Consider the following 57,671-nt stretch of genomic DNA (forward strand, 5'->3'; position numbering starts at 1 on the left):
GTTTCGCCTGTGTTTCAAAGCGGGTGCAAAACTAAAACTTCTTTTTGTTTCCTGCAAGAAAAATTTAAAGTTTTTTTTTGAGATATTTTCAATCCCGTTTTCTCTAATTTCCCTTCCAATCTATCAATGAACTTTCCGTGTTTTGCGGGGTGCAAATGTAGAACCTTTATTTAGATTTCCAAGCATTCTGAATGAGTTTTTTTCTAACTTTTTTCTATATTTTTCCTAACTAACTGATAACACAATATTTAAATTTAAAAATTTCTTTACTCGAATAAAGCTTTTTCTTACTTTAAAGCTTTTTAAGCAAATATAGAACCTGATAAAATCCGTTTTTATCAAATATACAGCTTGAACAAAGCTACTTTCTTTGTCTTTTCAGGAAATGACTTTCCTGTAACTACTATAAATTTATTAATAAATCACTCGAATACCCAGCGAAAGCAACACTTAACTAACATAAATAAAACAGCCTGAGAAATTCTCAGGCTGTTTTAAACAATTTATTAAAACAATTATTATTTGCTGAAATCGTAACTAAGCACGGCACCAAGTCCAAATTGAAATGTTGATGCATAATCAGTAACTGCTACTGGCCCCCAATAATAGTCCCAATAATAATCATATCCTACAGCCGCTGACATTGATTGCAGATAAGCATTTAGATTAATTGACAATGGTGAATTCGTTTTTACTTTTACACCAGCCTTAATTTCCCATGCAAAATAAGTTCCGCTACCGCTCTTTGGTGTTTCTAGAATAGCAACTCCTAAACCTGCTCCTAGAAATGGAAGCGCCTTTTGCGAGCTTGATCCAAAATAATACGTATAATCAGCTAATATATAATTGATAGCACCTTTATCATCTCCAGCATTAAGCTGAGTTCCTGCAGGAATAGTGTTAGGCCCATTAATTATAGCAACCTTTGTATACAAAGGCATATTTGTATCAAGTCTGTTATACTTTAATTCTACTGAAGCATTATCCATTATAAAATATTCCAAACCTATACCATATTCAAAACCATCTTCTACTTTTGCGTAAGAGGAATCAAAGTCTACCCTATCAGAAAAGGTATACCCTCCATACAAATTAAGTAAAAATGACTGGGCGCTTTGTGCTGACATTCCCAGCGAAAAGAAAAAAACGACAACTAACAAATGATACTTTTTCATAATTTCAAGATTTAATTTATAATTATTGTTTGCATGGCGGCTACATTCGGGGATTTTTCATGATGTAGCCCTTGTAATCTTCATAATCTATTAACTCGTCTCAAAGTTATCTTACAAAAACATTTTAACATAATAAAACAAGTTTTATCATGTTGCAAATTATAAAATGAAACCATTTTTTTTAAACTCACTTTTCCTAAACTAGGACTCAACCGCTGCCACAAAGCATAAGTATTCTATAATTATATCGAATAATATACTGCTTACCTTACTTTATAAACAAGATATTTATTCATAAAAAAAAGAAACAGATTATAGCACAACTACAATCTGTTTCTTTTTTTTTTAATCTTTCCTCAATTCTATCTATTCATATATAATGGAAAATCTTTTCAGCTGCGATTCCTTATTTTACTGCTTAGCTATTCAATTAAATCTCTTTCAAATTCACCTCTTTTTTATCGCCATCCTTATCTATAGTCACCCTTTTCTCAATATTGGCTTTATCAGAATAAGATTGTTTTGCTGTACCATAATTTGTTGAAGAACCTTGGTATCCATAATAATTATAGTAATTTGTATATCCAGATACGTATGAATAATTGTAAGAGTTGGTAAAATCAAAACTAACCATAACAATATAAGTCCCTGGCATTAAATCCATAAACTCGAAATGTCCTTGATCGTCATAAACTTTAGTTTTTTTGATAGAATAGCCAAAATCACTATTCAAAGGCACTTCTGGCATCTTATTTTGCTTGCGAATTTTCTTGTTGACCTCTACCCATTCCTCATAATAAGCCGAACTTGGAAAAAGTGTAATTTCCGTACCCCTTGGCGCATATTGTTTTTTAGCAGTATTCACCAACCCGCCCAACCTTTTACCTGAGTCAGATCTTGCATACGCTGTTCCAATTATAACACTATTACCATTGGAGATTTGCTTTGCAACTTCTTCCTTGTTAAACTTGTTTTTAATAGGCTGATAATCTAATTCTTCGTTAACTGTAATTTCCCACATTCCATTAGCCATAGACATTTCACGTTGCCATAGGCGATGATCTTTTTTGTCTATAGCATAATTATAAGTAGCGTTGGTGCTCTCTTCCAAAACTGAAACAAGCCATGTCTCGTGCTTACCTGTTCTCGGAGAATTGTAGACAAAACTTTTTACTTCTTTAATAGTATAATATTCAACAAGCACATCTGACCCATCATTATAATAAAACTGCGGAAAACGTGCTTTATACCCTACATCTAATGGTAAAGTCGTAATTAAATGATCGGACCAATTGAAGTCAAAATATTCTTCTTTAGGCTGAAGCTTTAATTTTTTGTCTTTTTTAGTTTTCTTAGAATAGTAATTACCCGTAATGATTTCAGCAAAGTTCAGATTTAATTTTGCGTTCTTAGTCTCATCAGCATAACTTATAGCTCTAAGCGTTTGCGCATCTCCTGTACTAATACGCGTTGTAGGAGCTCCGTTGTCTTTTGGGGTAAAAGTATTATTCAACGTCAGTTGGTTATTAGTCAAAGTAATATCATAAGTCAATGCCCCCATATTCTTCCACTCTGTACCTTTAACATAATAAACAGTGTAGAGTGATTTTTCTGGCTTAATATACTTTGTATTGATGTCTTTACCGCCAGGAACAAGTGCTTTTTGTCCCACTGTCATAAATGGAAGCAGAAACAGTACATAAAAAAGCTGTTTTAACAAACTGGATTTCTCATTTTTAAAAAAAACATCTCTTTTTGATGTAATACTATTTGGAATATTGGCTTTCATTGTGATTATTTTGATTGGGAACAAATTTACAGACATCATATACAAAATAAAATACCTGATTTCATGGTAATTTCCCATTGGAATAACCTTTAGTTCCGTTCCAAAATCTAAATATCTATTTCTTATAACATTTTCAGATCAAAACAAAACAATAATTTAACGCAACATTATTGCGTTAAATTTTAAAATGTCTTTATTTTACCTTTCACTAAATTTATCTTAATGAACAGACGCAGATTTTTAAAAGGCTCTTCAGTACTAGCAGGGCTATTCACCCTTGGCCCTTCAATTATCCTAGCAAACGATGTGGAGGCCATAAGTAAGAAAGCAAAAAAAGCAAAGAACATCATTTTCCTGATCAGCGACGGAATGAGCTGTGGAACACTTCAGATGGCGGATCTCTACTCTCAACATGTTTTAGGCAAAAATACAGAGTGGATTAATCTTTATAAAGAGAATAAAGTCTCAAGAGCCTTAATGGACACAGCCTCTGCCAGTTCTCCAGTTACAGATTCTGCGGCGGCGAGCTCTTCATTTGGAGGCGGGCATCGCGTTAGAAATGGCGTGTTGAATATTGGTTCAAATGGCGAAAAATATCTTCCGATCTGGCAAAAGTTTAAAAATGCAGGAAAAAAAGCGGGTTGCGTCACTACGGTTACCATTACTCACGCCACTCCGGCAGGGTTTTGTGTGAACTCGGACAGCAGAAATGCCGAAAATGAAATTGCCGAAATGTATGCTGAACTTGGATTTGATGTTATGATGGGCGGAGGCGACGAATTCTTCAATCCATCAAAAAGAAAAGACAAAAAAGATATCTATAAGATCTATGAAGAAAAAGGCTATCAAGTACTAAAAGAAAAATCGGATCTAGAAAACATTAAAAAAGGAGGAAAAACTTTAGGTGTTTTCGCTACTGGAGCTCTTCCCTACACGATCGATCAAAACAATATACCAGAATTGCAAAAAACACCTACACTTGCTCAAATGAGTGCTACAGCAATCGACCAGATGAAAGACCATAAAAATGGTTTTGTATTACTCATTGAAGGAGGAAAAGTAGATTGGGCTGCGCACGCCAATGATATCTCTGCGCTGATTCATGACCAGCTCGCTTTTGACGAGGCGGTTAAAACAGCTATAGATTTTGCCGAAAAAGACAAAGAAACCCTTGTAATCATTACAACCGATCACGGAAATGCAAATCCGGGACTTATCTATGGCGCTAATGCAAAAGAAAACTTTAACAACATTGCAGACTATAAATACACCAACGAGTACATTTTAAATTCTATTCATGCCGATTTCAATCTGCAGCAGATTAAGGATTGGATTAAAGAAACCAATAAAATTAGCTTGACAGATGATGAAGCAAAGCATTTAAAGAATTTCTATTCTGGCCTCGAAAAGCAGGAAGATGGTCTGTATAATTATAAAAAGTTACCTTTTAAAGCCTATTCAGAAATTCAGAAAAAGCATAATAATGTAGGATGGATCAGTATGGATCATTCTGGAGATTATGTTGAATTGGCTATGTATGGCCCTGGAAGCGAACTATTGAAGCCTTTTGTACAGAATAAAGATCTTCATTATCTAATGCTTCAAGCTTCTATTGAAAAGGAATCTTAAATAGAAAATTCAAAGTATTATTGGGCACAAACTTTATTAACGAAATAATATTAAAAACAAAAAGCTTCTTAGACATTTGAAGCTTTTTGTCACTTTCGTAATAATCAATTTTATTCTTCTTCCATAAAAGGATTTGCTAATGCCTGTTAGCGAGAAACATTAATTCTAAATTTACAACTCCCATTTAATTTTGTTTAACGTTACAATCTTATACAAATGCAAGTAAAGATTAATTTTCAGCATTATCACCAAATGTTTTATAGTTTTAAAACATCACCGATTACTTTTACAAACCCATGTTCTTCAAAACTATTCCAGAGAATCGGTACTGTCAGATTGTATTCTTTCCCCTTTGCCCATATAAGTCTGTATCCACTGTCTTCCATATAAATACAACCATAATCTGCTTCTGTAGCTCTGCAAAACTCTTTAAAGTATTTGTCAATTGATTTTGATTTAGCAAAAAGTCGACTCATGCTACTAGTAACAGCCCAAAATTGAAGCTCGATACAATCCTCTATTTTTGAAGAATAGTCATTAATGTAAATTTCAACATTACCTATCCACCATTTACCCTCTACGCCTTTGTAAAAATCAATAAAGTCAGACTCATCAGCAGAATCGGGTGTATAATTTTGAGTCAAATCATACAGATAATACTCTATTATCGTCTGATCCTCTTCTACTAAAATACAAGTATCTACCCGTTGGTTTATTCCTAAGTTTTCAAGTAAGGTTTTGGATATTTCTCCATTAGCATAGCGGTCAATTTTGTACAGCTGATTGTTGCTTATTTCAAATGATGCTCTCTCTTTTTCTGAATGCTCATAAATGAATTGTAAAGCTCTATTAAGCCTTTCTCTCTTAATATATATTCTATAATCGTAATCTAGTCCCATTTTTATAATTCGAATAAAATCAAATGTATTGCTTTTAACTTAAAAAAATCAAACTTTAATTAATATTGAAGGATGAAAGACCTTACGTACATTAAGCTTAGCTTCAACAAATGTTAAATATTAGTAAAGCCCTGCAAAGTCTGATCTTTTTGCTTATTTTTGTTAGAAGCTCTTCAGAAAAAAGATTTAAAATCTCCTTTTAGTCGCTGATCAGATATTTATCTCCAGCTATTACAAAGCAAAAAGACTTTATAATCAGTTTTAAAAGAGCCAAAAAAAATACCATTACAAATAGCCCCAAAGACTATGAAAAAAATTACTCTAATGATCTGTCTGCTACTTGCCGCAGGCGTGAACGCACAGCAGGAAAAGGGAATTATCGGATATGCGAACTGGCTGGACAACTGGACAGAATTCAAACCGCAGAAAACGGAGTCTAAAGATGCCAACCAAATACTGGCTGGAAATATCACACAGAACACCAAACTGATGAAGAAAAACGTGTACATCCTTCAAGGAAATGTATATGTAACAAATAACGCCGTTCTGACTATTGATCCAGGTACGGTAATTATTGGCGATGCTGCAAGCAAAGGAACTCTTATTATAACAAAAGGAGCCAAAATTATTGCAGAGGGACAGGAAACTGATCCTATCATCTTCACTTCAAACGCTAGCATGAAAAAAGCGGGCGACTGGGGTGGTGTTGTAGTCTTAGGAGATGCACCTATCAATAAATTTGGTGGAGCTGGATCTTATACCATGGATCTTGACCCTTCTCTTACTGCATATGGAGGAGACAATGCAGCTAGCAGCTCTGGAGTATTAAAATTTATTCGTATTGAATTTGCAGGCCGAAAAGTAAAAGGAGCAGATAGTTTTAATGGACTAACTGTTGCAGGAGCTGGAAACAAAACGGTATTGGAAAACATTATGGTGAGCTTCTCAGGAGGTGATTCATTTGCTTTTTATGGAGGAGATCTTAATGCTTCTCAATTGGTTTCGTACAAATCTATAAACGATGATTTCAAAATGACGCAAGGAACGCAATGCCGTCTATATAATTCATTGGCAGTTAGATCTTCTTATTTGTCAAGTAACAGAGATGGTTCTAGATGTTTAGAAGTGAAAGCCTATGAAAAGAAAAGTGAAACAGACTTTACAAGAAAATCTACTTTCGTTTCTGCATCAAACCTTACTCTTATAAATGATAGTGAAAATATCAAAGCTGACGTTCAGGCTGGTCTTATAAAAGAAGCTGTTTACGTAGCTGACAACGCTGCTCTAGAGCTTAAAAGAAGCGTGGTTTCTGGATTCAATCCAGCGGTTTTACTAGATAGCCAGACAGTAGTAAATGGTGAGAACTTAAAGAAAATCAAAATTGAAGAAATGTTTTTCAACCAGTGTACAGGTAATATCTTTACAGAAAATAAAGCCGACAACTCTGATTTAGAAAACTGGTATGGCAATACTATATTTTCAAATGTGTATTCACAAACCGACAACAAAGAAACTTTTGTTGACATTTATAATGCAAAAAGACCTGACTTTAGACTTCAGCTAGGAAAAATTACTGCATCAAGTGGCAAATAATTTTTTTAAATATTAGAAATTTAAAAGGAAACATCTACTAAGCTGTTTCCTTTTTTTTTGCAGCTAAAACTTCCATTGCTTACAAAAATTTTAAAAACAGGTAGAAATACTGTACTGTAAATCAAATTCTTGTAATAACTTTAGTATATATTCTCGATAGAAGCAATACTAAAAAGATAAAAGTATGAATATAGGAATTATTGGCATTGGAAGCCTTACACTAGAACTGGCACAGAGAGCCTCATTTGCAGGTTATGAAATTCTTATTCATCATCCTCGCGGTAACTCCTTCATACAGCAAACGACCGAAAGCATAAGAAATGCTAAGCTGGTTTCACTTCAGGAAGCTGCTATGGGAGATGTGATCATACTTTTTGTTCCGAGAGAAGATCTCGAGAAAACTATTGGAATGTTGCCGGACATGACGGGCAAGATCATTGTTCATACCAGCGGACTGATTTTTAATCCAAAACTTCTCGTATCAAGCATTACTAGCGCCCTTACTTTTCAGATTACAGCTTCACTCCTACCTAAGGCTTATGTGGTAAAACTTTTCAGTCCAGTAATGCTACAGCCTCAAAAAACGTCGCTCGTAACCAAAAGCAAAGATGAAATCTATTTTGCAGGCGACCATACACCTTCAAAAAATACTGTCAAGACTTTTTTAAAAGACCTCGGGTTCGATCCTTTTGACCTTTCTTCAAGATTAAAATCTCAAAAAACTGTCCTCCTTCATAAGAAAAACAGTTTATTGAATGTCTGGTATCAGCATCATTACAAATCAAATTGATTTTTGCCTTGAAGATTTATAAGACGAAATGAATACTGATTGTCTTAAGGATTTTCAGCATTTGAATGTGATGTGTTCAAAGAATCTTTTTCTCTAGGCCTGCGGCGTTCTGGACGCAAATTTTTCAGTTCACTCTCTTCTGCAAAAGTTGCATCTTCTTTAAACTTACCGGTCGAAATTTCGAAATCATCTGCCGTTCCGGTAATTTTCATCGGAATATTTATAAGTCCCATTGGTGGCAACCCTACGCGAAACCCAACATTTATTTTGCCATCCATAGTAACTTGCCCTTCTAGCTTCGCCCTAAAGCCAGCCATTTTCATGGTTGTCGGCGTTATGGTCATTACATTATTCTTTATGGCCGAATGAATGGCAATTTTATTAAAAGTTGCTTTCTCCAAGTCGGCAGCATCTGCTTTTTTGGCTACGTGGTTTAAAATCTTGAAATTTTTAAATTTAATATCCTCTAAGGTCAATGTTCCTTCGCCTTCAATAGATTTAAAGTCGATATCCATATTCTGATCGATACTTCCTCCTAGCTGGTAATCAACCGATACCAATCCATAGGCATCTTTAGCCATACTTACCAATTCGGCAAAAATCGGAATCTCAGCATAAGCGCGTTGGATATCAAAATTGCTAGCTTTAAAATTTGCATTGTACTTCGCTAAACGACGATGCTGGGCTTTATAATCACCGGTCATGGCTATTTTAGTTCCTGCCATATTAAAAGCGGCTTCTGTTACCTGAACTTTACGATCATTAACCACTAGAGTTCCAACAAAATCTTTAATCTTATAAGTATCAAATTGAAGATTATTGACTTTTGCTGCGATTTTTAGATCGGCGCTACTAGGAATTCTAATTACGTAGTTTTTATTCTTTGCATTGCTGTTTTTTGCAACTGCATTTACAGGTATAGAATCTGTTTTTTGAGCTACTTCTTCTTCGGCTTTCTGGTCTGTATACTTTGCAATCATATCAAAAAACTCGTTTGCATCAATCTGATTGCTCGATAGATTAATATCTGCTTTGAGCTTTTCGTTAGACTCGCGTAGATATTTTCTATTAAAAACATACCTTAAAATATTATGGATATACCCATTTAATACAATATCAGATTTACCATAAGTGACATTAAATTCTTCAAAGCGCATTTTATCTTTAAAAAACTTAAATGTCCCTTTAGAAATCTCAAAAGGCTCAGGAAACATGGCACTCTTAATCACTAAATTGCGCGCTTCTAGCTTACCTCCGTTTTTAATATTCTCATAATTTTTCGCATCTATATCTTTTTTGGATCCTTTAGCAATAAGATTCGTCTGGATAACTCCTGAAATGCTCAAATCTTTAATGGGGAATATCTGAGTTAATTTACCAACATCCAATGTTCCCTGAGTTTTTATGTTGTAAACCAAATCGTAAAGATTACTAACCTCTCCCTGCACTTTAAAAGGAGATCCTGCCAGAACAAATTCCGCTTGCTGTAGTTTTACATCTAAATCTTCTCCGGTACCTCTATCACTTGAGACCGTAGCATTTAGATTTATATTTTCAACTGGCATATTAGGGAATTTAAGTGATTTCAAATATCCATTCTTAATGCTTGCTACTGCTTTTGAGGATGGATATTTTTTCTGTTTGCGGTTTAAAATTCCATGCATGCTTACTTTTAAATTTAAATCTCCTTTAACTTCTAAACTGTCTAGAGGATAAAATTTGTGCACTTCTGCCAGATTAATTTTAGATTCCAATTCGGTATCTACAGTAAAAGGATATAACTTATGAAGTTCGAATCGTCCTCGGATATAATTGCCAAGAGCTTCAGCATTCAAATTCTCTATTTTAGCCGAAACGTTTCTTAAAATACTGTCTTTAGCTGTTACCGCTAGATTTAGGTTGATATTTTTAATTGCATCTTTTTTCTTTATGTTTTGAAGATATCCATTTTTTAGGCTAAGATTCAGCTGAAATTTAGGAATGCTTTTAATGATCGTATCTACTTTATTTAAACGCGGACTAAAACCTAAATCTCTTAAAAAAATACCGTCGGCTTTTAAATCCAAAGCAATATCTCCACGAATATCATTCTGGTTAAGATTTAAGGCTTCTTTTAATTTTGCCAAATCTAAATCGGCTTTTACAGCCGTTTTAATTTTTAGCTTTTTAAAACCTTCGGAATGAAAATTAACTGTCGTTTTCTTGTTATCCAGATTAAATGACAGATTATCTAAATCAAACTTTAATTTATTAATATCTAACTCTTTAACCTCTGCTTTGGCTGATATATTGATATCTTTTACTGGATCTTTTATTCTTTTATAAGCAATTCTACCGTTTTTAATTTGTAAATCAGCAGAAACAATTGGCTTTTCTGAAAGGTCTTGCATATACCTTCCGCGCGCAAAAATCCTAAAATCAATATTACCGCTTATGGTCATCTCTTCACGCCACTTATCGTAAGCTGGAGGCACAAGGGAGAGCATTTCTTCTAAAGTAGAGTTTTTCGATTGCATACGCAGATCAAAATCATATCCTCCTTTAATAAACGCAAAATGTCCATTAAAGGAGAACGGAAAATTTTTAATACGGATAACATTACGCTCAAATTTAAACTTAAGTGCCTTAGCATCTATGTAAGTGATTATTTCAGCATTGACGGGTTTCTTTCGCACATAATCAACACCGTTTAAGCTAAAATCGAATGATTTTATTTTTACATTAGAATCAAGATCAAATAAATCGGCACTTAAATCACCTTTGCCTTTATAGTTCAAATCCTGAACCTTAAATTTTAAAAGTGCGCTTCTGTCATTGTATGATATGTTCGTTTGCTTAATAACAACCTTCTTAATATTAAATTCTGTCTTTGTTGTATCTGCAGATTTAGAAGGTTTGACAATATTAAAATTGGCGTTTCCTTTAGAATCTATTTCAAGATTTAAATCTGCTTCATCAAGATATACGGCATCTAAAACAATCTTTCCCTTCAATAAACTGTAAAAATTCAGACCTGCAGATACTCTTCCTGCCTTTACAATGCTTACAGCTTCAAACTGTTTCTTTTTGCTCATTACACTAACATTTTTAGCATAAATGGTCAATGCCGGAAAATGTTTAAAAACGGAAAGTCCTATCTGATCAAAACGTACTTCGGCATCTAGTTTCTCATTGGCTATACTTTCTAATTTCGCCGTTATTTCGTCTTTAAAAACATACGGAACAATTGTAAGCACAAGTATTAAAAGTAGAAATAATGTCGCAATACTTATTGCCGTTTTCTTTAAGAACTTCTTAGTCATTTTTTTTGGGGTATCGTTTTAAGATTTTAAAAATATAGATTTAGCTGTCAAGAAAAAACCTTGATGGAGATATTAACTCAAAAATAACAATTAAAAATTTTATTGAGACTTCTTAGTCCTATTTGCTCGAATAATCAATATGAATTAAAAAGATAAATGTGCGAAAGTAGATTTTGTTAAATTAATTAGGCTCACAGAGCAAGTTCTAGATTTCAACGACTCATTTTGCCTGTTTACCTAAAATCATATGCTCCACAGGCAATTTCTAATGACCTTTACATCAGAAAACAAAGCTGCAGAGCTTATAACTTAAAAACTTACGATTATGAAAGCAACCATTGGTATTACAGAAAAAAACACAAACGCTGTTTCTAACGAATTAGCAAAACTGTTAGCAGATGAATTTGTACTTTACACCAAAACCAGAAACGCACACTGGAATGTTACAGGCGATAATTTTCATGCGAATCACATCTTCTTTGAAAATCAGTACAAACAACTAGATGAAATCATTGACAGCGTTGCTGAACGTATGCGCAAAATTGGTCACTACGCACCAGCAACCTTAAAGTCCTATCTTGAATTGACGCATCTTACAGAATACAGTGAAAGAACAAACGATGGTTTAGGATTTATGAAAGATCTATTGCAAGACCATGAAAGCATCATTGAATTTATTCGTGGCAACATTACTCCTTTTGCTGATGACTACAAAGATTATGGTTCAAGCGATTTTATTACTGGTTTAATAGAAACTCATGAAGAAATGGCATGGATGATACGCTCTTACTTTAGATAAAATAACAAGGAATAAGTATATTTGTCTAAACCAAAAACCAAATACCATGAAAGCGTTAATTGTTGATGACAATGATATTGCAAGAACTACTTTATCTCATTTGGCAAAACAAATTCCGAATCTTACTGTTGTAAATGAATATTCTAACGCCATTGAAGCGTATCATCATTTACAGGAAAATCAGGTAGATTTAATTTTTTTGGATATTGAAATGCCCGAGATGACAGGAATTGAGCTGACAAAAAATCTCTCAGGTAAAGATATCATCATCATTTTTACATCTTCTAAAAAGGAATACGCGCTGGAGGCATTTGAATTGAATATTGCAGATTATATTCTAAAACCAGTTACTCCTGCCCGATTTTTACAGGCAGTAAGTAAAGCACAGTCTATCATTGAGAGCAGAAAAGAGAATATACAATTTGGTAAGGAAGAATTTTTATTCGTTAGAGATTCTAATATTACCAGACGACTAAAACTAGATGATATTTTTTATGCTGAAGCAATGGGAGATTATGTAAAGTTTTACACCAAAGAAAAAATGTTTGCCATTCACGGCAAAATGAAAACTGCCGAAGAACGTCTGCCAAAAGATGATTTCATTAGGGTACATCGTTCTTATATTGTTTCTATTGGTAAAATTGACACTTTACAAGACGGAGGCATTATGATTAACAAAAAATTTATTCCTGTTGCAGATGCTTACAGAAAAGCGCTTAACACTAGGATGAATGTTTTCTAAATGTCTTTTTTCTGCTGCGTAAACTAGAATGCTATCTTATTGAATTAAGATCATACAATTTCATTTACACTTATTTATATGATAAATACGTCTACCGTAATGGGTAACAAACGCTTTAGTTATTTTATAATCAGCAGTTTTATTTTATGCAGTATATTATTGATTGCTGTACAAATTAATTCGGCTCAAAATACTAAAGAACTCATACGAAATAATAATACCCTTTTAAACGAATTGCGTTCCAGCAATCATTTAAGAGAAATTGACCGCGATATTTTGGGTGTCGAAAGCAGAATTCGAGCTTCGATCGCTACTAATGACACCACACATTTAGAAGGAATTGATCAAAAAATTAGGCAAATTAGAAATTTTCTCGATTCGCTTTCTGTAGATAATGCCGATCCCGAAGAGGAAAGATTAATACAAAGACTCGGAGTTTTGGCTCAGGATAAAATGGTCACAAAAGGAAAACTCCTGCATCGTTTTGATTCTTTAGGAAATATGGATGATGATAGCTCTATTGCCAATCCTAGAGCCAGAATAATTTCCAATGAGATTACCGATATTACAGCAAAGATTTACCGTAAGCGCCAATTGCGCATGGTTGAGTTGCGAAATCTAAGTCTGGAAATGGGCCAAAGAGCAAAACTTTATGACATTTCACTATTAGTTTTACTAGTTTTGAGTGGTGCTGTTATAGGGTATCATATTATGCGCCAATTTAGAAGACAACATTTTCTGATTAAAGAATTGGATATTGCAGAAAAAAAAGCATCGATCGCTGCTCAGACTAAAGAAAATTTTCTGGCTAATATGAGTCATGAAATCAGAACGCCGCTTAGTGGTATTTTAGGATTTACCAATTTATTACAGAAAAGACCTTTGGATGAAACTTCCGCAGAATTTGTGAGTTCTATTCAGCGTTCGGGCGAAAATTTAATGACCATTATTAATGACATACTCGATTTATCTAAAATTGAGGCTGGAATGATGCGCATTACGCCTGGAATATTCAGCATCAACGGATTATTGGATTCGGTTGAAACGCTTTTTTCAGAACGTGTAAAAGAAAAAAAACTAACGATTTCCAGTAAAGTCGATAATTCGATTCCTGATACTTTAATTGGTGATGCCACCAGATTAACTCAAATATTGGTCAACCTCATTGGAAATGCCATAAAATTTACCCATCAGGGATCTGTAAACATTGAGGTCTGTAACAAACTCCAACATGAAGATAAGGTTATTGTGGGCTTTAAAATTACGGACACGGGAATTGGAATTGATAAAGAAAAGCTAAATGAAGTCTTTGAAAGATTTAATCAAGGTGAAGATTCTACCACTCGAAATTATGGTGGGACTGGCCTCGGATTATCAATAGTAAAAAAACTGATTTTATTGCAAAACGGTGATATTGAAGTAAAAAGTGAACAAGGAAAAGGAACAACCTTTAGCTTTTATATTCCGTATGATATTGCTAAAGAACAGCTCAATTCTAAACCTATTGCCAATATTAACCACTTTAAAGATATCTCAAATACCGCTTTGAGAGTTTTAGTTGTAGATGACAACGCGATCAATCAAAGTTTAATGAAACATTTGCTTTCTCAATGGAATGTTGATTTTGAAATAGCTTCTAACGGTTTGGAAGCAGTAGAATATTTAAGCAAAAAAGATTGTGATCTGGTATTAATGGATTTACAAATGCCACAAATGGATGGATATACGGCTGTTCAGCAAATTAGAGAAATCTTAAAACTAGATATTCCCATAATTGCCATGACAGCACATGCCCTGCCTGGCGAAAGAGAAAGATGTTTGAGCCGAGGAATGAACGAATACATTTCAAAACCTATAAAAGAGGAAGAACTTTTTAAACTGATTGCTGCTTTTGGACTGAAAGAATCAAATTCTGAAGAAACAAACATTATACAATCTGATCCTGTTTTTCAACATATTGATCTTTCGTATATGCAATCGGTAAGCGCTGGCAGTAAAGCGTTTGAACAAACTGTGACCAAACAGTTTATTGACAATGTCCCGCTACATTTGGAACAGCTTATCGTGGCTTATCAAAATCAAGATTTTAAAATGGTGAAACTTAGAGCACATGACTTGCAATCAAGTGCTGCTATAATGGGACTATTGCCTCTTTTAGAAGAAAAACTTGATATTCTTGAATTGGCTACAGAACAAAATGCAACTTTACAGCAGATTTTAAATGATGTCGAAAAGATTTTGAATTCGTCTCTCTTAGAAGCTAAAGTTTTTTTAGAATCACTGTGAAATAAATAAGACAAGAGCTCGTTTTACATTCAAGAAAAACCATCTTACTATATATTATTCAATTGAAAGACTGTCTGTAAAAGACGGTCTTTTTTGTTTTTTTTCATTTTAAAATATAGCTGTATAAAATGCCCATTTAAATAATCATACATTAATGATTGTAGGCGTAATTATCGTTGTGTCCCAGTGGTTGAAACCACTGGCTATTGTTTACCCATATTGAGATGATTTTTCGTTCCAATTTTAAAACATAGCCCGAGGTTTCAACCTCGGGAAACGTATTAAATACAGATCTATGATAACAACAAACGATTGATTTCGCTATTTAAACGAGTGTTTTTGCCCATTCGATGAATAGTGGAATGCTACACAAATGTAAGGCAGTAAATTTACTTCAGTTAAACATTTAAAACCAAGAAATCATGGAAATCATCCAAACCAAAGAAAACGCATTATCACATTCAGCAGTAACTGCAGTTATTAATGCTCCTATTGAAAAAGTAAATATTGCAGACTGGCTTTTAAACCTTCCTGATGCAGAATACCAACGTTGTTCCACTCAGCATATTGGTGCGGGAATTACCAGCACGTATGAAGGCGAACCTATGTCTATTAATGTAGAAACAATTGGCGATGCTTTAATGGTGCAGCATTATGTGGCGACAGTTCATCGTCCAGATTATTGCCGTATGTTGTCTATCTCAGATTCTATTACTAAAAACGGACGTACTAAAGTTCAGGTTTTATGGGAACTTAAAGTAACCAAAATTGATGAAAATACTTGCCTTTACACCAATGAGATTCATGCAACTGCAACACCAGAAATGTTTGAATACTTGAAAGAACATGGAGTAGATCTAGCTGGCGCTGCTGCTTCAAGACAAGCTGCTTCTGATGCACACAATCATGAAGAAACTCCTAACTTTGCTAAAAGCATAGAAAACAAAGCATTAACTGGCAAATACAATCAGCCTTTTTAATAGTATAGAAATCGAGCGCACCAATGTGCGCTCTTATTATTTTGAGTATTATGAAAAATAATTTATTTGAAATACTAATCGGCTCTTGGACATTAGTTGAATTGATTGAAGTACCTTTAGGGGAAGGAAAAATTACAAATCCGATGGGAACCAAACCAAAAGGCATTATTATTTACAACAGTGACGGCTATATGTCAGCACAAATAATGAATACTGATTTTGAACATTCTGATACAAAAGACAGTCCTCCTTATCTCGCCTATTCTGGTCCCTTCAAAACTGATGATGAAAAACAAATAGTCAGCCATACTATGTCTGTTTCACTTTTTGAAAATTGGAGAAATGAGACACAAAGCAGAAAAGTTCTTTTTAAAGATGGATTGCTTCATTTAGAAACAGAGAAACCATTTATAAACAATTCACGTTGGGTTATTCATAAACTTACTTGGAAAAGAATGGAACAATCCAATAAAAACCACTAATCACAAACTACATGAAAGCAATAGTTATAACTCAATTTGGAGCTCCAGATGTACTGAAACTGCAGGAATATCCAACTCCAGAAGTAAGCGGAGACAAAGTGTTAATAGAAGTTAAAGCAGCAGGTTTAAACCGCTCTGATATCTTCCAGCGTGAAGGGAATTATCCTGCACCAGCTGGAGTTTCGTCTGAAATTCCTGGTTTGGAAGTTTCTGGAATTGTAGTCGAATGCGGACCAGATGTTACCGATTTAAAAATTGGTGATCAAGTCTGTGCTATTCTCGCTGGCAGTGGTTATGCAGAATATGTTAGCGTTCGGGAAGGTCAATGCCTGCCAATTCCAGCTGGACTGACTTTTGCCGAAGCAGCAAGTTTGCCTGAAACAGTTTTTACAGTGTGGTCAAATGTTTTTCAGAGAGGAAACCTAAAATCTGGAGAAACTCTTTTGATTCACGGCGGTAATAGTGGCATTGGCATTACAGGAATCCAAATTGCCCATTCTCTTGGCATTCGTGTAATTGTAACAGTAGGATCTGATGAAAAAGGCCAAAAATGTCTCGATCTTGGCGCTGCATCTTATATCAATTACAAAACCCAAGATTTCGAAACCGTTTTGCAGGAAGAAGGAGTCGATGTCATCTTAGATATGATTGGCGGTAATTACCTGAGTAAAAATGTAAACATCCTAAAACCCGAAGGCAGATTAGTTCATATTAATGCGGTAAGCGGCAGCCATGTAGATCTTGATATTTGGAAAGTAATGATTAAACGTTTAACAATTACCGGAAGCACCTTAAGAAGCCGAGACTATGATTTTAAAAAACAGCTAGCCAAAGAAGTGCAGAAAAACGTTTGGCCATTAATCGACTCAAAAAAATTCAAACCGATTATTTTTAAAATCTTTCCTTTCACCGAAGCTCCTGATGCACATCGATTATTAGAAGATGGCAGTCATACGGGTAAAATTATTTTAGTTCGATAATTAGTCCGAATAAAACTTAAACCTCAACCAAAAATAAATAGTAATATGGAAAATCAAGGCGCATCTGTTGTTATTACGCATCATATTTTGGATGGAAAAGAACAGGAATATGAAAAATGGCTGGATGAAATTGTTCCCATTACCAAACACTCCAATGGTTTTATCGATTTGCAGATCGTACGGCCAATTCCGCATTTAACGTTTGTTTACACGGTTATTATCCGATTTGACACTATTGAAAACCTTAAATACTGGATTGAATCGGAAGACCGCAAAATGCTCATTAAAAAAGCAAATCCACTATTCAGAAAAAATGACAACTACCAGATAAAATCAGGTTTGGATTTTCTTTTTAATGCAGAAAACGAAGGAAATAAAGTTCCTGTTCGCTGGAAACAATTTCTTGTAACATGGTCTGCTATTTATCCATTGTCCCTTTTAATTCCTTTATTGGCACTCCCCTTTTTGAGATTTTTGAAAGTACCGTCAAATCATTATTTTGATGGATTAATAATTTCGGGTATCATAGTCTTTTTAATGGTATTTGTTGTAATGCCCAATTATACCAAACTGATCAAAAAATGGCTTTATAAATAATTAAAACTTCCCTCATTATAAAATCAAAAATCACTGTAGTTTGCAGTGATTTTTTTTGGTTTAAACTCTAAAAAAACAAATCCTCTACAATCAGAAAGCTTCAAATTATTCCTAAAGTTTCTCTTACTAAATTCAACGACTCATTTTGCCCATCTAACGAATTCAAACTATACTCAGCATATATCTTCAATAGCTTTACAATAGAATTAAAAACCAATACAATTAATCATCAAAAAGCTATTATTATGACTACCGAATTATTAAGTTTCAAATACGAACTAGAAAAAAAAGAACCACGCACCAATGACGGCGGAACAACAAGAGGAGCTTCTGTTAAAGATTTTCCAGCTTCTATTGGCATCGCAGGAGTTTCCATGAGATTACAGCCAGGAAGTATGCGCGAATTACACTGGCACGCAAATGCAGCAGAATGGGCTTATGTTATTTCAGGAACGGTTCGCACCACGATTATTCATCCGAATGGTAAAAGCTACACTGATAATTTTGAACCAGGCGATGTTTGGTATTTTCCAAAAGGATACGGACATTCAATCCAAGCAACAGGAACAGAAGAATGTCATTTTATTCTAATCTTTGATAATGGTAATTTTTCTGAAGATCATACTTTCAGCGTTACCGATTTTGTATCCTGCATGCCTCCAGAAATTGTTGCTCAAAACTTGGGAATTACTTTGGAAGAAGTGGCCGCATTACCTCAAAAAGAAGCCTATTTCGCAGCTGGAATTGTTCCTGACGAATTATCATTTACTGCCGCTTCACGACCAGAAGAATCAGATATTGAATTGACCAATTTACACCGTTATCCTCTGCATTCTCAACAACCTAGAATAATTCCAGGTGGCGGTTTGCAACGATTGGTAACAAGCAAAGAATTCCCTATCAGTACCACAATGGCGGGATCTATTATAGAATTACAGCCAGGCGCTTTAAGAGAAATGCACTGGCATCCCAATGCTGATGAATGGCAATATTATATTTCTGGTCAAGCCGAAATGTCTGTTTTCTTAGCAGAAAGCACAGTTGTTACCGAACAGTTCAACGCTGGAGATGTCGGTTATGTGCCAATGGGTGCGGGACATTACATTAAAAATACTGGAAATACAGTTTGCAAAATTTTAATTGGGTTTAACAGTGGTACTTATCAATCTATTGATTTAAGCGAATGGCTTGCTGGAAACCCGAAAGATGTGGTGGTAACCAATTTTGGTTTGGAAGAAGGCGAAATTGAAAAATTTCCTAAAAACAAATTGTTTATTCAACCGTAATCATAAGTATTGTGGATGCCCAAACACAGTTCATAGATTCGTCTGAACAAACTAGATCACAGGAGAAGCTAGCCATATTTTTAGCCTTTATTGCAGGTTATCTTGATGCTGCCGGTTTCCTAAAATGGAAAGTATATGTGTCTTTTATAAGCGGAAACAGCACGCAGTTGGGAATTGCCTTATCAAGTAGTAAAATAAATGTTCTTATTTCGTCTTTAACCGTAATTGGCTCTTTTGTCTTCGGAATATATGCTGGAACCTGCATTTCGTTGTGGAGAGAATCCAAAATTCAGACACTGCCATTTTATATTGTTTCAGTAATATTGATTGGCTATACAATGGCATCCAATTATTATACGATAAACAACGGATTGTCGATACCTATCATTCTTTTTTCAACTGGTGTTATGAACACTATTGTAACGTCTGTTGGAAATCAAAAAATAAATACCGATTTCGTGACTGGAACGTTGAATAGTCTGGCTAGAAATACAGCCATGTTAAGTCTCTCTCGCAATAAAAAAAGTCGTAAGTTTTACAAACTCAATGCTCTTCGACTTTTACTATTATGGATTGGCTTTTTGCTAGGTGCATCTGTCGTACCAATTATACTTCCGTTATTGAAAAATTGGACGCTTATTTTGCCTGCTGCATTACTACTTGCTTGTGCATTGCTAATGCCAATTACTGACTTTAACCTTAAAAATAAATCTTATGCTGAAGAAAAATGACGTTGCGCCAGATTTTACCTTATTTGCAACACCCGATCAAAAAATCACTTTATCAGAATTTAAAGGAAAAAACGTGATTTTAGCTTTTTATCCTGCCGACTGGAGTCCAGTTTGCAGCGACCAAATGGCACTTTACAACGAAATGCAGAAATATTTCAATAAATATGATGCTACAATTTTCGGTATTTCTGTAGATAGTAAATGGTGTCACCTGGCCTTTTCTCAATCAAGAAATCTGCATTTTCCTTTATTGGCTGATTTCGAACCAAAAGGAGACACTTCAAAAAAATATGGTGTATACAATGAGAAAGAAGGCGAATGCAATCGTGCCCTTTTTGTAATTGACAAAGAAGGAATTATACAATGGAGTTATCTCTCTCCAATGGCTATAAACCCAGGAGCAGATGGTATTTTGGAAGCTTTAGAAAAACTATAAAACTAATTAATTATGTCACTAAAACCAGCGGTCAGTAAAACTGATCATATACAAGGAAAAAAAGATTCTAGTATAGTAATCGTCGAATACGGAGATTATCAATGTCCCTATTGCGGTGCAGCTTATCCAGTTCTTAAAGAAATAATGAAGAAATACGGCAAACAGATAAAATTTGTTTTTAGAAATTTTCCGTTATCAGAAATGCATCAATACGCCCGTCCTGCAGCAATTGTGGCAGAAGCCGCAGCATTGCAGGGAAAGTTTTGGGAAATGCATGATGCTATCTACGAAAACCAAAGGCTTCTAAACGAACCTTTTTTATTAGAATTAGTAGAGAAATTGGAGCTAGACCCACATCAATTCAATGTCGATATTAAAAAACCTGAACTTGCCGCAAAAGTAGATTCCGATTTTGAAAGTGGTATTTTAAGCGGTGTAAATGGCACACCTTCTTTTTTTGTCAATGGTAGAAAATTTAACGCAGGTGCAGAAGATCTCTTGCAACTGATGAGTGAAATCGTGAAATAAATAGGTTGAGAATTAAATATAAAAATCGAATAGTATGCTCTCAATTAATGAATGAAAGTATATTTTTTGAACCAATTTTTAATTAAATTTACGTAACAACTTCAATTACAACGCCATGGAAATAAATTATACGGAATTAGTTTCCATCAAACACGTAAGTGTTCAAAGAATAGAAAATAACGGAACCTCATCGTTTTTAGATACGCTTTCTGTTGAAGAACCTCTTGAAATCAGGCTTTCTTACGGTTCTAATTCAGACAGAATCCAAAAGAACATTTCGGTTACCATGCGAACTCCGGGCAATGATATTGATCTTGCGATTGGTTTTCTGTTTACAGAAGGAATTATTACTTCTTTTGAAGATATTCAAGATGCTTTTGCAATAAAAATGAATTGCTTGTCACAAAAACAAAACATTGTTCAGGTTGATCTTAAAGAAGGTTTTACTCCAAATTTGATGCAGACAGATCGAAATTTCTACACGACTTCAAGTTGTGGCGTATGCGGAAAAAGTTCGATTCAATCTATAAAAACGGTAAGCCCATTTGGAAATTTGATGAGACCGCAGATCCAGATTCATGCATCTGTTTTTTATCAATTACCCAAAAAATTAAGAATTGCTCAAAGCGATTTTGAATCCACTGGCGGTCTTCATGCGTCAGGGCTTTTTAATATTCAAGGCGATTTGATTCTTTTAACTGAAGATGTTGGAAGACATAATGCATTAGACAAATTAATTGGAAGATCTCTTGCTAATCAATCACTGCCACTAAATGAACATATTTTGCTTCTAAGCGGAAGAGCAAGTTTTGAGCTAATCCAAAAAGCAGCAATGGCTGGAATTTCTATTATTGCTTCTATTGGCGCTCCATCCAGTTTGGCCGTAGAACTTGCGGCAGAGTTTAATATTACACTTTTAGGATTTCTAAAAGAAAATCGATTGAATATATACAACTCATCGGAACAAACCGTAATCGTAACACAATAGCCATTAAACCATAATACAATGAAGAAAGATCCACAACAAAAAACAGATGATTTAACCCGTAAATTACCTGAAGCAGAAAATCCGTACCAGCTTTCGAAACTTAAATTAACAAAAGTAGAAAAATGGGCTGCCGGCGTTCCTGCGGTTATGGCTGCGGTAAGCGATCTTATAGAAGATAAAACCATTCTAAGAGGCGGCAAGGCTTTGTTTAAAATGAATCAAATGGGCGGTTTTGACTGTTCCAGCTGCGCATGGCCAGATCCTGATGATGATCGATCTCCTTTGGGCGAATATTGTGAAAACGGAGCAAAAGCCTTGGCTGAAGAAGCTACAACCAAAAAAGTTGATGCTGCTTTCTTTAAAGAAAACTCTGTTTACAGCCTTTCAAAAATAGACGATTACCAAATTGGAAAAATGGGAAGATTGACGGAACCGATGTATTTACCCGTTGGCGGTACACATTATGAGCCCATAAGTTGGAATGAAGCTTTTAAAAAAATTGCTTCCCATTTAAATGCGCTTGAATCTCCAAATGAAGCGGCCTTTTATACTTCGGGAAGAACCAGTAATGAAGCTTCCTTTCTTTATCAGCTATTTGCAAAAGAGTTTGGAACCAACAATATGCCAGATTGTTCCAATATGTGCCACGAAACCTCTGGAACGGCTTTGAAAACTACAATCGGAATTGGAAAAGGAACGGTTACTCTAGAAGATTTTTATGATACCGATGTGATTGTGATAATCGGACAGAATCCGGGAACTAATGCTCCGAGAATGCTGAGCGCTTTAGAAAAAGGCAAAAAAAATGGCGCAAAAATTATTGCGGTTAATCCGTTACCCGAAGCGGGTTTAATGGGATTCCATAATCCGCAGGCTATAAAAGGGATAATTGGATCAGGCGGAAAACTTACCGATCTTTTTCTTCCGATAAAAATCAATGGTGATATGGCACTATTAAAAGCTATTGAACTTTTACTAATTGAATTGGAAAAGAAAAACCCAGGTCAAGTTTTTGATCATGAATTTATTAAAGACAAAACAACTGGTTTTGAAAATTTTGAGAAACAGTTTGAAAATTTAGACTTGGATCATCTTGCCTTTCTATCTGGAGTTCCAAAAGATTTAATTATAGAAGCGGCAGAAATACTGGCTTTCAAAAAAAGAATTATTGTTTGCTGGGGAATGGGACTTACCCAGCAGCCAAATGGTGTCGATATGATTCGAGAGATTGTCAATATTTTATTGATTAAAGGAAGTATTGGTAAACCCGGCGCAGGAGTCTGTCCCGTTCGCGGACACAGTAATGTGCAAGGAAACAGAACCATGCTTATTGATGAAAAACCTACAAATGAACAATTAGATCGTCTTCAAAATTACTTTGGATTTAATCCGCCGAGAAATCACGGTTATGATGTGGTTGGAACGATAAAAGCGATTCATGAAGAGAAAGTAAAATTTATGTTCTGCATGGGCGGTAATTTTCTATCGGCGGCACCAGATACGACTTACACCGCAGAAGCATTTCGAAAACTGAAACTGCTGGTGTGTGTCTCGACAAAACTCAATAGAGGCCATTTGATACATGGAAAAGAATCTCTTATCCTTCCTACGCTTTCCCGAAGTGATATGGATATCGTTAACGGCGAAGTGCAGATTATCAGTACAGAAAATTCTATGGGCGTGGTGCAGTCTTCAAAAGGCGTGCTTAAACCTATCTCGGATCAATTAATAAACGAAACTCAAATTGTCTGCCGAATGGCGATGGCGGTTCTTGGAGAAAAATCAGTTATCGACTGGAAGCGATACCACGACAGTTATGATGATGTGAGAGAAGCTATAGAAAATTGTATTCCCGGTTTTGAAAATTACAATAATAGAGTTCGCGAAAAAGGCGGTTTTTATTTGCCTAATGCTCCTCGCCATGGTCAATTTACGGCTAAAGAATCAGCTGATCGTGCGGCATTTACTTTAACAGAAATTCCAGATAATGAATTGGAACCAGATGAATATATGATGGCGACAACTCGCACGCATGACCAGTTTAATACTACTATTTATGGTATGGATGACCGCTATAGGGGAATAAAAAATGAACGCCGTGTTATTTTCATGAATCAAAATGATATTGATAAAGCAGGATATAAAGCGGGAGACAAAGTAGATCTCTTTAATTATAATGATGGCATTGAAAGAATTGCGCCTTTATTCCTTATTGTTTCTTATCAAATTCCAGAGCGAAATACGGTCACTTATTTTCCTGAAACCAATGTTTTGGTTTCTGTAAATAATGTGGTGAAAGAAAGCAATATGCCAGCTTCTAAATACGTGAAAATAAAAGTAAAAAAACACGATCCCGCCATTTACGAAAAGATAAAACACATATAATTCTTTTCAAATAAAAATAAGTTAGCGAAGACTTTTGAGGCATTTATCTAGATTAAAAATAGTAATAGCGCTGTTACAATTCATTACTTAATCTAGGTTAATCGACCGCTCTACTCTTCCTCTATAAATTTGTCAAAGAAATCTAAGTCAAATAAAAAATGATAAAAACTTAGAATTTAACGACAATACCAAAATTTAGGATATTCCTAATTTTATTAATCTTAAAACCAAACAAAATGAGCACAATTACAGTAAAAGACGGAACACAAATTTATTATAAAGATTGGGGAACAGGACAACCTATCGTTTTTCACCACGGATGGCCTTTATCAGCAGACGATTGGGATGCACAAATGATGTTTTTCTTAAAACAAGGATATAGAGTTATTGCTCACGACAGACGCGGACACGGTCGTTCTGGTCAAAGTTCTGAAGGCAACAATATGGAAACCTATGCTGCAGACGTAGCGGAATTAACCGCTGCACTTGACTTAAAAGATGCAATTCATATTGGCCACTCAACCGGCGGAGGGGAAGTAATTCGTTACGCATCAAAATATGGAAAAGGACGTGTTTCTAAAGCCATTATTATTAGTGCTGTTACGCCAATCATGATCAAAAATGAGGCAAATCCTGATGGTGTCCCATTGTCTGTTTTTGATGAAATCAGAGAAGGAACCGGATTTAACAGAGCACAATATTTCTATGATTTCCCAATCGCTTTTTACGGATGGAACCGCGAAGGAACAACAGTTCAGGAAGGTATCAAACACAATTGGTGGCGTCAGGGAATGATGGGGTCTGTACTAGCTCATTATGAAGGAATTAAAGCTTTCTCTGAATCCGATTTTACTGAAGATTTGAAAAGTTTAGACATACCTGTATTGGTTCTTCACGGAGAAGATGATCAGATCGTTCCATATAATCAGGCACCTAAAGCTGCAGCTCTTTTGAAAAATGGAAAATTAATTTCTTATCCTGGATTTCCTCATGGTATGCCAACAACAGAGGCAGAAACTATCAATAAAGATATTTTAGAGTTTATCAAAAAATAAAAATCGCAGGTAAAACAAAAAACAGGAATAAAAGGCCATTAGATGTAATGTTTAATGGCTTTTTTATAGCACAAAAAGACATCGTTTGAGAAAACCCCATCATTACATGAATTACTCCTATTCAATGCAAGAAATCTAGCATTTTTACTTTAGAATAATATCGAGAACCCTTTAGTATATTTTATAAATAAATCGATTAAAAGTAGTATCGCGATCAGAACAATAAGAACTAGCAAATATGTAATTGTCTGGGCTTTTCTATTAAATTCAAAAGTTTCAGGATTAATAAAATAATCCGCATAGACCGTCGGGGAAATCTTAATGTGCGGGCAAAATAAAACGACGCCCTGCAGAAAATGACCAATCAGCAGATATTTATTTTTAGGGATATAAGTCATCCCGTTATCAGCTCTGGAAAAATGAATGGGAATCTGCTTCCCGTCCTTAAATCCAAAAATATAACTAGGCGAATATTTTGTTCCTATTTTTCTATCGATATCACTTACGTAAGCCTCGCTGCTCTTTTCCAGATCCTCATATAGAATGCTTTCGACATTGCCACTATACTGGTGTTGGTGCATGCCATAACGATCCACAGAAATTGAAATGACCTTCTTCTGCTTCTGACGCTTGTAATTCTTAAATAAAATCCAGATCGCCCAAAGCAGTAGGGGAAAATATATAAGGTCAAAGATTAGCTCTCCTTGAGATAAAGGACTGTTATGCTCCAACTGCATACTCAAAGGTATTGCAATAAATAAAGAAAGCATTGCCAAGCACAATAATCCAAACATCAAATACATTAACAGAGTAGCTGAGATATGGCGTTCCGAAGATACTTTTGGAAAATTTTCTTTATTATAAATCATTTCGTAATAGTGTTAAAAAACTCAAAATCAAAAACTTTTAAAATTAAAACCAAGCCATGCTTTTCTTATACTGCAAAAAAATTCACTTAAGATTTACAGCGTACTATTTTGGCAGTTTGAAACTGTTCGTAAATTACAATCCTCACGAAAATACAAAAAAAAATACCACACGATTTACATTTAACCGCATAGAATATTTCTCGTGTTAACTTTATCCCCTGCTCTCTTATGCAATGCAAAAAATGAAAAAAAATAGTAATCGATAAGATATTATATAACTCCACAGCAAAATTGTATAACTAAAAAGATTGCAGGTCACATTATTTTTGGCATATACAATATATACAAAACGAAATGAATTACATTATGAAAAAAGCAACAGCAATCCTTCCGGTTGTTATATCAGTTTCTCAATCCGGCACACAATCTGACATGAATTTCACAAATACAGCAATTCAGCACACACAAAATTCAAAGCTTTTAGGCGATTTATACCATAAAAGTGAAGATGAACCGGACTTTGACTGCGAATTTTTGCATGCAGCCCATGACCTAAACGAATACGAAAGCATAATTGATCCAGAATCTGACGATCAACTTTTGGATGAGTTTAATGATAATCAATGGGATGCAGATATCTACGATCCGTATGTAGAATCTACCTATTATTAAACAAAAAGGCTAAAAATAAAAAAACGACAGATTAGGGAGGGAAAAATCTATTTGAAAGTATATTAAACAATTAGTGTGTACCATTCTGGCATCCTGTTTTTTACTACTTATTCCCTTTAGAATTGACTCCTATTTTTATTTATGATCAGCTTTTAATTTTTATCTAGGATTTGTTCGATAATTATTTTTTGAATTTCTTCAGGCTTTTCCATAAGTAAGGAATGTCCAGCATCTTCAAACAGGAATATTTTCTTCTTTGGCGCTTTGAGATTTTTAAAATAGTCTTCTGCAATGATATGATTAGTCTGGAAATCTTTCTTCCCTATGAAAAAATAAACTGGACAATTAATTTTTGGAAGTTCTTTCGGAAGATTTTGAGTGACGGCCTTATTCCAAGTAGGCAGCCATATTTCAGACCAGCTTTTAAGATACTCTTTCACGGCAGTAGTGTCTTTATCTGCTAATGGCTTACCATCGTAATTAAACATCCATTTTCTGGAATAATATAGCGATTCGTATTTTTCAAAAGGAATTTTAACTGTATTGAGCTCTTTTTCAGCTGTAAGATTTCCTTTTTCTTTTGCATCTGCTTTCAGTTTGCTAAGCAGTAATTGTTCACTTTTGTTCTGATTCACTACAGGACTGAAAGCAAGATAAGCATTCAGTAACTCCGGATGTTTTTCAGCCATTTTAAAACCAAGAACAGTTCCCCACGATTCCCCAACAAGATAGAGTTTTTTTTTATTGAATTTTTTCAAAAGAAGCTGTATGAGTTCGTAAGTATCGTCTTCCATTAATTCCAATGTAATAGGTACAGACGACCGGTTTAAAGCAAGTGTCCTGCCCGTTTCCCTTTGATCCCACTGCACAACCGTAAAATGATTTTGAAGTTTGCCCGAGAAAACATCGGACTGGTTCATTCTGGAACTGCCTGGACCGCCATGTAAAAATAAGATTAAAGGCAAATCATTATTTCCTTTATATGAGATTACCTGTTTTATTCTGCCGATTGATAGAGTATCATAATGGGTCTGTGCAAACGATTTACCTAAGAACAGAACCATAAGAATGAGTGCCAGATTTACTTTATTTTTCATTAGTTTACAATTGGATTATCTGAATAGTTCTTTCCAACTAAAATAATGATTTTTAAGATTTTAATACATTAAAAAAATAAAATTATTCCTGATAATAATTTTATTCATCTTTTTCAAACCAAATTAATGCTACTGCCTACCCAATTTATTTAAAAAATCCTTTATCTGTAACTATACACAAATATGCAATTGTTTTGATTTAAAGTTAATAAAAACATAATTTAAAACTATTTCCTAAGCTGCTATTATTTAATAGAGTACATTTGACCAAATTAAATATTTAATATGCAAGAAGGTACAGTAAAATTTTTCAATGAGGAAAAAGGATTCGGATTTATAACTCCTAACGATGGAGGAAACGAAATTTTTGTCCATGCCTCAGGTCTATCTGAAAACATCCGTGAAAACGATTCAGTTCGATATGACATCCAAGAAGGCCGAAAAGGTCCAAACGCAGTAAACGTAATCGTAGCATAATATATACTATAGTACAAGTTTATAAAGCACCTGTCCAAAAACAGGTGCTTTTTTATTTAATGATTCCTAATCATTATTATATGATCCACAGGAATTTCATTTGTGATGGCAACTTCTTCGCTTAAAGACGTACTGGCAAACCTTTTTTTAAGCATACGGCAAAGCTGCTATTCCGGAATACTGCTGTTTTTAATATCCTCTATAATTTCATTCACGCTTTTCTGATCCGTTGCCCAAGAAGTGATTAAACGTACAGCTGACCTGCTCTCATCAATCTCTTTCCAGACATAAAATGCAAACTTTACATGTAGCGAGCTGATCACAATTTTAGGCAGAATCGGAAAAATCTGGTTGGTGGCAGATTCGGTTAAAAATTCATAACCGGCCTCTTTAATCGCTTCGGCAATCTGCGTAGCATACTTATTGGCTTTTTCTGCCAGAACAAAATACAAATCTTCCTTAAAGAGTTCATAGAACTGAATTCCTAACACCCTTCCTTTTGCCAGAAGAGCACCGCGCTGCTTGAGAACATAATCAAATTCGCTGCACACTTGTGAATTCTTAAATACGTTAGCTTCACCGAAAAGAGCGCCGTTTTTTGTCCCACCAACATAAAACACATCGGTAAGATTTGAAACATCAGATAAGGTAAGATCATTAGCTTCAGCAGTAAGCGCATGGCCGAGTTGGGCACCGTCCATAAAAAGAAATAAGTTAAGCTGTTTTTCCAACATTCTTCTGACAATGATCAAAATTATTTTCAAAAATAATATATTAGCTTTTCTTTTTTAATGACAATTAGTGATTCTAAAATAATTTAGATTCGATTGTAGCCGATGGAAAAATAGCAATTAAATAAAATCTTTCATAAATGGAAAAAACTTTTGAATTTACTGTTGAAAATTGTGATAGGAAAAGCACAAAAAAAATAATCGACGGAATTATTGAATACAATTTAAGTAAAGTTTCAGCAACTAATCATATTTACACTCCATTAGAATTTACAGTCAAAAATGAAAAAGGAACTGAGATTGGCGGAATATTAGCAGAACTTGGATATTGGAATGACCTTGAAATAAAAGTTTTGTGGGTAGAAGAAAGTTATAGAAAAAGAGGGATCGGAACTTTACTTTTACAATATGCTGAAAAAACAGCAAAAGAAAAAGGAGCCGAAATCTCAATGCTGGATACATTTGACTTTCAAGCAGAAAATTTCTATTTAAAAAACGGATATGAGCCAATTGGTGAAATTAAAGATTTTCCAAAAGGGCATCGAAGGATATATCTATCAAAAAAACTACACTGATAAAAACATGAAAACGAAAGTTTTTATTCTAAAATGCACAACAGTAAAGCTCTATTAATAACTAAGGTAAGCTCATTTATTCCTACAAATTTAATGAAATAATTTAAGTCTGAAAAAAGATAGATCGAACTTGAAATACAGCTAGATTTTAACCAAAGCCATTCATTAAACAGCTTTGGTTTAAAAATCCATATATCATTTTTTTACATAACCTGTAAATCCAATAAAAGGACTATTTCTTTAACAGATCCAATTTTTGCGTTTATGTCAGCTCTTAGTTTATCCTTTTTATACGCCCTTTTAAAGTTGTTTTTATTTTATTGTAATAGAAAACAAAGTATCTTACTATTGTTATTGTTGTTTTGTTGCTTCTACTTTCCGATGCAAAAGTTTGCAAAGATATTCCCAAGTAATTCGTCATTAGAGACCTGACCTGTAATAAGTCCAAATTGGTATAAAGCTTCACGAATATCAAGCGCCATAAGATCACTTGAAAGTCCAGATTCTAAACCGAATTTTACTTTTTGTATTTCATCTAAAGCTTTTAATAACGAATCATAATGTCTTGTATTCGTAACAATTGTTTCGTTATTACGAAGTGCTCCTGTATTAACAAAAGATAACAATTCATTCTTTAAATCCTCTACTCCTAATTTTTCCTTTGCAGAAATCAATAAAAGTTTTGCATTTAAGTTTTCTAGCTGATTGGTAATATTGGCTACTTCATCAGCAGACAAAATATCTTTTTTGTTTACTACAATAAGTAAAGGCTTCAGCGGATATTTATTCTTAATCTGCTCAATCTCATTTACGAATTCAGAACTTGAAGCTTGAAATTTCAATCCGTCAAATAAATAAATCACAACTTGCGCTTGATCTATTTTTTCGAATGTTTTCTTGATTCCAATACTTTCTACAACATCTTTAGTATCACGAATTCCAGCGGTATCAATAAATCTAAATCCGATACCACCAATTACCAATTCGTCTTCAATGGTGTCACGAGTTGTTCCAGCAATGTCCGAAACAATTGCTCTTTCTTCATTCAACAAAGCATTCAATAGCGTCGATTTACCAACATTCGGTTCACCTACAATTGCAACTGGAATTCCGTTTTTAATGACATTTCCAACAGCAAATGAATCAATTAAGCGTTTTAAAACAAATTCGATTCGGTTTAATAGCTCATGAAACTGTGTTCTGTCAGCAAACTCTACATCTTCTTCTGCAAAATCCAATTCCAATTCAATTAAAGAAGCAAAATTTAAAAGCTCTTCTCGAAGTTTCGCAATTTCATTACTAAAACCACCACGCATTTGCTGCATTGCGATTTGGTGAGAAGCTTCGTTATCTGACGAAATCAAATCTGCCACCGCTTCTGCCTGCGATAAATCTAATTTTCCGTTTAAGAAAGCTCTTAAAGTAAACTCACCTGCATCTGCCATTCTACATCCATTTCGAAGCAACAACTGAATAATCTGCTGCTGAATATAAGTTGATCCGTGGCACGAAATTTCGATAGTATCTTCGCCAGTGTAAGAGTTCGGACCTTTAAATACCGAAACCAAAACTTCGTCTAGCGTTTTGTTTCCATCTACAATATGCCCTAAATGGAGTGTATGCGTTTTCTGTTTGGTTAAATCTTTGTTTTTAATAGATTTAAAAACCGAATTACCAATTGTAATAGCCTCAGCTCCAGAAATACGAATTATGGCGATAGCTCCAGCTCCCGAAGGTGTAGCCAAAGCAACTATAGAATCTTGATTTATCATGCTGCAAAGGTATAAAAAAAGGCTTAATTTCTTTTCGGTACAATCTTGTCCTCAATCCAACAAGAAATCTTTGCAATAATTGATATTAATAAATCATTAAGTGTTAAAATACTGATAAATGTCAGGTTAATTTCTACGTAGAATGAGTAAATTTGAGAGACAAACCTTAATCTTAAATACTATGAAAAAGATATTATTTCCAACCGATTTCTCTGACGCTGCTACCAATGCATTTGTCCATGCTTTAGAATTTGCTAAAGTTGTAAACGCCGAATTAATCTTACTTCATACATTCGAGATACCTGTTTACGACAGCCAATTCTTTCCAGAGAATTATGCTTCTATATACAGTTCAATCGAGCTAGCAAAATTTGAAATGTTTAAGGATGAAATTCCAAAACTACGAACTATTGCTGCCGAACGTAATTTAGAAGATATTGTAATCAAACACCGTTTAATGGATGGTGATCTAATTTATAACCTTAAAAACGCAGTCGAAGAAGATCAAGTCGATTTTGTGATTATGGGAACCAACAGCGCTTCTGACTGGACTAAATTTTTCACGGGTTCTAATACCGAATCTGTAATTTCTGGGGTCGAAGTTCCTGTTTTGTGCGTTCCTATCGACGCCAAATACAAAAAGGTAAAAACGATTGGGTTTACGACACGCTACCGAGAAAAAGACAAAAAAGAACTTAAAAAAATCCTGAAAATCGCTAAAAAAACTGGCGCTAAAGTAAAGAGTTTATACGTTAAAACTTCTAATTCTGATGTTACAGAGGAAACCCGAAAAGAATGGGAAAGAGATTTTGCTGAAGAAAATGTGGAATTTTTAGTTTTACCAAGTGATGATGTCAAAGAAACCATTCTTGATTTTATTCTTTACAAAGACATTGATGTTCTAACCACAATAACACATAAACGTTCGTTCTTTGAAAGTATATTTGACTCCAGTTTTTCAAAAAAAATAGCCAAAGAAGTAACTATTCCGATTTTGGTTATGCATGAAGATTAATTTCAATCCATGAGGATTTTGTAACTTAAAAGCTATATTTGTATTTCAAGCAAAATAATAGAATGAAAGCATATCCAGACAACGTTGCAAAATACTCGGAACTCTATAATAAAACCAACAAAAAATACAACAGCATAAGCCTTTTGAGGCTATTAAGTATTTTTCTTTTTTTGTTTTTTATGTTTTATTACATCAAAACAAACGAAATACTTTATGTCATTCTAGCTGTTTTATCTTTTGCTGGTTTTATTTTTTTAATGAAAATACATTCTCGAGTATCTTTTCAAAGATTGCTTGCAGAAACACTTTTAAAGATTAATCAGAATGAAATTTCTTTTTTGAAAAGAGAGAAAACTTCTTTCGAAAATGGAGTTGAATTTATCGATTACCATCATCCGTATGCTTACGATTTGGATATTTTTGGAGAACATTCGTTATTCCAAAATCTAAACAGAACAGCTTCTTTTATCGGAAAAAAAACACTTGCTGAACTCTTACTTCATACACTTCCTGAAGCTGAAATTTTAGAAAATCAAGAAGCTGTAAACGAATTAAAAAGTAAAATCGATTGGAGACAGGAATTTCAGGCTTTGGCTATTATAGGTCAAGATTCTAAACAATCTTATGAAGCGATAAAACATTGGACTTCTTTCACAAATAATTCATTACCTAAAGTTTTAGTTGCATTATCATTTATTCTCCCAATAACATTTTTTGGATTCCTAGCTGCATATTTTATTACATCAAAAACCATTATACTTTCTTATTTAACGTATGTTTTTATTGCCAATTTGATCGTTTTAGGAAGAGCTGTAAAGAGAATTCAATCGGAAATAGCAAAGGCTGATAATGTCGCTAACATCATAAAGCAATATAGTTTATTGATAGAAAAAATTGAACGTGAATCTTTCCATTCTAAAAAGCTAATTCGTTTACAAGAACAGCTTAATTTTAAGAATGCCAAAGCAAGTCAGCATTTAAAACAGCTTTCGGAATTGTTTTCGAGAATGGACACGATAAATAACTTTGTGACAGCGACTTTGTTTAATGGAACATTTTTATTCAATCTCCACGTTTTAAAAGCGCTTTTAAAATGGAAAGAAGATTATGCTTCTGAAATGAATCATTGGATTTCTATTATTGGCGAAATTGAAGCATTAAACAGTCTGGCAAATTTAGCGTATAACAACGACGATTTCGTTTTCCCTGAAATCAATTCTGAATATAAAATCGAATTTAAAAATCTAAGTCATCCGTTGCTTAATCCTGCTACAAGAGTTGGAAATGACACGCAATTTTTCCCGCAATCTTTTGTAATTCTAACTGGATCTAACATGTCAGGAAAAAGTACGTTTTTAAGAAGCTTGGGAATCAATATGGTGCTTGGCGGAATTGGCTCTGTTGTTTGTGCATCAGAAGCTAAGATTCATCCACTTCCAGTATTAGTTTCAATGCGATTGTCAGATTCTTTATCCGATTCTGAATCTTACTTTTTTGCTGAAATTAAACGTTTAAAACAGATCATGGATGCTCTTGAAAATCAGCCTGCTTTTGTTTTATTAGATGAGATTTTGAGAGGTACAAATTCCGACGATAAAAGAAACGGAACAATCGAGGTCGTGAAGAAAATAATTTCTAAAAAAGCAATCGGAGCCATCGCAACACACGATATAGAAGTTTGTTTAACTACAAATGAATATCCTGAAATTTTAACCAATCAATGTTTCGAAGTTGAAATTCAAAACAACGATCTTCACTTCGATTATAAACTCCGAAACGGAATCTGCAAGAACAAAAGCGCAACATTTTTAATGCAGAAAATGAACGTAATTTAATGGTGAAATGAAAGATTTGAGATGTAAGGTGTAAGATGTAAAGAAAAAGCTTTGTCAAAGTTTTAAACTTTGACAAAGCTAGATATGGTTCTCTCTTTGGAATTTGGAATTTTAAAAACTTTGGAATTTTAAAAAAAAATTAGTTTTCCTCGTACATTTCCATCCACAAACGCGTTTCTTCCAAATCGAGTTCTTTCTCTATTTTACGAAAGATTTCTTCGTTTACAGAACCTAATTTATGCATTGATTCTAATTTTGCACGTTCTACATTTAGCAAATCGATTTGAATTTTAGTAAAATCATTAAAGATTTCGCCTCCAAGCAATTTCCCGTTTCCAAAGAAATTGGCAGGAAGTTCGGTCTTTTGCAGACGGTTGAATTTTACTTCATATTTACTTTTAATATTATGAAGCAATTCATCATTTAGCAAGGAGAAATTATCTTCAATATGGGCGATAGTTTCTGAAACAATTACGTTTCTAATATTATACTCTTCTGCTAATATCGAGTATCTTTCAATTTTCAGTTTTTTGATAAGCCATGGAAGCGTAAGACCTTGTATTACCAAAGTTGAAAGTATAACGCAGAAAACTAAATAGATAATTAAATTTCGAAGCGGAAATTCTTCTGTTTTATTCAACATTAAAGGAAGCGCCAGCGCTGCAGCCATAGACACCACACCGCGCATTCCAGACCAGCCAAAAATGATCATATTTCGGTAATCAAATTGCTCTTTCTCCCGAATCTTTTTACTAATCATTCGCGGAATCATCGTTGCTGGAATAACCCATAAGAAGCGAACTAAAATCACCACTATGCTTATAACTGCTCCCCAGATAAGTAAAGAATTTCCCGAATAATTACTGATTCCAGCAATAATTTGTCTCAACTGAAGTCCGATTAAAATAAAAATCAAACCATTTAGAATATTATTTAAAACATCCCAAATTGTATTCGTCATAATTCGGCTTTCATGAGAAAAAATAGTTCCCGATCTCGCCGCCAGAAAAAGACCTGTCGTAACCACAGCCAAAACTCCTGAACCCTCAAAATGCTCTGCAAGTAGATAAGAAGCAAATGGCGTCAACAATGTAAGTGTTACTTCGATAATATCATCGCAAACAAATCTTTTATGGATATAGTACATGATAAAACCAACAGCCAAACCAATTCCTATACCCAAAGCAGACATTAAAACGAAATTTAATCCTGCCTGCCATAACACAAAATTCCCAGCTGTAATTGCTGTCAGAGCATATTTATACGCCACAAGACCACTAGCATCGTTTACTAAACTTTCTCCTTCTAGAATAGCAATTAATCTCGGATTAAGCCCTAAACCTTTTGTAATGGCTGTTGCAGAAACCGCATCGGGAGGAGAAACAATTGCGCCAAGCAAAAAGGCTAACGGCCAAGACATATCATCAATAAGCCAATGTGCAAAAACAGCCACTAATCCTGTCGTAAAAAAGACCAAACCCACAGCTGCAAAAGTTATCGGACGTATGGATTGCTTAAAGTCAGACCAGCTCGTATGCCAAGCAGCGTGATACAAAAGAGGCGGTAGAAATATAATAAACACTATTTCTGGACTCAAAGCAATAACAGGAAGTCCCGGAACAATACTAATAATAACACCACATAAAACCAAAACAATCGGAATTGGGAAATTATATCTTTTACTAACAAGACTAAGAAATGCAACGCCAAAAAGCAGCATTATAATTACGGTAATATTCTCCATTTGAGGTGGTATTTATTAAATTTTGGGTTGTAAAATTTGATGCTAAATTAAGATTTTATGACAACTAAATTAAATTAGCATTAAAAAAATAGAACATCCATTTATTGACTTACATCAAAGTTTTTGGTTTTAAGCCGCATTAGATTTGTTTCTTATTATTTCTAAAAAAAAATTATGATCAGTACAGAATTAAGTCCGTTAGTGCAATTTGGCATTTACAGTAAAGAACGTGTTGAAAACGCTTTAGAACAGCTTAAAAGCGGAAAAGGCGTTTTGGTAACCGACGATGAAAACCGTGAAAACGAGGGCGATCTTATCTTTTCTGCACATCATATGAACGTTCAGGATATGGCATTAATGATTCGCGAATGCAGCGGTATTGTCTGTCTTTGTCTTACTAACGAAAAAGCAAATGAATTAGAACTCCCCTTCATGGTAAAAGAAAATACCAGCAGTTTTCAAACTCCATTCACCATAACTATTGAAGCCAAAAACGGAGTGACTACTGGAGTTTCTGCAAAAGATCGAATTACCACTATAAAAACAGCGATTGCAACAAATGCAAAACCAGAAGATTTAGCAAGACCTGGACATATTTTTCCGCTTAGAGCAAACGATAATGGCGTTCTAGGAAGAAACGGCCACACCGAAGGAAGTGTCGATTTAATGAAACTATCAGGTCTACAACCCGAAGCTGTGCTTTGTGAGTTGATGAACGAAGATGGAAGCATGGCTAAACTAGACAAAATCATTAGCTTTGCGCAAGAACACGATTTGGTGGTTTTATCTATTGAAGATATTATTTACTACCGCAAATTCGTTAGAGATTATAATTAAATGATATACAAACAGCTTAGCAATTCCATTCGAAAAAGCATTACTATTTCTGATGAAGATCTAGAAACCATCCTCTCTTATTTCAAACTTATAAAAAAAGGAAAAAATGAAATCTTGTTAGCTCAAGGTCAAATTAGTCATGAAACTTTTTTTGTTGCAAAAGGCTGTTTAAGAATCTTTTTTATAAATGAAGAAGGAAAAGACGTTACACGATATATTGCTTTTGAAAATCAGTTTGCTACCGCTTTGGTAAGTTTTATTACCAAAATGCCCGCGACTGAAAACATTCAGGTTATTGAAAAATCTGAACTATTAAGTATTTCACACGAGGATTTTAATCATTTAATGAAAATTATTCCAGAATGGAGAACATTTTACAGCAATTATTTGGAGAAAGCGTATGTAAATAATGCCAATCGTTTAATGTCCTTTACCACTATGGATGCTTTGGAAAGATACCATCAGCTTTTGAAAATTAATCCTGCAATTGTAAAAAGACTGCCGAACAAAATTGTTGCTTCTTATATTAATATTTCTCAGGAAACTTTGAGTCGGCTGAAGTCGAAAGTTTAGAGTTATTTTTAGCCACTAAGACGCTAAGACTCTAAGTTTTTTTTAGCCATGACCCGAGCGATAGCGAACAGGTGAAGCAATTCACGAATTTAATTGAATTATTTTTTAAATATGAATTGCCTCCAGCTTTAGCTGGAGGTAAAAAAGGAGAGCAAGAAGGCTTTAGCCAAACTTTGAATTTGGCTAAAGCCTTTTACAATTTAAAACAAAAAACCTCCAGCTAAAGCTGGAGGCAATTCATGTCTATCTTAATCGTCTGAAATCTTTTAAAATCTACGTAAAACCATTTGCGTTTCTTGCGAGTAAATCTTAGCGAATATTTGCTCTAAAAATTCAGAATAAAAAAACCGAATCTAAAAGATCCGGCTTTATGATTTTTATGATTCACAACTGCTGCAAGAAACAAGACTTGTTACTAATTCTTTAGAAACACTTTGGCTTCTTTGGTAGTACAAACTTTTAACTCCTTGCTGCCAAGCTTCTATCATTAAGCGGTTTACATCTTTAATAGCCAATTCTGCTGGAATATTAAGATTTAAACTCTGTCCTTGATCAACAAATTTCTGGCGAATTCCAGCTTGCTGCACAATTTCTAACTGGCTGATTTCTTTGAATGTTTTGAAAACATCTTTTTCCTGCTGAGTCAATTGTTCCATATGCTGAACACTTCCTCCGTTTAGCATAATACCTCTCCAAACTTCTTCGTTATCCAGACCTTTTTCTTCCAACAGTTTTTTAAGGTATTTGTTTTTACGCATGAAATTACCTTTGCTTAATCCAGCTTTATAATAGTTACTGCTAAAAGGTTCAATTCCTGGCGAAGTTTGACCTAAAATTGCAGAAGATGAAGTCGTTGGCGCAATTGCCATTGTGGTGGTATTACGTCTTCCGTACCCTTTTAACAATTCTGGTTCACCATAAATCCTAGCCAATTCTTGACTTGCTTTATCGGCTTTATCGCTAATATGTTTGAAAATCTCTGTTGTTTTCATTTTAGCTTCCATTCCTTCAAACGGAATCATATTTTTCTGTAAATAAGAATGCCATCCTAAAACTCCTAAACCTAATGCACGGTGCCTTTTAGCAAATTTATTAGCTGCAGAAAGATAATAGTTTCGTTCTGTTTTTTCGATAAATTCTTGTAAAACGGCATCTAAGAAAAAGATTGCTAATTTTACTGCTTCAGTATCTTTCCATTCTTCATATAACTCTAAATTCATTGAAGAAAGACAGCAGATAAATGATTCGTCATGAGTTGATGGAAGCATAATCTCACTGCACAAATTACTGGCATTGATTCTTAAATTCTGATCTTTATAAACTTGTGGTTTATTTTTATTTACGTTGTCACTAAAGAAAATATAAGGCAAACCTTTTTGCTGGCGGCTTTCTAATACTTTCGCCCAAATTTGTCTTTTTTCTGCATCTCCATCAATCATTTCCTGCATCCAGTAATCTGGTACACAAATTCCTGTAAATAAGTTTTGAATTGGGTTTCCAATACTTTTAATTTTCAAGAACTCTTCAATATCTGGATGGTCAATATCTAAATAAGCTGCAAATGCACCGCGACGAACACCTCCTTGCGAAATAGTATCCATAGCCGTATCAAAAAGCTTCATGAAACTAACTGCTCCACTACTCTTTCCGTTATCAGTTACAGCACTTCCTCGTTCTCGTAATTCACCAAAATAACCAGAAGTTCCACCTCCAATTTTAGTTTGCATAATTACTTCACCCAGTTTGTGCGTAATTCCTTCAATTTTATCTGGAACATGCACATTAAAACAAGAAATTGGCAAACCTCTTTCTGTTCCCATATTTGCCCAAACTGGCGAACTGATACTCATCCAACCTCTTTCGATCATTTCCATGAAAGATTCTTTCAATTCTGGTTTGTACAGTCTTTTTGCTGCAGCCGTACAAATTCTATCGATTGCTCCTTCTACGGTTTCTCCTTTTAAAAGATAACCGCGATTTAAAATCTGTTCACTTTCAGAATTTTTCCACCACATTTTACTATCGTTTTGTGGTTCAAAATTGTTGTTTTCAGGGTTTATGTCTGTCGTATTCATAATGTATTATAGGCTTGTATTAGAAAAGATCGTTTGCAGTGATGCTCTTGTCGTGTTTTGTATATTCTACTGGACGTTTCGCAAAGAAATCGTCTAAACTGTTTGCAAAAACCTCTTCTTCAAACCATGTCATTTTTGAATATTCTTCTGGAGAAACATTAAAGATTGTTTCAATATTAATTTGTTTCAAACTTTCATCAATTCTAAATTTCATGAAGTTTACCAAATCTTCTTTGTTTATGGTTTCAACCGCTCCATTCTCAAAAATCCAATCTAAAATATCTGCTTCAACAGAAATTGATTCTTTAACTGTTTCTCTAATTAATTCTAAAGTCTCTGCATCGAAATATTCTGGGAACTCTTCACGAATTTTGTTAATGATATAAATTCCGCCATTAGCGTGAATTTGCTCATCGATTGATGTCCAAGCAATAATATTGCTCACATTTTTCATATATCCTTTAAATCTCGTGAATGACAATAAAATGGCAAATTGGCTGAAAAGAGAAACGTTTTCAATCAAAATACTGAATAAGATCAGCGACACCATGTATTTTCTATTGTCCTGAGACTTCGTGTCTTTCAGTACATTCGAAAGATAATCTACACGTCTGCGAATTACAGGCACATCCAATAGCCTTTCAAATTCGTCATTATATCCTAATACTTCCAACAAACGAGAATAGGCTTCAGAATGTCTAAATTCGCATTCTGCAAAAGTAGTTCCCAATCCGTTAAATTCTGGTTTTGGAAAATGCTCGTATATATTGCCCCAAAAACTTTTTACAGCTACCTCAATTTGTGCAATAGCCAATAAACTATTTTTAATTGCTGTTTTTTCTGCCAAATCCAAATGTGCATGAAAGTCTTGCGTGTCGGCAGTAAAATCTACTTCAGTGTGTACCCAATAAGCTTTATTAATAGCTTCGGTAAATTGCAGAACCTCAGGATATTCAAAAGGTTTATAATTGATTCTTTTATCAAAAATTGACATATATATAGAGTTTTAAGTGACTATTTTGAAACAGAAATGCGAGCGCTTATTTTGGGGAGGTATTAGCGTGATTTCTATATTTACAAATTTAGCCCACAGTTATTCTTTTGTCTACTTTTAGATGTTAAAAATCTGCTCAATTATCAACAGTTTTAAAACTTCTAAAAAGCAGGATGAAGCAAATTTTATCAACACGAAAATATTGCTCTCTAATCTACAATGAGCTAGCAGTTTCCCTAAAAATAATGCTGAGTTATTAACATCAAAAAAAGTGCTTTTTAATGTCAAAAATCAAAACAGTTATCAACATCCGATTTGAAAAAAGGGAAATTTCAAATCGAATTTCAAATTAAAAAAACACTGTTTATTAATAATAATTCTAAATAATAGAGACGCTATAAAAAATCATAATATACTTTATTACAAATATTTACAATAAAATAAATATTAAAAGTGCAAAATATTCTAGTAAAATCAACATCTCAGAAATGAATTAGTAGTGCAAATCCTAGCTTTCAAACTTATTAACTCTATAAAGTTGAAAAACCATCTTGAAAGCATTTTTTCTTCTTATAAAAAGAGACCGAATTAAAACAAAATTAAAATTTACTTAAGGGATTCTTAATTTTTAGAAAAATAGCATCAAATTCCCCTTTTACAGCAAATTATTCTTGGTTTAAGAATATTAATTTTTACATTTGCTTTTATTTTTATTTATTCTAAATAGAATAAATAATTCCCAAAAATAAATTTAATCTTGTACAATTCAATAACCATAAATTATCGAAATATGAAAAAGAATCTTTTCGTTTCTTTTGCATTTGCTGTTACTTTCTTTGTGAGTGCTCAGCAAAAAAACGCGTTGCTAGATGCCGCTTTCTGGAAAACCTCACCGACTGTTGAAACGGTTCAGGCAGAAATCGCTAAAGGAAATAATCCTGCTGAAGCTAATGCAAACGCATTTGATGTTACAACGTTGGCGATTAATAATGATACTCCCTTTGCAACTATCAAGTTTTTAGTGGAGCAGCCTGGAAATTCAATCACAAAATTAACGCACGATAATCGTATCTACCTGCACTGGGCAGCCTATAGAGGAAATACTGAATTGGTTCAATATTTAATTGGTAAAGGTTCTGATGTAAATTTTGAAGACAGCCACGGAACTGCTCCTGCTGATTTTGCCGCTTCAAACGGTCAGTCAGATGCTGCGATGTACGACGCTTTCTTTAAAGCTGGACTTAATCCGACAAAAAAATATGCAAATGGAGCCAACCTTTTACTTCTAGCCATTGCTTCTGATAAAGATCTAAAAGCTGCAGACTATTTTGCTACAAAAGGAATGTCTTTAAAAGATGTAGACAATGACGGAAACACTGCTTTTACATATGCTGCAAGATCTGGTAATATTGCTCTTTTGAAAAAACTTTTAGAAAAAGGCATTAAACCAACTAGCAATGCGCTTTTATTTGCTGCGCAAGGAAGCCGTAGAGAAACTAATACTCTTGAAACTTATAAATATTTGGTTGAAGAAGTAAAAATTAAAGCGACTTCTCAAAATAAAGCGGGACAAAATGTATTGCACTTTTTGGCTGGAAAACCAAATCAGAAAGAAATTATTCAATATTTCTTAGGAAAAGGTGTTGATGCAAACATCGCCGATAAAGAAGGAAATACACCCATTATGGTAGCATCTGGAGCTAAAGAAACTGCTGTTTTAGAACTGTTTCTTCCGAAAGCTAAAAACATAAACGTACAAAATTTAAAAGGAGAATCAGCTTTGACTTTTGCTGTTAGAAACGGAACTCCAGATGCTGTAAATTTACTTTTGACTAAAGGTGCAGATGTAAATGTAAAAGACAAAGATGGAAATAATTTAGGTGTTTACTTGGTACAATCTTATCGTCCGGCAGGAAGAGAGAAAGCAGCTGTAGATCCTTTTGATGCTAAAGCCAAATTACTTCAAGACAAAGGATTAAACCTTGCGACTCCTCAAAAAGATGGAAACACTTTATATCATATAGCGATTACTAAAAATGATGTTTCTCTTCTTAAAAAAATCACTGATTTAAAAGTAGATATCAACGCTAAAAATAAAGATGGCTTAACGGCTTTACATAGAGCAGCCATGACTTCTAAAGATGATTCTATTTTAAAATATTTAGTTTCAGCAGGAGCTAAAAAAGACATTAGCACAGAGTTTGACGAAACGGCTTATGCTTTAGCAAAAGAAAATGATCTGCTAACAAAAAATAATATCTCAGTTGAGTTTTTAAAATAGCTTTTAAAAAGTTAGGAGTTATGAATTATGAGTTATGAGTTAAAAATCTAAGTCTACAATTCATAACTCATAACTAATAACCAATAACTCATAACTCATAACTTAAAACTCATAATTCATAACTTATTTTCATGAAATCAATATTAAAAATTGCTCTTACCAGCGCTTTTATCTTTTTAGTTTCTTTCCAATCTCAGGCGCAATCAAGCAAATACAAAATCATGCTTCAAATGAATAACTATATGGGCGAAGGTGCTTATATCGTTGTTTCTCTTGTTAATTCGGCTGGTGAGTACGAAAAGACACTTTATGTAATGGGCGATGATAAAAAATGGTACAAATCATTAAAAGAATGGAACAAATTCCATACTCAGAAAAATGACGATATCAGCGCTAAAACTGGTGCTTCTGTAACTGGTGGAGACCGCAGTGTAACAACGATCGAAATCGAAAATTCTAAAATCAATAAAGGCTATAAACTTCGTTTTGAGTCGGCTGTTGAAGACCAGAAATACTATGTAAGCGATCTTGAAATTCCGCTAACAACTGAAGGTCTAGCTGAAAAAACAGATGGTAAAGGTTACATCAAATATGTAAGGTTAAACAAAATATAATCTTTAGCACATTATTTTTTAACCTTATAATGAGTACAAATTTTATTTTTGTGCTTAGAATTAAAATCTGAGCTTTGTCATCGTTTTAAACTTTGACAAAGCTTTAAATGTTTTATAATAGAATACTCAATGACTCTTTCTTTCTGGCGTTACGCACACTTGGCTTTAGCCTTATTTTCTTCTATTTTTTTGCTTTTGGCTTCGGTAACTGGAATCATTCTGGCTGTCGATGCGGTTCAGGAAAAAACACTTCCGTACAAAGCAGAGGATTTTAATAAAATAACTTTGGGCGAAACTTTGCCAATTTTAAAGAAAGTGTATCCAGAAATTACAGAATTGAGTGTAGATTACAATCAGTTTGTAACACTTCAGGCAATTGATGCAGATGGAAATGACGTAAAAGCCTATATTGATCCAAAGACCGGAAAAACGCTCGGAGCTCCTGCAAAGAAAACCGAATTCATAAATTGGATTACAAGTTTGCACCGTTCGCTATTTCTTCATGAGGCAGGACGATTTTTTGTGGGTGTAATTTCTTTTTGTTTATTTCTAATATCAATTTCAGGTTTAGTGCTAGTTTTAAAAAGACAGCGCGGCATTCGAAATTTCTTTTCTAAAATAATCAAAGAATATTTTGCACAATATTATCATGTGCTTTTAGGAAGATTGGCTTTAATTCCGATTTTGATTATTTCACTTACCGGAACTTATTTATCATTAGAAAGATTCAACTTTTTTATGGGCGAAGAAAAAACAAAACCCGTAAAAACAGAACTTTCAGACAAAACCAAAACAACTTCAATTTTCAATACTACTTTATTATCTGATGTAAAGAAAATTGAATTTCCTTTTACTGATGATCCTGAAGAATATTATATTATTGAATTGAAAGACAAAGAGGTTGAAGTGAATCAAGTTACAGGAGCTGTAATTTCTGAAAAGCTTTCGCCAATGCGAACTCAATTTGCGGCATTAAGTTTAGATCTTCATACGGGAAGAATTAACGGAATCTGGGCTATAATTTTAGCAATAGCGTGCATCAATATTTTATTCTTTATTTATTCTGGTTTTGCCATTACTTTAAAAAGAAGATCTAGCCGAATTAAAAATAAATTTAAAGCCAGTGAAAGTACTTTTATTCTTTTGGTTGGTTCAGAGAATGGAAGTTCGTTCCGATTTGCCAATTCAATTCAGAAACAATTGATCAATCATGGACAAAAAGTTTTTGTTAGCGAACTAAATAAATTTTCGACTTATCCGAAGGCAGAACACATTATTGTTTTTACGTCAACTCATGGTTTGGGAGACGCCCCTTCAAATGCAACTCAATTCAAAACTATATTAGAAAGACAGAATCAAGATCAGAATATTCATTTCTCTGTGGTTGGTTTTGGTTCTAAATCATATCCTGATTTTTGCCAATTTGCCATTGAAATTGACCAGCTTTTAGAAAAACAAAAATGGGCAGATCGCTACTTAGATTTGCAGACTGTAAATGATAAATCGGCTGTTGAGTTTGTAGAATGGGTGAAATTATGGAGTGAAAAAACGGGAATTCCGCTAGCAACAACTCCATCGCTATATAATCATATTCCAAAAGGTTTACAGAAATTAATGGTTTTAGACAAAACGCCAATTTCTGATACCGAACATACTTTTATTCTGACTTTAAGAGCTAGTGCAAGAATTAAATTCAGTTCTGGCGATTTATTGGCTATTTATCCTGCCAACGATTCTAGAGAACGCCTCTACTCTATCGGAAATCATTCTGGAAATATTCAGCTTGTTGTAAAACTGCATCCAAACGGATTGGGTTCTGGTTTTCTAAATGCTTTAGAACCAGGAAATGTGATAAAAGCACAAATTGTAAAAAATCCTGCTTTTCATCTTCCAAAGAAAGCGCAAAAGGTGGCTTTTATTTCTAACGGAACAGGAATTGCTCCTTTCTTAGGAATGATCGAACAAAACAAAGCAAAACAAGAACTTCATTTGTATAGCGGATTTAGGATGGAAACGCCAACTTTAATGGCTTATAAAAAGTTTGCTAACATAATGATGCAAAAAGAGCATCTGGATAATTTTCATGTGGCGCTATCTCGTGAAGCCGAGCATATTTATGTCATGGATTTGATTAAAAGAGATTCATCGTTCTTTACGAATTTATTCAAAAAAGGCGGTGTCGTTATGATCTGCGGTTCGCTTGCCATGCAGAAAGATGTTGAGGCTATTTTAAGTGAATTGTGTATAGCAAAAGGATTAAAAACACTGGAAGAATACAAAGCCAACAAACAATTTTTAACGGATTGTTATTAGAAGTAATTTTAGATTTCTGATTTTAGATTGTTGATTTCTAAGTTGAATTCTTAATTCTTAATTCCTAATTCCTAATTTTAAAACAAATCCCAGAGGGATGATATATTTATAGATTTAATTTTATCCGCATACAGCTAAAGCCCCAGAGGGACGACATACATAATCTAGAGATATCGCTCCGCTGGAGCTTTATTGATAGGTAACAAATCTGTTTCTATAAATATTTTGCTCCTCTGGAGCTTTTTAGAATTCTTTAAATACATTTTCATGAATAAATTAATGTCATATAAAATTTCATTGTTTTTTGTAATTGTTTGCTGTTTATCTTCATATTCGCAAGTATTACGTAAGAGAACGACTCTTCTTATGGGTGGCCGTTTTGACATTTCTATAGTAGATAAAGATTCGCTTTCGGCAGAAAAAAATATAGATGAAGTTATTGCAGAGATTACGCGAATTGAAAATTTAATCTCCGATTGGAAACCTACTTCTCAAGTTTCTGAAGTCAATCAGAATGCTGGAATAAAACCTATAAAAGTGGATCGCGAAGTTTTCGAATTAGCGCAAAGAGCGATTAAATTTTCTGAAATTACCAATGGCGGATTTGACGTTAGTTTTGCTGCTTTAGATCGCATTTGGAAATTTGATGGTTCGATGACCGAAATGCCTTCGGCGGAAGCCATAAAAAAATCGGTGGAAAAAGTGGGGTACAAAAACATTATTCTAGACAGTACAGCATCAACTATTTTCTTGAAATTAAAAGGAATGAAAATTGGTTTTGGCGCTCTAGGCGAAGGTTATGCAACCGATAAATGCCGCGCTATGATGATTGCAAAAGGTGTCCAAGCCGGAATTATAAACGGTTCTGGAGATATGAGCACTTGGGGAAAACAACCCAACGGAAAAGATTGGAAAATCGGAATTACAAATCCGTTTATGCCTGAAAAAATTTTGGCCGCAATTCCGCTTAAAGAAGGTGCTGTAACGACTTCTGGCAGTTATGAAAAGTTTGTTGTTTTTAACGGAAAACGCTATTCTCATATTATAAATCCTGCAACAGGTTATCCTGCAACAGGCTTATGCAGTGTTACCGTTTTTGGTCCGAACGCAGAAACCGCAAACGGATTAAGCACTTCAATGATGGTTTTAGGTCAAAAAGAAGGCTTGCTTTTACTTCAAAAATTCCCTGATTACAGTTGTGTAATGATTACTGATAAAGGAAAAGTTGTTAAGTCTAAAAACTTCTCTTATAAGTTATAGGTTATCGGTTATGAGTTATGAGTTATGGGTCATGAATTGCCTCCGGCTTTAGCTATTAGGTATAAATAAATTCTACATAAGGGGCTTTAGCCAAACTTACTTCGGCTAAAGCCTTTTTCATTTCCTTTTAAAAATAACCTCCAGCTAAAGCTGGAGGCAACTCATAAATGAGCTTCGCGACTTTGCGAGATTAAAACATTCACTTTGTGCATATTCTTCAACTTCACTCAGAAGGACAAAACACGAATTTCCTATTCACATTTCACAACTCATAACTTATAACCCATAACTCAAAAACAACATTAAAATAACATTAGAATCCTTCTCTCAATTCTAATAATCTTCTAATTGCTTTATTTAGATTAAATTTAAATTATCGCATAAGTTTGCAGCACTTTTATTTGCAGACTCAATATGAGAACAATTTTACTTCTATTTTTATTTACCATTTCAGCTTGGTCACAAACCGGAAAAATTACTGGAAAAGTCTATTTTGCTAATAATGAAACTGCTTTTGGCGCGTCGGTTCAAATTGCAGGAACGAAAAAGTTTGTTGTAGTTGATAATGACGGTCAGTTTGAAATAAAAGGTTTGGCTTACGGAAGCTACAACTTGGAAATTTCTTCTATGGAAGCTAAACCGAAAACAATAAATATCTCTGTTAATCGTCCGTTGCACCAGATCAATATTGCATTAGAAAAAATAACAGATCCGAAAGCGCTTAAAGAAGTAAAAATTGAGAAAAAAACCTTCAAAAAAGACATTATAGAAAAAGGCTTTGCGGTTAACGTGATTGAAACGCAAGAAGCGGCAAAAAGAAACTTGCAAACTAATGATTTATTAGACCGTTCGGGCGGCGTTAGAATTAGACAAAATGGTGGTTTAGGTTCTGCTGTTACTTACAATATCAACGGAATGTCTGGAAATGCCATCAGAATTTTTATTGACGGAGTTCCTATTCAGACTTATGGTGCCTCTTTTAGTTTAAATAGCATTCCGCCTGCTTTGATCGAAAGAATTGAGGTTTTTAAAGGAGTCGTTCCAGCTTATTTAGCAGATGATTCACTTGGAGGTGCCATTAATGTCGTTTTGAAAAAAGGTGCCAAAAACAGTTTGAATGCTTCTGTTTCTTACGGTTCTTTTAATACCGTTCAATCTAATGTTAATGCTTCTTTTAGAGATAAAAACGGATTCACAGTAAAGGCAAATGCTTTTCAAAATTACTCTGACAATGATTATGAAGTTTGGGGAAAATGGGTTTACAACATAGCGCCAAACGGACGTTACGAATACATTCGCGCCAAGCGATTTGAAAGCATGTACCGATCTTTTGGAGGAAGATTAGAAGCTGGTTTTACCAATGTAGATTGGGCAGACAATCTTCTTATTAGCTACAATGGTTCCCAAGATTACAATCAGATTCAGCATGGGCAATATATGACTAAACCTTATAAAGGACGTTTTAGCGAATCTGCTGCGAATGTTTTTAGTGTGACTTACAACAAAAAGGACTTTTTAATTAAGAACCTTGATTTCTCTCTTATTTCTGTTTACAGCCATAGAAATGACGTAATTAACGATACTGTAAAATGGAATTACAATTGGAATGGCGAAAAAGCGCTTGGTCTTTACGGTCAGCCTATTTTAACGAATACTGGAGCACAACAGGGCGCACCAACTATCAATCATATGAAATCGAATATTTTTAATACTCGAGCGGGTTTAAGTTATTCGATTACCGAAAATCATAAAGTGCTTGTCAATGTTATGACTTACATTCTTGACAGAAATGATCTTGATGAAATGCAACCAGAAATCACTCGCAATTTCATCGTTACTAGAGATTTAGCCAAAACGGTTTCTTCATTTGCTTACGAAATGACAGCATTTGAATCTCGACTGAGAGCGAATCTTTTTTTCAAAAATTATAACTTGAAAAATGAACAGAGAGATCCGCAAGTTGTGACTGAAAATGGCCAAAGTGTGGTAAGAGAAGTTGTTACTTCTAAAAGAACAAATTATAATGGTTACGGAATTGCCGCTTCTTACTCTATTCTACCAAAAGTAATGGCTATGGCTTCTGCTGAAAAAGCAATTAGACTTCCTTCAGAAAATGAAATATTTGGTAATCCTGGAGAAAATATCATTAGCAATTCTGGATTAAAACCAGAACAGAGCAATAACTTCAATGCAGGTTTGCGCTTTGGTCCGTACGAAATGAATAATCACAAACTTACCGTTTCAGGAAATGCTTTTTGGAGAAATACCGAAGATAAAATTGTCCGCCAAATTAGTGATCGTGTAAATGAGGCTATTCAAGCTTCACCTTTTGTAAATTTAGGAAAAGCACAATCTGTTGGTTTTGAAACTTCTTTCCAATATTCATATAATAATCGCTTTTTTGCAGGGATGAATCTTTCCAAATTCAATGCGCTGTTTAAAGATAAATACGATAAAAACGGAAACATTCTACCGAATTATAACAAACAGCTTCCTAATGAGCCTTTCTTTAATTTAAACGCCAATCTTCAGTACAACTTTAAAAATATAATTCAGAGCAAATCAGAGCTTAATCTGTATTACTACTGCGGTTATGTAGCTCCGTTTTATACTTCTTGGCTTGAAACTGATAGAACTACAGCGCAGTTTCCTCAAGATTTAGGTTTGAGCTATGTTTTTCCGAACAAGCAATTCACAGTAAGTTTTGATGCAAGAAATGTATTTGACGAACAGGTTTATGACAATTTTGCGGCCCAAAAACCAGGAAGAGCTTTTTATTTAAAACTCAACTATACCTTAAATAAATTTTAATCACTCAATTAATAACTAATTTTTAAATGCAATAAAGATGAAAAAAAACACATTTAAATTATTTACATCTAGCTTACTAGTTAGTGCATTTGCATTAACTACGGCTTGCAGTAGCGACGATAATAAAAATTCAGAACCTGTTAATCCGGTTACAGAAGGACGTTGGATTACGGTTGCAGGAGCAGTAATGCAAACAGATCCAGGTGACGGAAATGGTGGTACAAAAGTTTACGCGATTAGCAAAGAAAACGCAATTGATCCTAACTTTTCTGTAAACGTTTACGATAACGGTTCTCCTGTGCAATCTAGCAGAACAGCTCGTCTGCAATCTTCTGTAGATGGAAGCACGCTTTTCAACATCACTTACACGGGTGCAAATGGTGGAGAATTCATGACGTACAAAGTAAACGGAGGAAACAATTTTGCACAATCTGATGCTAAAGTGAATATTTCTCAATATGCGGGAACTTCTCCAAGATGGGTAAAACTTTTTGATGGTGATAAAACAGGTGTTGCGGTAAACATCGCTACTCCAATTGTTAATGTAAATGAAGATAAATCATATAAAAACACAAGAGGAAAAGCGACTGTTTTGTCTCTAGACATGAAACAGACTTTAATTTCTGCTTACAAACAATATGATATTCCTTTGACTGCTGAAGAAGAAGCACAAGGACATCATATTTTCCGTTTAGATGCTCCAACATTAAATAAAGCAGGAAACAAATTAATCATCGGAACTTGGATGCGTAAAACAAACACTGCTGATCCATCAAAAAACGAAACTACTTTTACTCGTTTAGGATCTAAATCTGTTGTGGTTGATTATCCTTCTTTAGAAAATCCAGTGGTAATTACTTCAAAAGTTGCTTTTGGTGATACTAGCGGATACAGAAGTTTTAACAGTTTTGTGGCTACTGACGGTAACATTTATCAAGCAACACAAAGAGATACTCAAAAAGGTTCTTATATCTTAAAAATCAATCAAAACAATCAATACGATGACAATTATGTATTTAGTTTAGATACTGCTTTAGGAGTAAAAGGAAGTTATATTGATGCTTGGAGATATGTTGGAAACGGAATTGCTTATGCGGTTTATACTTTTGAAGGTACGAATCAAGGTTATGTAGCAAGACTTGATTTGAATGCTAGAACAGCACAAAAAGTTGAAGGTATTGATTATGATGCTGACTTAGATTTTGGACAATATCAAGGTTTTGTTGTTGATGGAAACAGCTTCTACATTGCTGTTACTCCAGTTGGAAAAGATGGTAACATTTATGTAATTGATATTCCTTCTGGAAAAGTTACTAAAGGTGCCAAATTATTGAACAAACCAGGAAACCACTACATTGGGGTATTCTAAAAATATACGGCTGTGAAAACGGTCTGTGAAAAATTCATCACTTGAGTTTTTTTTTAATCGAACATTCCGCTTCTATTTATAGTAAGCGGAATGTTTTTTTATGATAGTTTCATTTCATTATTAACAGCATTTCTTGTTTTCTTGAATCGGAGGACATTTTACAGAACCGAAACTGCAATAAACACAGCAATCACCTTCTAAAGGTTTTAGAATTGTTTTGCACTTTTCGCATTCGTAAAAATATTGGCAAGCATTTGTTGGCATTGTCTCTTCTTTTTTGTGTCCGCAATTAGGACAAGTTAGTATGGATTGTAATTCAATTTTCATCCTATTATAATTTTATTTTCTAATGCTGTATAACCAGTAGAATTGATTGCTTTTTCTATTTCTTCAATGCTGACTTTCGTATTGTCGAATCTAACAATCGCTTTTCCTTTCTCATAAGAAACCAACACGTCGACAATGCCTTCGAGTTTGCTAATTTCCGTTTTAATATGATGCTCGCAACCCGAACAAGTCATTCCTTTAATCGTAAACTCAACTTTCTGAATTTTAGACGCATCGACAGCAATTATTTTGTTTTCAGAATCTGGAAAGAAAATATGAGCATACGATGGAAATGCTAAAAGCAAAACTGCTACTACAGTAATAATTACTAAAAATGATTTTGTCTGCGCAAAATTTGTTTCCTCATCGGTTTCACAATTGCAATCTGTTTTCTTTTGTGGTTTTAGTTTTTGATACCAAGCAAAAGCGAGCACTAAAATTGTTAAGCCAATAAAATACGGACGAAAAGGTTCAAGCCAAGAAAAAGTTGAAGCAAGTCCGCTTGTTCCTGCTATAAGAGCCAGAACTGGTGTAATACAACATAATGAAGCTGCAAACGCAGTCAAAAGCCCAGTGCCGATTAGTTTCTTATTCATTTTCATTTGTTTCGAAAATTTTGTTATCGTTAAGTATTTTAAAAAATGGATTCAGCATTTTTTCATACTCTTCTGTCAATGAATAAAAAATAGTTTGTGCCTCTCTTTCAGTTATAATAAGCTTTCGATCTTTGAGTTTTCGAAGATGTTGAGAAACAGCAGAAATTGTCATGTTTAGAATATCGCTTAAATCACAAACACAAAGCCGTTTTTCCTCATAAAGCAGAAATAAGATTCTCAATCTTACATTATTCCCTGCCAATTCAAGTCCATTCGATAAATAATCAAAAGAATTATGCAGCTCCGAAATTCGTTCTTTACAACGATTAATTTGTTTAATGTCTGCCTTTTGTCTAATACAAGAATTGTTATCCATACGACAAAAATAACTAATTTTATTATTTAAGCAAATACTAAAATACAAGGAAATTTTTATTAGAAACAAAACCAGATACTATGGCTATATTGCTTTTAAAATGAAAGACGGCGTCTATAATATTTAATAGATACCGTCTTTTCAAAAAACAAAAACTAATTAACTTAACTCATTTTGTGAAATTGAACAGGCATTAATTTCACTAGTCGACTTAATTTATTGTATTGAATAATGCTTTGTTTAGTTCTGTTTAATGAAAACCAAAGCTTCTTCGTAATTGGCAATTTTTATGAGTGCGTTATAAATATATTTTGAAACTAATGCGCCTCCATCTGAATTAATCAAATCAATATCATCATCTGGAGTGTGATATTGCGGATGTCCGCCTGTATGGAAACCAACGGCCGAAATGGATTCTTTATAAAAAGAAACATGATCTGAACCGCCTACATCTCCTGCGTGGATAACAGGATTTAATCCTGAGTTTTCTTGTAGCTTTTTCATTAATTCTACTCCGTTTGGAAAAGTTCCCGCGCCTCCCATATAAAGCTCTTTTTTATCGTTCAATCTTCCGACCATATCCATATTGAGCATTACTTTTACAGCTTCTTTTGGAACGGGAAGATGATTGACAAAATACTTTGAACCGAGTAATCCTTCTTCTTCTCCGCTAAACGAAATAAAAATGATGCTTCGTTTTGGTTTTACCTTTTGTTTTGAGATTTCTTCTAAAATGCACAGCAAAGCCGAAACTCCAGATGCATTATCATCTGCTCCGTTATGAATAGCAAAGGCTTCTTTCTTTTTACTTCCAGAACCTTGTCCGCCCCAACCCCAGTGATCGTAATGCGCACCGATTACGATGTATTCGTTTTTCAAAGTAGGATCTGAACCTTCAATATAACCCACAACATTTTTCGTTGCCACACTATCCGATTTCATTTTATTGATTCCTTCTTTGACAAATACTTTGAAAGGCTGATAATAAGAATGGTTGAACTCTTTTAATCCATATTTTTTAAAATACTTGAGAATATAAGCTGCTGCTTCATTGTTTCCTTTTGTTCCAACAAAACGTCCTTCTAATTTATCTGATGAAAGAAATTTGTCATGTTTGTAAAAGGTCTTAGACAAGTCATTACTTTGAGCATTCAATTGAATACTCAAAAATAAAATTGCTGGAAGAAAGTGTTTTAAAGTTTGCATATTTTGTTTTACAGAATATTATAGACTAAGCTCAAAAGAAGTATGTTTAATATATTTTCGATCATAAGTATACAAAATGTGTATTCTTTTGTCTGTGGTCTGGATTATGGCTGGATAACTAAATTCTCCTTTTTCTTGTTTTTCGAGATCGATTAATTTCGTCCATTTTAAACCATCTTTAGAGTATTCAACATCTAGAATATTTCGTCCGTTAAACCAGTCTTTGCCTATTGGCAGCGGATTATTCACCAATAAAAACAGATTTTTATTGATTGTTAAGGCATCAATTCCAGAATTGGAATTAATGACATTTATAGTATTGGTTCTAATCCAACTTTTGCCATTGTCTCCCGACCAACTCGAAACTACTTTATTGTGTTTGCTTCGAGATAACATCTGAATATCGGTAGCACTATGAATTAAAAATGTTGGCTGAATAATATCAAAGTTCTCATTGTTTTCTACTGCTATTTTCTTCCAAGAATCTTTTGCTTCTGTATATTCTTCAACATGCACACGCCATTCATCGGTACCTACACTTTCTGTACTGCTTCCGCATAAAATTACACCTGGCGTAGTTTCGATTGGTTTATTTCGAATTGGACCTAAAATTCCATCTGGAAGATATTTTGGTTCTCCCCATGTTGTTCCGTTATCTTTCGAAACAATCATAGCGCCAAACCATTCTCTCGGATTTTTTCCAATTTTATAAAACAAATACAAATTCTCGCTTTTGCTTTTAAACAAAACCGGATTCCAACATGGTAGTGTGTCTCCGTTTTTAATTAAGGGCTGAATCAGTTCTTTTGGTGCAGACCATTTTTTGTCTTTATAAGCCGAAATATAAATTCCGACATCTTTTGCACCTTCATATTTTCCACCAAACCAAGCGGCTAAAATCTCATTGGGTTTGTATTCGACCAAAGTTGAGGCATGGCTGTTTGTGGTAACAGGTGGATCTGCAATATAACTGCTTTCAATATTTACTGCCTTCATTTGTGCTTTTATTCCATTAGAAAAAAGAAATAAAGCCAATAGAACTGCTACAGCATATTTTTTCTTTAAAATCATTTTATTTTGATATAGATTATAATTGTATGTAACGAATTAAAGCTGGGGCAAAAATTCAGTGGTTTATATATAAAACAAAAGGAGAGTTACCTCTCCTTCTGCTCAAGTAACAAATCTTTTGATCTTTTACTTTACCAAATTAATTATTTTGTGTCCCACCAAAGTCTTGTTCCACCAGAATCTGGACCTCCTAATTTAGAAACTCCGTCATCTACAGCCGCTTTGTTTGATGAGTACTCATTTGTAGTGTAAATAATTCTTTTCATTAAAGATTTACCAACTCCAGCATCTGGGTTATCCGTATTTAAAACTGGATAGATTACTTTAGCATCGCTTCTACGTAAATCTGCCCAAGCTTCCCAAGATTCTGGGAAAATTGCTAAGTACTTCTGAACTGCAATTTGAGTTCTTTGATCAGCAGTAGATGCAGACCAAGCCACAGGCAATTTAACTGGAATATCTTGTAAATCTAAAGTTGGATATACTGTCAAAATGTTTGGTAATGTTGGCAATGTTGTTCCTGCTATATAAGCATTAACGTCAGCTGCTTCTGTAACTCCCCATTGCGCAAGAGATAATCTAATACCTGTTTCATACAAAGTCTTAGCATCTGCTCCCATGTTCCATCCATTTAAAGCTCCTTCTGCTCTACTTAAGTAGTTTTCAGAAGCCATGAAGATTTCAATGTTTTTAGTTTCGCTAAGTGTGTTATTAGAACCATTTCCTAAAACATTATTGTTAAATTTAGAGAATTCAGTAGTTCCGAATTGATCTTCTAAACCTCCAACTGGATTTCCTCTATACACTCCTGAAGCAATTGGGGCAAACCATTTAGCTAAACGTGGATCATTGTACCCTACTAAGATACTTTCCATAGAAGAGGTCATTACATAACCCCAGCTATTTACAATCATGTTTAAATTGTTTGGAGTAATGTTACTTGCTTTAAAGAAAGCGCTTTGATCATTGGTTTGCATAACTCCAGCAGCTACTGCAGCTTCAGCTTGAGTTTTTGCATTTGCAGGTTCTTTATCCGAAATTCTTAAGGCCAAACGTAATCTCATACTGTTTCCGAAGATTCTCCATTTGTCAACATTTCCTGAATAAACTCTATCATTTGGGGCAAGAGAGGCAACCGAAGTTACAGAAGTTGAAGCTAATGTTGCATTTGCTTCATCTAATAGTTTAAAGAAATCTGCATAAATAAATTCTACGCTGTCGTAAGGAACTTTATCTTTTCCGTTACCAGCTTCAGTATAAGGAATTGGTCCGTAAGCATCAACCATTTGGTTGTACATGAAAACTTTCCAGATTTTTAAGATTGCAGTAGCTTCTGCGTTTCCTTCAGATGCTTTAATAGCATTTGATAAAGCTGGAGCCGCAACGGTGTAAAATCTTGTCCATCCTCTACCTTCGTATCCATTAACGAAAGCATTTCTTTCCGTTCCGTATCCACAGTTTAAATAGTGAATAAAAGTTGAAGATAAAATACCTGTAGCAATACCCCAAGTACCTTGATCATCTACTCCTGGAGATGAGTAAGAACCATTGTGTATACCTGCGTATAAAGCCGAAGCAAATGCAGGACCAGCTAATGTAGCATCTAACTGATCTTCAGTTAATGAATTAGGATCTTTGTTTATTTCATCAAAATCGCCAGTGCAGCTTGATAAAATCGAAACTGCCATTAAAGCAACTCCTAATGTTTTTATTTTAAAACTATATTTCATGATGTCTCTTTTTTAATTAAAATCCAAATTTAACATTCACTCCATAATCTCTCGTTGATGGAATGTTGAAAGATTCTATACCTTGCAAGTTACCTGTACCTGCTCCTGCTTCTGGATCAAAGTACTTAGCTTTGTTTAAGAAGAAGAACAAGTTTCTACCTACTAATGAGAAATCGATGCTTGTAAATCCTGAGTTACCTAATAAACGTTTTGGCATTGAATAACCAAAAACAAGCTCTCTTAATCTGATGTTTGTAGCATCATAAACGAATGGCTCTGCAATTGGAGTTCTTTGACCGATTGCTGTCCAGTATTGTTCAGCATTAATGCTTGTTGTATTTGGAGTGTAAGTTCCGTTTCCGTTATCTATAACACCATCAACAACGATTCCACCATTTCTTCCTGCCAAAGTAATATCACTTACCCCTAAACCAGCTTGTCTAGCTTGAGTGTATGAAATAACTTCACCACCGATTCTAAAGTCAACTAAGAAGCTTAAAGAGAAATCTTTGTATTTGAAGTTATTTTTGAAACCTGCAGTCCAATCTGGGTTAAAGTTACCAGCACGAACATCAAAACCATTTGTTGCTAATGGAATACCAGCGCTGTTTACTAAAATTTCTCCAGCTTCATTTCTTTGGAAACCTTTGATGTATAAATCACCATATTCTCCACCTTTAACTACTTTACTTCTAACTAAACGTCCTTCACCGATTACTAATTCATCACGTCCTTCAAAGATAGATTTTACTTTTGACTTATAAGAAGCGTAGTTTGCTGTAATATCCCAAGAGAAGTTTTGTGTTTGAATTGGCGTTGCACTAAGCGTGAACTCAAAACCTTTATTTTCAATATCTCCACCGTTTACGATTGCTCTAGAATATCCAGAAGGCTCAGGAGTGTTGATGTAGAAAATTTGGTTGTTTGTTAACGTTTTAAAGTATGTGAAATCTAAACCTAAACGGTTGTTGAAAAATCTAACATCAGCACCAAACTCAT

48 protein-coding genes (1 of these 48 running past the window's edge) are annotated in these 57,671 nt (G+C 34.2%); 30 read left to right on the forward strand and 18 right to left on the reverse strand.

Translation table 11 applies throughout. The features are described from left to right. Positions 1-518: 518 nt before the first annotated feature. Both AC3Y25_RS17425 and AC3Y25_RS17430 read right to left on the reverse strand, forming a co-directional pair. On the reverse strand, positions 519-1,175 hold the full coding sequence (locus AC3Y25_RS17425; protein ID WP_427873993.1) for an outer membrane beta-barrel protein: 657 nt from the start codon (positions 1,173-1,175) through the stop codon (positions 519-521). 430 nt (positions 1,176-1,605) lie between these two features. After that, a complete protein-coding gene (locus tag AC3Y25_RS17430) occupies positions 1,606-2,964 on the reverse strand; it encodes a DUF3108 domain-containing protein (RefSeq protein WP_489903604.1) in 1,359 nt (452 codons plus the stop codon). Between the two features lie 222 nt (positions 2,965-3,186). Between AC3Y25_RS17430 and AC3Y25_RS17435 the strand changes: the two genes are divergently transcribed. Continuing rightward, positions 3,187-4,593 carry an alkaline phosphatase gene (locus AC3Y25_RS17435; protein WP_489903605.1) on the forward strand — a complete coding sequence of 469 codons (1,407 nt, stop codon included), beginning with the start codon at positions 3,187-3,189 and terminating at the stop codon, positions 4,591-4,593. Positions 4,594-4,850: 257 nt separating this feature from the next. Here the strand turns inward: AC3Y25_RS17435 and AC3Y25_RS17440 are convergent, their stop codons facing one another. Further along, entirely contained in the window at positions 4,851-5,492 is a 642-nt protein-coding gene (locus AC3Y25_RS17440) for a hypothetical protein (protein WP_489903606.1), read from the reverse strand. 306 nt (positions 5,493-5,798) lie between these two features. On the opposite strand from AC3Y25_RS17440, the gene AC3Y25_RS17445 reads away from it, so the two are divergent. Both AC3Y25_RS17445 and AC3Y25_RS17450 read left to right on the forward strand, forming a co-directional pair. Next, complete coding sequence (locus tag AC3Y25_RS17445; protein ID WP_489903607.1) at positions 5,799-7,085, forward strand: hypothetical protein; 1,287 nt, start codon at positions 5,799-5,801, stop codon at positions 7,083-7,085. 184 nt (positions 7,086-7,269) lie between these two features. Next, complete coding sequence (locus AC3Y25_RS17450) at positions 7,270-7,875, forward strand: NAD(P)-binding domain-containing protein (RefSeq protein ID WP_489903608.1); 606 nt, start codon at positions 7,270-7,272, stop codon at positions 7,873-7,875. Positions 7,876-7,919: 44 nt separating this feature from the next. Here the strand turns inward: AC3Y25_RS17450 and AC3Y25_RS17455 are convergent, their stop codons facing one another. Continuing rightward, on the reverse strand, positions 7,920-11,177 hold the full coding sequence (locus AC3Y25_RS17455; protein WP_489903609.1) for an AsmA family protein: 3,258 nt from the start codon (positions 11,175-11,177) through the stop codon (positions 7,920-7,922). A 325-nt stretch (positions 11,178-11,502) separates the two neighbouring features. Here AC3Y25_RS17455 and AC3Y25_RS17460 point away from each other — a divergent pair, with 325 nt between their 5' ends. The 14 genes from AC3Y25_RS17460 (at position 11,503) to AC3Y25_RS17525 (ending at position 25,452) form a co-directional block, all read left to right on the forward strand. Further along, a complete protein-coding gene (locus AC3Y25_RS17460; RefSeq protein WP_489903610.1) occupies positions 11,503-11,976 on the forward strand; it encodes a Dps family protein in 474 nt (157 codons plus the stop codon). A 46-nt stretch (positions 11,977-12,022) separates the two neighbouring features. Then, a complete protein-coding gene (locus AC3Y25_RS17465; RefSeq protein ID WP_111289323.1) occupies positions 12,023-12,718 on the forward strand; it encodes a LytR/AlgR family response regulator transcription factor in 696 nt (231 codons plus the stop codon). A gap of 78 nt (positions 12,719-12,796) precedes the next feature. Next, the gene (locus AC3Y25_RS17470) at positions 12,797-15,004 is read left to right on the forward strand and encodes an ATP-binding protein (RefSeq protein ID WP_489903611.1); all 2,208 of its coding nucleotides are present in this window, start codon (positions 12,797-12,799) and stop codon (positions 15,002-15,004) included. A 422-nt stretch (positions 15,005-15,426) separates the two neighbouring features. Then, positions 15,427-15,984: a hypothetical protein gene (locus AC3Y25_RS17475; protein WP_111289319.1), complete on the forward strand. Its 558-nt coding sequence runs from the start codon at positions 15,427-15,429 to the stop codon at positions 15,982-15,984. A gap of 50 nt (positions 15,985-16,034) precedes the next feature. Further along, a complete protein-coding gene (locus AC3Y25_RS17480; RefSeq protein ID WP_379800189.1) occupies positions 16,035-16,466 on the forward strand; it encodes a lipocalin-like domain-containing protein in 432 nt (143 codons plus the stop codon). Positions 16,467-16,477: 11 nt separating this feature from the next. Beyond that, complete coding sequence (locus AC3Y25_RS17485) at positions 16,478-17,446, forward strand: NAD(P)H-quinone oxidoreductase (protein WP_489903612.1); 969 nt, start codon at positions 16,478-16,480, stop codon at positions 17,444-17,446. A 45-nt stretch (positions 17,447-17,491) separates the two neighbouring features. Beyond that, positions 17,492-18,043, forward strand: coding sequence for a putative antibiotic biosynthesis monooxygenase (locus AC3Y25_RS17490; RefSeq protein ID WP_427874003.1), 552 nt, complete (start codon positions 17,492-17,494; stop codon positions 18,041-18,043). 245 nt (positions 18,044-18,288) lie between these two features. After that, the gene (locus AC3Y25_RS17495; protein ID WP_250836278.1) at positions 18,289-19,329 is read left to right on the forward strand and encodes a cupin domain-containing protein; all 1,041 of its coding nucleotides are present in this window, start codon (positions 18,289-18,291) and stop codon (positions 19,327-19,329) included. 11 nt (positions 19,330-19,340) lie between these two features. Next, positions 19,341-20,060, forward strand: coding sequence for a YoaK family protein (locus AC3Y25_RS17500; protein ID WP_489903613.1), 720 nt, complete (start codon positions 19,341-19,343; stop codon positions 20,058-20,060). Beyond that, complete coding sequence (locus tag AC3Y25_RS17505; RefSeq protein WP_489903614.1) at positions 20,044-20,496, forward strand: redoxin domain-containing protein; 453 nt, start codon at positions 20,044-20,046, stop codon at positions 20,494-20,496. The genes AC3Y25_RS17500 and AC3Y25_RS17505 overlap by 17 nt, the downstream gene beginning before the upstream one ends. A gap of 12 nt (positions 20,497-20,508) precedes the next feature. Next, complete coding sequence (locus AC3Y25_RS17510) at positions 20,509-21,024, forward strand: DsbA family protein (RefSeq protein WP_489903615.1); 516 nt, start codon at positions 20,509-20,511, stop codon at positions 21,022-21,024. 115 nt (positions 21,025-21,139) lie between these two features. Further along, positions 21,140-22,012 (forward strand): formate dehydrogenase accessory sulfurtransferase FdhD, encoded by an 873-nt coding sequence (gene fdhD, locus AC3Y25_RS17515; RefSeq protein WP_489903616.1) that lies wholly within the window; start codon positions 21,140-21,142, stop codon positions 22,010-22,012. 18 nt (positions 22,013-22,030) lie between these two features. Next, positions 22,031-24,397, forward strand: a complete 2,367-nt coding sequence (locus AC3Y25_RS17520) for an FdhF/YdeP family oxidoreductase (RefSeq protein WP_489903617.1) — start codon at positions 22,031-22,033, stop codon at positions 24,395-24,397. A gap of 236 nt (positions 24,398-24,633) precedes the next feature. Then, positions 24,634-25,452 (forward strand): alpha/beta fold hydrolase, encoded by an 819-nt coding sequence (locus tag AC3Y25_RS17525; protein WP_489903618.1) that lies wholly within the window; start codon positions 24,634-24,636, stop codon positions 25,450-25,452. Positions 25,453-25,601: 149 nt separating this feature from the next. Here the strand turns inward: AC3Y25_RS17525 and AC3Y25_RS17530 are convergent, their stop codons facing one another. Next, positions 25,602-26,321 (reverse strand): hypothetical protein, encoded by a 720-nt coding sequence (locus AC3Y25_RS17530; protein WP_489903619.1) that lies wholly within the window; start codon positions 26,319-26,321, stop codon positions 25,602-25,604. Positions 26,322-26,687: 366 nt separating this feature from the next. On the opposite strand from AC3Y25_RS17530, the gene AC3Y25_RS17535 reads away from it, so the two are divergent. After that, entirely contained in the window at positions 26,688-26,993 is a 306-nt protein-coding gene (locus tag AC3Y25_RS17535; RefSeq protein ID WP_489903620.1) for a hypothetical protein, read from the forward strand. A 152-nt stretch (positions 26,994-27,145) separates the two neighbouring features. Here AC3Y25_RS17535 and AC3Y25_RS17540 read toward each other — a convergent pair whose 3' ends face one another. Further along, positions 27,146-28,090: an alpha/beta fold hydrolase gene (locus tag AC3Y25_RS17540; RefSeq protein ID WP_489903621.1), complete on the reverse strand. Its 945-nt coding sequence runs from the start codon at positions 28,088-28,090 to the stop codon at positions 27,146-27,148. Positions 28,091-28,375: 285 nt separating this feature from the next. Here AC3Y25_RS17540 and AC3Y25_RS17545 point away from each other — a divergent pair, with 285 nt between their 5' ends. Then, positions 28,376-28,567 carry a cold-shock protein gene (locus tag AC3Y25_RS17545; RefSeq protein WP_095930400.1) on the forward strand — a complete coding sequence of 64 codons (192 nt, stop codon included), beginning with the start codon at positions 28,376-28,378 and terminating at the stop codon, positions 28,565-28,567. A 167-nt stretch (positions 28,568-28,734) separates the two neighbouring features. Here AC3Y25_RS17545 and AC3Y25_RS17550 read toward each other — a convergent pair whose 3' ends face one another. Beyond that, the gene (locus AC3Y25_RS17550; RefSeq protein ID WP_489903622.1) at positions 28,735-29,331 is read right to left on the reverse strand and encodes a threonine aldolase family protein; all 597 of its coding nucleotides are present in this window, start codon (positions 29,329-29,331) and stop codon (positions 28,735-28,737) included. Positions 29,332-29,438: 107 nt separating this feature from the next. Here AC3Y25_RS17550 and AC3Y25_RS17555 point away from each other — a divergent pair, with 107 nt between their 5' ends. Continuing rightward, on the forward strand, positions 29,439-29,873 hold the full coding sequence (locus AC3Y25_RS17555; RefSeq protein WP_427874013.1) for a GNAT family N-acetyltransferase: 435 nt from the start codon (positions 29,439-29,441) through the stop codon (positions 29,871-29,873). A 371-nt stretch (positions 29,874-30,244) separates the two neighbouring features. Here the strand turns inward: AC3Y25_RS17555 and mnmE are convergent, their stop codons facing one another. Then, entirely contained in the window at positions 30,245-31,645 is a 1,401-nt protein-coding gene (gene mnmE / locus AC3Y25_RS17560; protein WP_489903623.1) for a tRNA uridine-5-carboxymethylaminomethyl(34) synthesis GTPase MnmE, read from the reverse strand. A 181-nt stretch (positions 31,646-31,826) separates the two neighbouring features. On the opposite strand from mnmE, the gene AC3Y25_RS17565 reads away from it, so the two are divergent. Continuing rightward, positions 31,827-32,660: a universal stress protein gene (locus tag AC3Y25_RS17565; RefSeq protein WP_095930397.1), complete on the forward strand. Its 834-nt coding sequence runs from the start codon at positions 31,827-31,829 to the stop codon at positions 32,658-32,660. Between the two features lie 62 nt (positions 32,661-32,722). Continuing rightward, positions 32,723-34,495 carry a MutS-related protein gene (locus tag AC3Y25_RS17570; RefSeq protein WP_489903624.1) on the forward strand — a complete coding sequence of 591 codons (1,773 nt, stop codon included), beginning with the start codon at positions 32,723-32,725 and terminating at the stop codon, positions 34,493-34,495. A 139-nt stretch (positions 34,496-34,634) separates the two neighbouring features. Here AC3Y25_RS17570 and AC3Y25_RS17575 read toward each other — a convergent pair whose 3' ends face one another. Then, positions 34,635-36,239 carry a Na+/H+ antiporter gene (locus AC3Y25_RS17575; protein ID WP_489903625.1) on the reverse strand — a complete coding sequence of 535 codons (1,605 nt, stop codon included), beginning with the start codon at positions 36,237-36,239 and terminating at the stop codon, positions 34,635-34,637. Positions 36,240-36,413: 174 nt separating this feature from the next. Between AC3Y25_RS17575 and ribB the strand changes: the two genes are divergently transcribed. Continuing rightward, entirely contained in the window at positions 36,414-37,076 is a 663-nt protein-coding gene (gene ribB / locus AC3Y25_RS17580) for a 3,4-dihydroxy-2-butanone-4-phosphate synthase (RefSeq protein ID WP_489903626.1), read from the forward strand. Further along, positions 37,077-37,649 (forward strand): Crp/Fnr family transcriptional regulator, encoded by a 573-nt coding sequence (locus AC3Y25_RS17585; RefSeq protein ID WP_489903627.1) that lies wholly within the window; start codon positions 37,077-37,079, stop codon positions 37,647-37,649. A 377-nt stretch (positions 37,650-38,026) separates the two neighbouring features. Here AC3Y25_RS17585 and AC3Y25_RS17590 read toward each other — a convergent pair whose 3' ends face one another. Next, entirely contained in the window at positions 38,027-39,724 is a 1,698-nt protein-coding gene (locus AC3Y25_RS17590; protein WP_489903628.1) for a ribonucleoside-diphosphate reductase subunit alpha, read from the reverse strand. A gap of 19 nt (positions 39,725-39,743) precedes the next feature. After that, positions 39,744-40,718, reverse strand: coding sequence for a ribonucleotide-diphosphate reductase subunit beta (locus AC3Y25_RS17595; RefSeq protein ID WP_489903629.1), 975 nt, complete (start codon positions 40,716-40,718; stop codon positions 39,744-39,746). A gap of 790 nt (positions 40,719-41,508) precedes the next feature. On the opposite strand from AC3Y25_RS17595, the gene AC3Y25_RS17600 reads away from it, so the two are divergent. The 6 genes from AC3Y25_RS17600 to AC3Y25_RS17625 all read left to right on the forward strand — a co-directional run bounded on the left by AC3Y25_RS17600 (position 41,509) and on the right by AC3Y25_RS17625 (position 51,366). Next, positions 41,509-42,999 (forward strand): ankyrin repeat domain-containing protein, encoded by a 1,491-nt coding sequence (locus tag AC3Y25_RS17600; RefSeq protein ID WP_489903630.1) that lies wholly within the window; start codon positions 41,509-41,511, stop codon positions 42,997-42,999. A 131-nt stretch (positions 43,000-43,130) separates the two neighbouring features. Next, positions 43,131-43,613 (forward strand): DUF2271 domain-containing protein, encoded by a 483-nt coding sequence (locus AC3Y25_RS17605; protein WP_320493853.1) that lies wholly within the window; start codon positions 43,131-43,133, stop codon positions 43,611-43,613. Positions 43,614-43,742: 129 nt separating this feature from the next. Further along, a complete protein-coding gene (locus tag AC3Y25_RS17610; protein WP_489903631.1) occupies positions 43,743-45,926 on the forward strand; it encodes a PepSY domain-containing protein in 2,184 nt (727 codons plus the stop codon). A 267-nt stretch (positions 45,927-46,193) separates the two neighbouring features. After that, positions 46,194-47,186, forward strand: coding sequence for an FAD:protein FMN transferase (locus tag AC3Y25_RS17615; RefSeq protein ID WP_489903632.1), 993 nt, complete (start codon positions 46,194-46,196; stop codon positions 47,184-47,186). Positions 47,187-47,600: 414 nt separating this feature from the next. Continuing rightward, complete coding sequence (locus AC3Y25_RS17620; RefSeq protein ID WP_489903633.1) at positions 47,601-49,997, forward strand: TonB-dependent receptor; 2,397 nt, start codon at positions 47,601-47,603, stop codon at positions 49,995-49,997. A gap of 37 nt (positions 49,998-50,034) precedes the next feature. Beyond that, a complete protein-coding gene (locus AC3Y25_RS17625) occupies positions 50,035-51,366 on the forward strand; it encodes a DUF4374 domain-containing protein (RefSeq protein WP_489903634.1) in 1,332 nt (443 codons plus the stop codon). 120 nt (positions 51,367-51,486) lie between these two features. On the opposite strand, the gene AC3Y25_RS17630 is transcribed toward AC3Y25_RS17625, so the two are convergent. The 7 genes from AC3Y25_RS17630 to AC3Y25_RS17660 form a co-directional block, all read right to left on the reverse strand. Continuing rightward, on the reverse strand, positions 51,487-51,693 hold the full coding sequence (locus AC3Y25_RS17630; protein WP_198857331.1) for a GDCCVxC domain-containing (seleno)protein: 207 nt from the start codon (positions 51,691-51,693) through the stop codon (positions 51,487-51,489). Beyond that, a complete protein-coding gene (merTP, locus tag AC3Y25_RS17635; RefSeq protein WP_489903635.1) occupies positions 51,690-52,295 on the reverse strand; it encodes a mercuric transport protein MerTP in 606 nt (201 codons plus the stop codon). Before merTP ends, AC3Y25_RS17630 begins: the two co-directional genes overlap by 4 nt. Then, positions 52,282-52,665, reverse strand: a complete 384-nt coding sequence (locus AC3Y25_RS17640) for an ArsR/SmtB family transcription factor (RefSeq protein WP_198857333.1) — start codon at positions 52,663-52,665, stop codon at positions 52,282-52,284. The genes merTP and AC3Y25_RS17640 overlap by 14 nt, the downstream gene beginning before the upstream one ends. A gap of 240 nt (positions 52,666-52,905) precedes the next feature. Next, a complete protein-coding gene (locus tag AC3Y25_RS17645; RefSeq protein WP_489903636.1) occupies positions 52,906-53,871 on the reverse strand; it encodes a M20/M25/M40 family metallo-hydrolase in 966 nt (321 codons plus the stop codon). Positions 53,872-53,889: 18 nt separating this feature from the next. Further along, positions 53,890-54,942, reverse strand: coding sequence for a sialidase family protein (locus tag AC3Y25_RS17650; RefSeq protein ID WP_489903637.1), 1,053 nt, complete (start codon positions 54,940-54,942; stop codon positions 53,890-53,892). Between the two features lie 143 nt (positions 54,943-55,085). Then, on the reverse strand, positions 55,086-56,672 hold the full coding sequence (locus AC3Y25_RS17655) for a SusD/RagB family nutrient-binding outer membrane lipoprotein (RefSeq protein WP_379799422.1): 1,587 nt from the start codon (positions 56,670-56,672) through the stop codon (positions 55,086-55,088). Positions 56,673-56,688: 16 nt separating this feature from the next. Further along, on the reverse strand, positions 56,689-57,671 hold the end of the coding sequence (locus AC3Y25_RS17660; protein WP_379799419.1) for a SusC/RagA family TonB-linked outer membrane protein. 2,104 nt of this gene lie beyond the right edge of the window; only the last 983 of its 3,087 coding nucleotides appear in the window; its start codon lies off the right edge, out of view; it ends in the stop codon at positions 56,689-56,691.

This window comes from Flavobacterium sp. LK-23, assembly GCF_058135255.1.

What these genes read in the sequence shown, in the direction of transcription:
- AC3Y25_RS17425 (WP_427873993.1), bottom strand. Translation starts at nt 1,175, where the DNA reads ATGAAAAAGTATCATTTGTTAGTTGTCGTTTTTTTCTTTTCGCTGGGA.
- AC3Y25_RS17430 (WP_489903604.1), bottom strand. Translation starts at nt 2,964, where the DNA reads ATGAAAGCCAATATTCCAAATAGTATTACATCAAAAAGAGATGTTTTT.
- AC3Y25_RS17435 (WP_489903605.1), top strand. Translation starts at nt 3,187, where the DNA reads ATGAACAGACGCAGATTTTTAAAAGGCTCTTCAGTACTAGCAGGGCTA.
- AC3Y25_RS17440 (WP_489903606.1), bottom strand. Translation starts at nt 5,492, where the DNA reads ATGGGACTAGATTACGATTATAGAATATATATTAAGAGAGAAAGGCTT.
- AC3Y25_RS17445 (WP_489903607.1), top strand. Translation starts at nt 5,799, where the DNA reads ATGAAAAAAATTACTCTAATGATCTGTCTGCTACTTGCCGCAGGCGTG.
- AC3Y25_RS17450 (WP_489903608.1), top strand. Translation starts at nt 7,270, where the DNA reads ATGAATATAGGAATTATTGGCATTGGAAGCCTTACACTAGAACTGGCA.
- AC3Y25_RS17455 (WP_489903609.1), bottom strand. Translation starts at nt 11,177, where the DNA reads ATGACTAAGAAGTTCTTAAAGAAAACGGCAATAAGTATTGCGACATTA.
- AC3Y25_RS17460 (WP_489903610.1), top strand. Translation starts at nt 11,503, where the DNA reads ATGAAAGCAACCATTGGTATTACAGAAAAAAACACAAACGCTGTTTCT.
- AC3Y25_RS17465 (WP_111289323.1), top strand. Translation starts at nt 12,023, where the DNA reads ATGAAAGCGTTAATTGTTGATGACAATGATATTGCAAGAACTACTTTA.
- AC3Y25_RS17470 (WP_489903611.1), top strand. Translation starts at nt 12,797, where the DNA reads ATGATAAATACGTCTACCGTAATGGGTAACAAACGCTTTAGTTATTTT.
- AC3Y25_RS17475 (WP_111289319.1), top strand. Translation starts at nt 15,427, where the DNA reads ATGGAAATCATCCAAACCAAAGAAAACGCATTATCACATTCAGCAGTA.
- AC3Y25_RS17480 (WP_379800189.1), top strand. Translation starts at nt 16,035, where the DNA reads ATGAAAAATAATTTATTTGAAATACTAATCGGCTCTTGGACATTAGTT.
- AC3Y25_RS17485 (WP_489903612.1), top strand. Translation starts at nt 16,478, where the DNA reads ATGAAAGCAATAGTTATAACTCAATTTGGAGCTCCAGATGTACTGAAA.
- AC3Y25_RS17490 (WP_427874003.1), top strand. Translation starts at nt 17,492, where the DNA reads ATGGAAAATCAAGGCGCATCTGTTGTTATTACGCATCATATTTTGGAT.
- AC3Y25_RS17495 (WP_250836278.1), top strand. Translation starts at nt 18,289, where the DNA reads ATGACTACCGAATTATTAAGTTTCAAATACGAACTAGAAAAAAAAGAA.
- AC3Y25_RS17505 (WP_489903614.1), top strand. Translation starts at nt 20,044, where the DNA reads ATGCTGAAGAAAAATGACGTTGCGCCAGATTTTACCTTATTTGCAACA.
- AC3Y25_RS17510 (WP_489903615.1), top strand. Translation starts at nt 20,509, where the DNA reads ATGTCACTAAAACCAGCGGTCAGTAAAACTGATCATATACAAGGAAAA.
- fdhD (WP_489903616.1), top strand. Translation starts at nt 21,140, where the DNA reads ATGGAAATAAATTATACGGAATTAGTTTCCATCAAACACGTAAGTGTT.
- AC3Y25_RS17520 (WP_489903617.1), top strand. Translation starts at nt 22,031, where the DNA reads ATGAAGAAAGATCCACAACAAAAAACAGATGATTTAACCCGTAAATTA.
- AC3Y25_RS17525 (WP_489903618.1), top strand. Translation starts at nt 24,634, where the DNA reads ATGAGCACAATTACAGTAAAAGACGGAACACAAATTTATTATAAAGAT.
- AC3Y25_RS17530 (WP_489903619.1), bottom strand. Translation starts at nt 26,321, where the DNA reads ATGATTTATAATAAAGAAAATTTTCCAAAAGTATCTTCGGAACGCCAT.
- AC3Y25_RS17535 (WP_489903620.1), top strand. Translation starts at nt 26,688, where the DNA reads ATGAAAAAAGCAACAGCAATCCTTCCGGTTGTTATATCAGTTTCTCAA.
- AC3Y25_RS17540 (WP_489903621.1), bottom strand. Translation starts at nt 28,090, where the DNA reads ATGAAAAATAAAGTAAATCTGGCACTCATTCTTATGGTTCTGTTCTTA.
- AC3Y25_RS17545 (WP_095930400.1), top strand. Translation starts at nt 28,376, where the DNA reads ATGCAAGAAGGTACAGTAAAATTTTTCAATGAGGAAAAAGGATTCGGA.
- AC3Y25_RS17555 (WP_427874013.1), top strand. Translation starts at nt 29,439, where the DNA reads ATGGAAAAAACTTTTGAATTTACTGTTGAAAATTGTGATAGGAAAAGC.
- mnmE (WP_489903623.1), bottom strand. Translation starts at nt 31,645, where the DNA reads ATGATAAATCAAGATTCTATAGTTGCTTTGGCTACACCTTCGGGAGCT.
- AC3Y25_RS17565 (WP_095930397.1), top strand. Translation starts at nt 31,827, where the DNA reads ATGAAAAAGATATTATTTCCAACCGATTTCTCTGACGCTGCTACCAAT.
- AC3Y25_RS17570 (WP_489903624.1), top strand. Translation starts at nt 32,723, where the DNA reads ATGAAAGCATATCCAGACAACGTTGCAAAATACTCGGAACTCTATAAT.
- AC3Y25_RS17575 (WP_489903625.1), bottom strand. Translation starts at nt 36,239, where the DNA reads ATGGAGAATATTACCGTAATTATAATGCTGCTTTTTGGCGTTGCATTT.
- ribB (WP_489903626.1), top strand. Translation starts at nt 36,414, where the DNA reads ATGATCAGTACAGAATTAAGTCCGTTAGTGCAATTTGGCATTTACAGT.
- AC3Y25_RS17585 (WP_489903627.1), top strand. Translation starts at nt 37,077, where the DNA reads ATGATATACAAACAGCTTAGCAATTCCATTCGAAAAAGCATTACTATT.
- AC3Y25_RS17590 (WP_489903628.1), bottom strand. Translation starts at nt 39,724, where the DNA reads ATGAATACGACAGACATAAACCCTGAAAACAACAATTTTGAACCACAA.
- AC3Y25_RS17595 (WP_489903629.1), bottom strand. Translation starts at nt 40,718, where the DNA reads ATGTCAATTTTTGATAAAAGAATCAATTATAAACCTTTTGAATATCCT.
- AC3Y25_RS17600 (WP_489903630.1), top strand. Translation starts at nt 41,509, where the DNA reads ATGAAAAAGAATCTTTTCGTTTCTTTTGCATTTGCTGTTACTTTCTTT.
- AC3Y25_RS17605 (WP_320493853.1), top strand. Translation starts at nt 43,131, where the DNA reads ATGAAATCAATATTAAAAATTGCTCTTACCAGCGCTTTTATCTTTTTA.
- AC3Y25_RS17610 (WP_489903631.1), top strand. Translation starts at nt 43,743, where the DNA reads ATGACTCTTTCTTTCTGGCGTTACGCACACTTGGCTTTAGCCTTATTT.
- AC3Y25_RS17615 (WP_489903632.1), top strand. Translation starts at nt 46,194, where the DNA reads ATGAATAAATTAATGTCATATAAAATTTCATTGTTTTTTGTAATTGTT.
- AC3Y25_RS17620 (WP_489903633.1), top strand. Translation starts at nt 47,601, where the DNA reads ATGAGAACAATTTTACTTCTATTTTTATTTACCATTTCAGCTTGGTCA.
- AC3Y25_RS17625 (WP_489903634.1), top strand. Translation starts at nt 50,035, where the DNA reads ATGAAAAAAAACACATTTAAATTATTTACATCTAGCTTACTAGTTAGT.
- AC3Y25_RS17630 (WP_198857331.1), bottom strand. Translation starts at nt 51,693, where the DNA reads ATGAAAATTGAATTACAATCCATACTAACTTGTCCTAATTGCGGACAC.
- merTP (WP_489903635.1), bottom strand. Translation starts at nt 52,295, where the DNA reads ATGAAAATGAATAAGAAACTAATCGGCACTGGGCTTTTGACTGCGTTT.
- AC3Y25_RS17640 (WP_198857333.1), bottom strand. Translation starts at nt 52,665, where the DNA reads ATGGATAACAATTCTTGTATTAGACAAAAGGCAGACATTAAACAAATT.
- AC3Y25_RS17645 (WP_489903636.1), bottom strand. Translation starts at nt 53,871, where the DNA reads ATGCAAACTTTAAAACACTTTCTTCCAGCAATTTTATTTTTGAGTATT.
- AC3Y25_RS17650 (WP_489903637.1), bottom strand. Translation starts at nt 54,942, where the DNA reads ATGATTTTAAAGAAAAAATATGCTGTAGCAGTTCTATTGGCTTTATTT.
- AC3Y25_RS17655 (WP_379799422.1), bottom strand. Translation starts at nt 56,672, where the DNA reads ATGAAATATAGTTTTAAAATAAAAACATTAGGAGTTGCTTTAATGGCA.